Genomic DNA, 57,671 nt, shown 5'->3' with positions numbered 1-57,671 from the left:
CGGTCGCTAAAATATTCTTACTGGCCTCTGCTCCCTGGTCGGTATGAATCGTCTTTAAATTCACCACATAGTTGGAAAAATAGAAAGCAATCCAGTTAAACATAATATAGGAAAGCACCTCATTGATACCCTTTTTCACCTTGAGAAGGCCTACCAAAAAGCCCCAAAAAGCGCCGGCAAGAGCCGCTACCACAAGGCAGAGAAGCACATGGAGGGGCGCAGGCAAAGGAAATAAAATACCCACCACAACAGCTGCCAGACTGCCCATCACAAACTGGCCCTCTGCGCCGATATTAAAAATTCCGGTACGGAAGGAGAAAGCAACGGACAGACCTGTGAAAATCAGGGGTGCTCCGTAAATGATGCTGTAAAACATAAACTTAGGCTTACCAAAAACACCCTGATACAATTTTCCGTAGGCCTTCACCGGAGAAACCCCGATGGCCTGCAATAAAACAGCCCCTACCAAAAAGCCGATGGCGATGGAAAGAAGGGTGTAAAGCAAGGAACTCTTTAATATTTTCTCTTTCATACTTATTCCTTTCCTCCTGCCATATATAGTCCTAAGGTATATTCATCCGCCTCATTTCCGGCGAAGCTCTTCTGAATATTTCCGGAGAAAATAACGCCGATTCTATCGGACAAGCCCATAACCTCCTCCAACTCAAAGGAAATCAAGAGAATTCCCCTGCCCTTATTTCTTTGTTCCACCAGATATTTATGCACAAACTCAATGGCTCCCACATCCAAACCTCTGGTGGGGTTAAAGGCAATGAGGAGCGACTTGTCATTTTCCACCTCTCTGGCAATAATCACCTTCTGCTGATTTCCGCCGGAAAGCTGTCCTGCTGCACGGCTTTCGCAGCCCTTCGGACGAATGTCAAATTTCTCAATCATCCTGGAGGCATGCTCTTCAATAGCCTTCTTCTGTAAAATTCCTCCCTTAGAGTAGGGCGCTTCTCCGTAATTTTGTAAAATCAGGTTCTCCGCTACGGAGAAGTCCAGTACCAAACCGTGCTTCTGCCGATCCTCCGGAATGCTGGAAAGGCCTGCATCAAAGATTTCTCTGGGGCTTTTGCAGGAAATATCCTTTCCTAAAAGCTGAATTTCTCCCTCTGTAGCATGAGCCAGTCCGGTTAAGATTTCCACAAGCTCCGATTGGCCGTTTCCGTCAATACCGGCAAGTCCCAGAATTTCTCCGGCTCTTACCTCCAGATTTAGCCCCTTTAGGATTTCCACCCCTCTATAGTCCTTGGCATGGAGATTTTTCACAGAAAGCACCACTTCCCCCGGCTCCTGAGCCTTCTTTTCCACTACTCGATTCACTTTTCTTCCCACCATCATGGCTGCCAAATCGTCCTCCGAGCAGGAACATACATCCACGGTATCAATGTACTTTCCCTGTCGGATAATCATACATTTATGGGCAATGCATTTGATTTCCTTTAATTTGTGGGTAATAATCAGGATGGACTTTCCGGCCTTGGTCAAATGGGAAATAATTTCCATTAACTCATCAATTTCCTGAGGAGTAAGGGAGGCGGTAGGCTCGTCTAAAATCAAAATGTCCGCACCACGGTACAAAACCTTCAGAATCTCCACTCTTTGCTGCATGCCCACGCTGATGTCTTCCACCTTGGCATCCACATCCACCATCAAATGGTACTGTTCGGAAAGCTCCCGAATCTTTTTCTTCGCTCCGTTTAAATCCACGGTAAGCCCCTGCATGGGCTCCGCTCCCAGAATAATATTTTCCGCAACGGTAAAGGGAGGAATCAACATAAAGTGCTGATGCACCATACCGATTCCCAAGGAAATAGCCTTTTCCGGGCTGTCCATCTCTACCTTTTGTCCACGAACCAGAATTTCTCCGGAGCTTGGGCGAAGCATGCCGTAGAGGATATTCATCAGGGTGGACTTTCCTGCTCCGTTTTCTCCTAAAATCGCAAGAACTTCTCCCTTATGAAGCTTTAATTGCACATGGTCATTGGCCACGAAATCTCCAAAGCGCTTCACAATGTCTCGCATTTCAATAACAGGTTCCTGTGCTTTCCCGTCTTCAGCTGTAGCATTCGGAGTCCCTTCCCATGCCTTTGTCTCTTCATCTCTTCCCATCTTCCAAATGCTCTCCTTCCTCGATTTCCCTTAAATTCCTAATTAAATCAAGAGTATGTCCTGCATCCCTTCCTGTTTGGCCAGCTCCTTCAAAGCCTTTAGTTCTTCCTCACCGGGACTCTCAAACTGCCTATATTGCTCCCGTACCCCAAACTCCCGGTAGGCAATGATTTTATAGCGGATTTTCTGTCCATTCCTTACATAAGGAGACAAGTCCTTGGATACCTTCTCCACCGTATCCTTTCCGGAAAAAAGTCCCGGTACCACTACCGTCCTTACCTCAAAGAGTTTATCATATTCTGCTAAAATTCGCATATTTTTTAGAATTTTCTCATTGGAAAACCCGGTAACCCTTTTATGCTCTTCCCCATTATAGGCTTTAATATCCAACATCACCCCGTCAATGTAAGGCAATAAATCTTTTTCGTCCTTGGAAAAATCATAATAGCCGTTGGAATCCAGTAAAAATCCTATGCCCCTCTTTTTACAGAGCATTCCCAATTCTCGTAAGAATTCCGGATAAAGGGTACACTCTCCCCCGGACACGGTGATTCCCCGGATAAAGGGAAGGTTCTTGGAAGCCTCCTGAAACACCTCCTTCGCACTCATCCGGCGGATTCTGGGGCTGGCATTGTGTGTGCAAGCATGAATACATTGGTCACAGCCGATACATTTTTCCGGAGAAAAGGCTATCCTTCCTTCTTCCCAATAAATGGCCTTGGTGGGACAGCCCGGAATGCAGTCTCCGCAGTGAATACACAGGGCTCTGGTTTCCGGATTATGGCAATACTTACAGTCCAGATTGCAGGCCTGTAAAAATATTGCGGTTCGATTTCCCGGACCGTCCACAGAGCTGAAGGGGATAATCTTGTTTACCGGGACTTTGATTTCTGCCTGTCCCCGGTCAGCTCTGATTTCCGGTTTTTCTATATTTTCTTGCTTTTCTATATTTTCTTGCTGCTCTTTCTTTACTGCTAATTCTTGCATGGTACGAAATTCCTCAATTCTACTATCCTTTGCGGAATGTAAACTCCCTAATTCTACTATCCTCTGCGAGGTACAATCTCCTTCATTCCACTTCCCTCTGGGGGATGTAATGCTCCCTAATCCTACTCTTTCCGGCAAAGCCGAAAATATCTTCTCCCAGTATAACGAAAAAGAGGAAGCTTGAACACGCCTCCTCTTTCGTAAAAACATAATACAATCCTTGAATACTATTATCGAACCTTACGTTCCAGAATCTTTCCGTTTTCAGCAGCACCCAGACCTAAGGCCACGGTGTCCTGCAAAACACTCTTCCCCTGCTTCAGCTTATCCATCTCGGATTTCTTCACCAGATATCCGGTAATACGAATCACGTCGGAATCGTTGGAATAGAAGGAAAGGTAACGAAGGTTCTTTTGGAATGCCCCCTTCATGATATCCAAAACATACTCCGGGTTTTGGTGAATGGTTCTGTCAATGGGGAAAAGGTCTCCCGTTCCGGAGGGGAAGTAATGGTGGAAATGAGACAGAACTTCCATTTGGTCTGCCAGATTCTCCGGCTCCTCTCCGATGGGAATTCTGGTTCCCGGGCTGATTTCCACATCTGTGGAGATACCTACCTGGGCATGGAGGAGGAAATGTCCGTTGCTGACCTCACAATAAGGATTCTTGTGGGCTTCATTAAAGGCAGAGATACAATCCATAATCTCTACTCCCAGCTCCGTTGCCTCCTTGCTGTGGCCAAAGCGACAATCACCCTTTCCTTCCTTTTCCAGAAGAATATTGACCGCCTCGGCAAGTCCCACCAAGCCGAACATAGCGGAAAAACGGTCTCTATGGATAAAGCCTTCTTTCGCCAGGAAGTTATTCTCGAAAAATCCGGACTCTTCCACGATAAAACGAATTCGCTCATCCATATAGCGCACACAGAGATCCATGATATAGGGAAGCTCTTTCTCCAGAAAATCCTTTCTGTCCTTGGCCCTCTTGGCAATATTACTTAAGATCAGGCGAACAAGGGTATAGGCTCCCCCTCCGTATGCCAAGCCGTTGTAGCAAGAAGCAATCACATAATTTCCGGAAAAATCCTTGGAATACATCCGGTGGTTGCAAAAGCTTGGCTTGGCACTGGCCATAGCACAGCGAATGGCTTCAATGGCAAAGTCATCCTCGGTAAGCTCCTCATCATATTTCAAGGTAAGATTCGGGACTGCATCCTTGGTTTCCTCCATAGCCCGAAGCAAAAGTCTTCCGGCCTTGGTAGCCTTGGGGCCAATGTTGGCATGGGCGAAGGAGTCCAGAATCGTTCTGTCCATCTGGATACAGAAAAGCTTAATCATTTTGAAGGCAAGCTCTTCGTCCATATCCTGCACAAAGGGATCAAGCAGGGTGTCCAGCTGTCCTACATAAACCGGATAATTGGTTACGGATGGAACATGCTTATAAAAGATTTGCAAAGCGTTAATGGCTTCGTACAAATCCTTGGGAGGCTCTACCTGCAAGAAAGCGGAGCCCTCCCGAAAGAATTTCTCATAATCCGGGATGATATAGCGGGGACGCATAGGAGCATTTCCTTCGAAAAGGTCGCAAATGCACTGCTTCTCCGGCTCACAACGTAAAACTTCCAAAAGTCCTTCGGGAAGGTCCAGAACAGAGAGAAGGGAGTCCGCATGATTGGCCATTGTGGCTACTTTCTGCTCGTGGGTCAAGCTCTTTGACTTTACTGTTTCCAGCATAGCCTGCCGAGCCGCTTCAACTTTTTCCATGGATATTTCTTTCATTTTCTGTCCTTTCTATTCCCCTGTCTTACTCTTTCAGAAAATTCACATCCCTGTAGTATTTTCTCTGTACTTAGTTGTCTAACTCGTAAACATCTCCGTACTTTGCTTCAAAGTCTGCCTTGTTGTTTGGCACCTTCAGCTCGCCGGAAACAATCTTCTTCTTTATTTCTTCTACTTCTTTAACCACTGCAGGATCAATGTTCTCCGTACCGGGAGCAAGGTCTACACCTTCATCAGCCAAAGTATAGGTCTTTACACCGCCCTTGATGTTGCCTTCCACCAATTCCTTGCTTACATCAAATACCGCATTGTCCACTCTCTTCATAGCAGAGGTCAAAATGGTCTCAGGAGCGATAGAGCTCTGATCACTGTCTACACCGATAGCCCAGATTTTAGCTTCCTTACAAGCATCGATTACGCCCAGTCCGGTTCCGCCGGCTACCTGGAAAATAACATCAGCTCCATTGGTTACCATATTGTTTGCTGCGGTCTTTCCTGCTGCAGTATCTGCAAAGGAGTTGGCATTGGCCTGTAAAACCTTAGCATTGGCATTGGCATCCAAAACACCTGCTGTATAGCCGTATCCGAACTGGTTCATCATGTCGGTTGCCATACCCAAAACGATACCTACAGTATTCTTCTTGGTGGTCTTTCCTGCTACATATCCTGCAAGGTAAGAAACCTGTGCCTGCTCGAACATCAGGGAAGTAACATTGGAAACATCCGCTAAGGAAGCATCATCCACGATGGCAAACTTTACATCCGGGTTGGAAGCGGACTCTGCCTTTAAAGCATCTGCCAAAGCATAACCGATACAAATAATTAAATCATAGTCCTCATCCACAAAGGTCTCGATATTGGGCTTATAGTCCGCATCGGTCTTAGACTCCAGATACTTTGCCTCGATACCAAGCTCCTTCTGTGCTCTCTGTAATCCTTCCCAAGCAGACTGGTTGAAGGAACCGTCATTTACTCCTCCTACGTCGGTAACAATACCAACCTTCAGACCCTTGCCGGAAGAAGCATCCTTCTTTTCCGCCTTGCTCTCCTCCGCCTTCTCGGAACCTGCCTCTGTACCCTTCTCGGAACCCTGCTCGGTAGACTTTGCACTTTCTTTCTTCTCTCCGCCGGAAGCACCGCAAGCCGCTAAGCTGAACGCCATGGTCAAAGCCAGGAATGCCGCAAAGATTCTTTTCTTCATTTCTCGTCCTCCTTAGATGAAGTCTTTTCTATTCGCCGTTTTCCTCCGAATCCCTTGGCAAATAATAAAAGACTTGTCACATGTACTCTCCCATTATAGGGAAGAAAGAATACGGTGACAAGTCAGTTCCTTGCTTTATTTCATCTTCCTGTACGCAAAAGATTCCTGCCGGAATTTACACTTAAAAAGAATGAATTTAATAATGAAAAATCAATCCCTTTCTCCTGCAAAAGAAATATCGGATTTTATTCCGGAAAATGAGAAAGCAAAAACTCTAAAAATCCTTTCAGGTTCAGATTTCCTTCCCATAAACGCCCCAGAATATAATTTAGCAGACTGAAGCCCACAAAACAGAAGCCGAAAAAGAGGAAGAGGCTTAGGGCGAAAATACTGTATAAAAAGCAGATTTTCAGCACCTTTCCGCTTTGACCGTACTCTATTTTCAGGGCTGTATAGTCCAATACAATGCCCAAGGGTATGCCCAAAAGAAACAGAAACAAGGAAAATAGGGGAAAGCCCAAAAGCAGGGAAAAGAAGGATAGACTTGCTAAAAGGTAGAGCGCCAATCTTCCCCTGGTAAAGAGATAAAACAAGGAGGAAAAGCTTCTTCCCTCTGCAAAGAATAAAAGGAGGAAGAAGGGTAAGAGCAAAAAGCTTAAGGCATAGAGCAGGGAAAATTGAAGAGAAGCTGCCGGATTTCCGTTGGAAAGGTATAAGCCGATGAAAAACATCAGAAGCAAGCTGATGGTAAAAAGCAGAGAGGTACTTTTATGTCCTGTCTTTTCCTTCTCCTTCAGCATGGCCTCTTCCGGATCCGCCAGGTACTCCCGGATTTCTCCCCGTAAAAGCTTCGGTGCCTGCAAAAATTCCTTGATTGCTCCGGAGGAAGGAAGGGCCGGAGAAAAGAAGGAAGAACGAGCCTCTACAAAGACCGGTATCCCTTTCCTTTCGGAAGCTTCTTCAATAACAACGGTCTCCGATTCTTCTGAATGAATCGATTTTTCCTCTTCCGAAGCATTCAAATTCTCCTCTTCTAAGGCTTCCTCTTTTGCATTACCCGGGTTCTCCTTTTCTAAAGCTTCCTGCTCTTGTTCCGTATATTCTTCCGAAGCTTCCTGCAGCGTTTCACCCGCTTCTTTTACGCTCTTTTCTTCGAAGTTCGTTTCTCTTGTTCTCTCTTGTTTTTCCTGTAAAGCCATTTCTAAAGCCGCAATCCTTGCCTCCAGAGCCTGCTCTCTTTCCTGCCTTTGCCGCTTTTTCTCCGCCTTCTTTTCCGCTTTTTTTGCTAAGCCTTTTTCTTTCTTAACAAATGCTTCTTCCCCTTCCGGCTTTTCTCCTTTTTTCTTCCCCATTACAGTAAAATCCCTTCTTCCGCTCTTTTCCCAAAACTTTCTGCCCCATATTGTAGCCTAGTTCTTTTGTCTTGGAAAGAGCTTCCTCCGCCTAATCCCGGATTTCTCATTCTTCCCTTGACTCAATTTTTTCATTCAAAGGAATAGGGAATAGAACATCAAGAAGCAAGTTTTCATTCCTTTCGCTTTCGAAACAGCAATTCATCCATTTCGACAAAAATGTGGATAAGTCCTTTGTACATTTTCCCAAAAATGGGATTTTAAGAGGACTTATCCACAAAAATTACACTTTTACACATTGCCAAGCTATTTTTCTGCCTTTTTGCTTTCGATAAATTCAAAAAACAGCGAAAAAAAGTTACGATATTCTTACTTTCCCCATTCTATTTCTTTTAAGAGTAGCTCTTAGGAAAGAAGATTCTGATAATTTCCCAGGAAGCTTTTCATTCTTTCCTGCTCCGAAGAAAAGACCTCTTCCGGACTTCCTTCGCAGATCACTTCTCCATCCGCCATAAAAAGAATCCGGTCTGAAATATCTCTGGCAAAGGTCATTTCATGGGTAACAATCACCATCGCCATCTTCTGTCCCTTTAGAGATCGAATCACGGAAAGCACTTCTCCCGTTAGCTCCGGATCAAGTGCAGAGGTAGGCTCATCAAAAAACAAAATCTTCGGCTCTAAGGCAAGGGCTCTGGCAATGGCCACTCTTTGCTTTTGGCCGCCGGAAAGGGAATAGGGATACTGCTCCGCCTTTTCCAAAAGCCCCATTTGGGAAAGCACCGATTTGGCTTTTTCTTCCGCCTCTTCCCTGCTTTTCCTCTGCACGTGAATCAGGGGATCTATCACATTTTTCAAAACCGTCCAATGGGGAAAAAGATTGAAATTCTGAAACACCAGGCCGAAAAGCTTCTTGGCCTCTTCCTTTTCTTCCTTCGTAGCCTGCTTCTTTTGCCCTTCCGTCAAAGAAAAAATCACTTTTCCGTCATAGAAAAGCTCTCCTCCCTCCGCCTTCTCCAGGAGGGTGGCAATGCGAAGCAATGTGGACTTTCCGGAGCCGGAGGGGCCGATAATGCTGAGCACCTCGCCCTCCTTACAGGACAGAGAAATCCCTTTCAGGATTTCCTCCCCGGAAAATGCCTTTCGTATATTTTTCATTTCTAAAATCGCCATGCCGCTCTCCTATAGATTGCTCTTATTGATAATAGGCCATCTTCTTTTCCATCTGTTCCATAATAAAGGCTACCACAAAATTGAAAATGTAGTATAGCACCCCTGCCATAATCAAGGGGAACATGGAGCTTTGAGAAGAGGACAGCGCCTTTGCCTGGGTAAACATTTCCATAACGGAAATGGAAAAAGCTAAAGAGGTATCCTTTACCAGAGAAATCACCTCGTTGGTAATGGATGGAAGAATCTTCTTCCAAACCTGGGGAAGGATAATGCGGAAGAAGCACTGCATTTTGCTGTAGCCGAGAATTTCCGCCGCCTCATACTGCCCCCGGTCCATGGATTGAATTCCCGAACGGTAGATTTCTGCAAAATATGCCGCATAATTCAGGATAAAGCCGATATATACCGCCGTCATGCGGTAACCCGGATGGAGGCTGACTTTGAAAATGTAATAGGGGCCGTAATACACCATAAAAAGCTGGAGCATTAAGGGGGTTCCCCGCATAAAGGAAATGTAGATTTTGATGATTCCCGAAATCAAGGGGTTCTTATGCATTCTCCCAAAGGCCACCAAAAGACCTAAGGGCAAAGAAAAAAGGAGGGTTATGGCGAAGATTCCCAGGCTCACCAGCAATCCTTCTCCCAGCTTCCACAGCACCACAGTCCACTCCATTTTTTCTCCCCTTTTCGTTTTTATTTCTTCTTTTCTACTCTATTGATTTCGTCTTACTCTCTTGATCCATTCACTCTATTGTGTTTGTGAATGTTCCTTACTACTCTCTGCAAAACGCCTTTATTTACCGTTTCAAAATTTTGTCTTTCCTATTGTAAGATAAAACCTTCTGTTGTACCAAACCATTTTTCATTGATTTTATCAATCACGCCTTCTTCCTTCATTTCCAAAAGAGTTTTCTTCACTTTATCTGCAAGTTCGGTGTTCCCCTTCTTGAAGCCAATACCGTACTGCTCCTCAGTCAGGCTTTCGGAAAGAACCTTAGCCTTCTTTTTAAAAGTCTTAATCTGATATTCCGCCACTACGGAATCCATACAAATGGCGTCACAGGCACCGGATTCCAAATCCATCATGGCATTCTGGTAGTCTCCCACCTCGGTGAGGCTGCCGAAGCTATCCTTTAAGCTCTTATTTTCCTCTCGATTTAATGCGGTAAGTCCGGTGGAATCCTTCTGCACCTCTACCGCCTTCCCCTTTAAATCGGATAGACTGCTGATATCGCTGTCCTCTCTTACCACAAAAACCTGCTTATTGGCTAAGTAAGGTCCCACAAAGGTATAGCTGTCCTCACGGCCTTCCATACCGAAGCCGTTCCAGATGCAATCAATGTTTCCGGAATTTAATTCTAAATCCTTGGCATCCCAGTTAATGGGCTTGGGTACAAAGGTCAAATCTAATCTCTTTGCCACTTCCTCTGCCAGCTCCAGGTCATAGCCGGTATAGTTTCCATCCTCGCCTACAAAGCCCATGGGAGGGAATTCCTGGTCAAAGCCCACGGTGAAGCTTCCGTTGCTTCCCTCCACCTTGGCTTCTGCCTTTTCTCCTGCCTTCTCGGTACCGGCCTGCTCGCTGCCTGCCTGAGTACTGCCCTCTTCCTTGCTTCCGGAGCTACTTCCGGTAGTACTCTTTCCTCCGCAAGCCACCATTTCCAGTGCCAAAACTCCTGCAGTTGCCATCCATAAAAGATTTCTTCCAAACTTTTTCATACTCTTCTCCCTTTCCTTCTCTGTTTTTTGCTTTGATTTGCTATTGTGCTAATACGTTACTATGCTAAAGTATTTTTGTCAAGATTTTTTTAGAAGCTATTACAGAGTTTCCGGCTATACGTCCGAGGCAAACGAGATATCCCACACTGGGAAAGTGGTACTCATTACGCATAAAAAAGGCCTGAAATCGGGAAACTTCCCTTTTTCAGACCTTTTTCCATAAAGCGAAACAAATTTCCGCCGCTGTCTACTACTCTTTTGCCTTGGTTTCGATGGTAGCCATTACAGAGCTTTCCTCTGTAGAAGCGATAGTCTCTTCCTTCTTCTTGGAATCGTCCTTAGCCTTGGAGGATTCTTTGCTTGCAGAAGACTCCTGCTCCTTTGCAGCCTCTGTCTCGGCTTCGCTTGCCTTGCTCTCCTTGCCCTTATCGCTGTCCTGCTCCATGATTACGGAAGGCTCTTCATTCTTTACGGTAACCTGAGACTCAATGTATTCCATTACTTTATTACGGATTGCAGCCTCTTCTACCAGCTCCTTACCGTACTGCTCAATCAGCTTCACACGGTTAGTCTTTTCTCCGGTCAAGGAAGACTCCGCCTCAGCCAGCTCATCCAATAAAGCATCCGTTACCTTAATGCCCTGATCATCTGCCAGCTTTCGCATTAAGAAAAGCTGCTTTGCATAATCCTCCGCTTTGGCATAGGCATCCTCTTTATACTCTTTCACGGTCTTTCCGGACATGTTGATGATATCCGCAACGGACAGGCCGTAGCTCTTCATCTGTTTAAGAGTTGCATCTAAAAGGTAAGCCTTTGCGTATTCCATAAGCTTCTCGGAAGGCTTAACGGTAGCTTTTTCACTGATCGCCTGAAGTGCCTGATCCTGAATGTTGGAGTGGTAGTTAAAATCTTTTCTGGCCTGAAGCTGCTCACGAACCTGATCGCGATAGCTTTCTACGGTTTCCGCAGTGGTGCCGTCATAGTTCTTTACCCATTCATCCGTCAAGGTAGCAGGACGCTTTACTTCATGAATCTTTACCGCAAATTCCGCATTCTTTCCGGCAAGCTCTTCATTGCCATAGCTCTCCGGGAAAGTAACCTTTACGGTAACCTCTTCTCCGGCCTTCTTACCAATCAGCTGATCTTCAAATCCCGGGATGAACTGTCCGGAACCAAGCTTCAGATCCTGCTTCTCCGCTGTGCCGCCGTCAAACTTCTTTCCGTCAATGGAACCGCTGTAGTCGATATTTACAGTATCTCCTTCCTTGGCCGCATCATCTACCACGGTAGGATTCTGATCCAAGGTCTGCTGGATGGCATTGTCCACTTCTTCCTGGGTTACATTCTCCAAAGGTGCTACCGTAACGGTAATGCTCTTTAAATCCGGGAGAGTGATGCTTCCCATCTCGGAAAGCTTAGGCTCAGCAGGAACCTTTAAAGCCTCCAGCTCTTTAATCTCAGGACTGTCCTCGGTTAAGGTGGAGGAACTTACTTCGCTTCCGGAAGCCTTCTCAGACTCCTTGGTCTCTGTCTTCTTGCCGCAGGCTGCTGCCATAATCGCCATAGCCAGAATGGCTGCCGATGCAAATAATTTTCTTTTTCTCATAATACTCCTTAGTTTCTTGGAAAAATTCTTTTCCTGTTTTCGATATTTTTGCTGTCAATGAGTTTACTCTCTATTGAAAGCTAAAAATGCCTTGTAAGTATAATAAACATCCAGCTTTGCTGTCAATTCAAATGGCGCATGCATGGAAAGAACTGCTACTCCTAAGTCTACGGTATCCACATTCATATTGCCCATATACATGGCAATGGTTCCTCCGCCGCCTTCGTCTACCTTACCAAGCTCTCCCACCTGCCAGCAAACCTTGGCATCTTCCATGTATCCGATAACCTTCTGCATAGTCTCTGCGGAAGCATCATTGGAATAGCCCTTTCCTCTGGAGCCGGTGTACTTGGTGAGAACCGGACCATGGTTAAAGAAACAGGAGTTCTGCTTCTCATATACATCCGCCCAGGTCGGGTCATAGGCTGCATTTACATCGGAAGAAAGACAAATGGAGTTTCTCAGGATATCCCGTACTCTCTCTCCCTCACACTCCGCCAAATCCTCTACAAAGTGGAGAAGAGCATCGGACTGCATTCCGGTATTTCCGGTGGAGCCGATTTCTTCCTTATCCACCAATGCGGTAAGAGAAGTAAATTCCGGAGTCTTACACTCCAGCTCCGCCATCAAAGCGGTATAAGCACAAACCTTATCATCCTGTCCGTAAGCGCCTACCATGGAACGATCCAGTCCCACATCGCAAGCCTTCTGTGCAGGAACCAAGGTAAGCTCAGCCCGCATAAAATCCTGCTCTACCATGCCGTACTGCTCATGAAGAATGGAAAGAATCTTCAGCTTAAAGGCTTCCTTTACTTCCTTGTCATCAACAGGGGTAGAGCCCAAAAGGATATTTAACTCCTCTCCCCGGATACCGTCACTTAACTTACGGTCGTCCTGCTTCTTGGAAAGGTGGGGAAGCAGGTCGGTAATCACCAGGATAGGATCTCCTTCCTTCTCTCCAAGGTCAAAATCCACATGCTTGCCATCCCGGAACATTACTCTTCCGTGAAGAGCCAGAGGAATGGTACTCCACTGGTACTTCTTGATTCCCCCATAATAGTGAGTCTTAAAATAAGAAAGCTCTTCCTGCTCATAAAGCGGATTGGGCTTTAAGTCGATTCTGGGAGAATCAATGTGGGCAATATTAAAATGAATTCCCTGATCCAAGGGCTTCTTTCCCATGGTTACCAGGAAAATGTTCTTGCCTCTGTTGATAAAGTATAGCTTATCTCCGGTTTTATACTTCACGCCTCTTGCAAATTCCTTGTAGCCCGCCTTCTTCGCCAGCTCCTCGCTGTACTTTACGCATTCTCTTTCAATCTTGGACCGGTCTAAGAAGGTCTTGTAGCCCTCCGCAAAATCCATGGCCTTCTGCAAATCCTCCGGTCTTTCCTTTGCAATATGCTGAGGCTTAAAACACAACTCCTCTTCTAACTTCTGTCCCTCTGTCTTTCCCATAAAGGCACCTCCTTCAAAGCGTTTTCTGAAATTTTACTGTGTTCCTGTGTTGAAAATGTGAAAAAAAGCGGGATTTCACCGCTTTTTTACTCTCCTGTCTGTTTCGACTTAATGGATGAATCCTGCGCGATTTAAAGGCCAATAGCAAATGTATACCTTAGCCAACATTTTCTCCCGCTTTACAAACTGGTTTTCTCCCCAGAAACGAGCATCCGCAGAATTGTTTCGGTTATCTCCCATCATAAAGTAGCAGCCCTCCGGCACGGTCACATCTACCTCCGGAAATTGGTTGCCATCCACAATCATGGGCTCCGGTAAATAACTTTCCGTAATGGCTTTTCCATTAATGTATACGGTACCCACCGGCACCTTTCCGGAAGAAGACTGTACTGCCAGCTTCTTAATCATGCCGGCATCCACCTCTCCGGTCTTCTTTACTTCCACATGGTCTCCCGGCATACCGATGACTCTCTTTACATAGTAAATGACCTGGTTTCTCTTATCCTCCCGGCCGTCATAGGGGCAGACTCCCTTATCATTTTCCCGGTAAATCTGATGGTCATTTCGACATTGGTAGCCATACAAAAAGATAGCCACATCTCCTCTTTCCACCTGTCCGAAACGGTAATGAAGCCGGGAACCGAAAACGCGGCTTCCCGCCATAATGGTATTTTCCATAGATCCTGTGGGAATAGTGGAATTGGCAATCACATAATTGTTCAGTAAAAATGCAGCAATTCCCGCCACCAAAAGAATCTTCACCCACTCAAAAAGCTCTCCCAAAAAGCTTTGGGGTTTCTTCCGACTGCTCTTTTTCTTATCCTGCTCTTCCTGCATAGCTTCTCCCTTTTTCTTATTTAAAAATCGTTCCCTTAAGAAGACTTTTCCTCGTTCTGCTGCTCTTGTCTTCTTGCGGTCATATACCGGTGCTCTTCCTCCAGCTCCTTATACAGCTGCAAAAGACTCCAATCCCTATTATGCTCCGTTTCCATACATTTTAAATCCACCCGGATACCCAGCTTCTTCAAATCCGTTAAAAAGTCTCCCACCTCCTTGGGGGAAAATCCGATGAATTTCAAAAGCTCCGCATCCTCCGGAAGACTCAGTATTTCCTCTTCCGGTGCAGACAGCAGCCGAATCTTTCGGATGATGGCCACACCCCGGACCTTATTTACTTTATCGACATCTTTTCGATGGATATAGAGTATCTTTTTCTCCATTTCCTCTCCTTCCCGGTATTTTCATTCGCTTTATTTTAATTAGTAAAAATCTTGTCTTCTATCCTAGTTACGTTCTTGTCTTACCTCTTCCATAAACGCCGTCATTTCCTGTAAAAGAATCGGACGTACCTCTTCATTCAAGACTTCATGCCGTAATTTGGGGAAAATATGAAGCTTAAGCTTGGGATTTCCCAGTTGCTTTAGCATAGCATAAAGACTTGCCGGACCCTTGCCGTATTCTCCCACCGGATCCGCACCGCCGGAAAAAATAAAGCAGGGAATATCCTTCAGCTTTTTGATTTCCGCATATTCATTAACCCTTACCAAAGCAGCCAAGAGGTCGGCATAAGCTCCCAGAGTAAAGCCCACTGCCAAAGGATCCCGACTATTTGCCTGACTCACCTCTTCCTTAGTGCAAATCCAAGCTGATAGGCTCTTGGGATTCGGAATATGTCTGTTGAAATACTTCGCTAATAGAATGCTTTCCTTTAGCGCATCATCCTTAGCTCCTCGAAGCTTCTTTTGAACAGCAATGTAGCCCTGCACCGGAAGCAGTAAAGGGCTTCCTCCTGCCGTTCCGGAAAGCAGTAAGCCCTTTAAGTCCGCTCCATAGCTTGCCGCATAATCTCTTGCCAGGAAGGACCCCATGGAATGGCCAAAGAGAAACACAGGCAGATTCGGAAACCATTTCTTGATCTGCAAGAGGCTTCTGTGAATGTCATGAATCATACTTTCCCAGCCGGAGCTGTCCCCAAAGTAGCCGGGGATATTGGCACTTTTTCCATGCCCCTGCATATCCATACCGCAAACCACATAGCCCTGCTTCGCCATATACTCAAAAAGGTAACGATATTTTCCGATATGCCCCTGCATCCCGTGGAGAACAAAAAGAATCCCTTTCTTTTCAAGGCTTTCCTCCTGCCACAGAACATTATAAATTTTCCCAAGCCCGTTGCTGGCTTCCCTTTTCCACTCTCTTCTTTCCATCCTTCTCCTTTTGCTTTCTATCGGCCTTCCCGAAAGCCTTCATGTCGACCTTCACGAAAACCTCCTATCAGGATTTTCAATATCCCCCATAATATCATGCTTTCCGCAGGAGATACAAGAAAAGAGCATCTTATCTCTTTACAATTTTTATAATTTTTTTCAAAGGAAGAAAGGGGCTGTATGATGAATTCTATGGTAGAGGTAAAGGATACCGGTATCCGGTCATAGGTCATATGTTGGGGCTTGATACTGATAAAAGAGGAGATTGCAGGAAGTTGCTTTCTATGGTACAGGGTATTAAGGAATCTTTGCGAGGGCTTAGGCTATGCACGAAAAAGACGGTCGCGAGGCTTCCGTAGGGAGCTGCACTCTAGCAACGAAGGCGGGCGCATGTTTGAGCCCGAAGGGCGAGTTTGCGCAGGAGCCTGAGTGAAAAAGCGAGTGCAGCGAGAAGGAAACGTAGTGTGTCTTTGAGGCAGAGCCTAAACCGAAGCAAGACATTCATAAGTCTGTATGATGGAGTTGCCAACGATTACTTGACAGTACCGCGGCCGAAACCATTTCCTCTTCTCCCTATTCTTTTTTCTTCCTTTATGATATATTTAAAAGGTTGCATTTGTTATATTTTTTAAGACTAATGAAAGGAGGGTTCATGCTGATTTGTCCGATATGTGATTCTACCTTAGTGAATCGCTTTTGCCCGGTTTGCAAAAAGATCGTGAAAAATCCCTGGGTTTTGGATGACCGGGTGTTTATCAATCGTTCCCATTCTCTTCCGGACGATTTCTGTGAATATCATGGAAATGGGCGAAAAATCACCTTGCTGAATAAAGTGGATCACAAAGGTTCCTCGGTGATTTCTGCAAAGCAAAATCCCTTAAAGCAAAAGCACGATCCCAGTCAATCTCAAATGGTGGATACGGTTATGAAGAAAACAAATGATCCGCCGAAACCAACATTTTCCTATAATAAAAAGAAAGGATAAAGAATATGCCATTTATTGTTTTTTTGGTTGTTGTAATTGTGCTGATCAGCACCACCATTCGTATCGTATCGGAGGCCTGTGCCATGGTTGTAGAGCGTCTTGGACGCTTTCATACTGTATGGCGCCCGGGTATTCACTTCCTGATTCCCTTTGCGGATCGTATCGCCAAGAGAATTAACTTAAAGGAGCAGGTAGCGGACTTCCCGCCCCAGCCGGTTATTACCAAGGATAATGTTACCATGCGAATCGACTCCGTTGTCTTCTTCGTCATCACCGATCCTAAGCTTTATGCCTACGGTGTGGAGAATCCCATCGCAGCGATTGAAAACTTAACCGCTACTACTCTTCGTAACATCATCGGTTCCATGGACTTGGATACCACTTTAACTTCCCGTGATGAAATCAACACCCAGATGCGTTCTCTTTTGGATGTGGCTACCGATCCTTGGGGTATCAAGGTGAACCGTGTAGAGTTAAAGAACATTCTTCCTCCTGAGGCTATCCGCGAGGCCATGGAGAAGCAGATGAAGGCGGAGCGTGAGAAGAGAGAGGCTATTACTCTAGCAGAGGGTAAAAAAGAAGCCGCAATTCAAACTGCACAGGGTAACAAGGAGGCTGCAATCCTGAATGCAGAAGCGGACAAGAAGAAGACCATCCTTGCCGCAGAAGCCCAGAAGGAAAAAGAAATTCAAGAGGCTGAAGGTCGTGCCCAGGCGATTTTGAATGTGCAAAGAGCGGAGGCGGAAGGTATTCGCCTTTTGAAGGAAGCCGGTGCAGATGATGCGGTACTTCGCATTCGTAGCTTAGAAGCCTTTGTCAAGGTATCCGAAGGAAAGGCTACCAAGATTATTATTCCTTCCGACATCCAGAATATGGCCGGCTTGTTAAGCAGTTTGAAGGAAACCCTCGTTTCTCCCTCCACTCCGGTGACTGACTCCGATTCGGGGAACAGCTCTACTCCGGCAGCTGAAAGTAGCTCTACCTCTGATGCTCCTAAAGAGGTAAATGGAAATGAGGAAGCATGATAAAAATCATCTTCTTTGATATCGACGGCACTCTTCGTCCCTTTGAAACCGGAATCATTCCGGAGGATAGCAAGGCTGCCGTCAGAAGAGCGCAGGAGGCAGGAGTGCTTTGTGCCATTGCCACCGGAAGGCACTGGGTGGAAATCTATAATGAAGGCTTGGTGGAGGATATGTATTTCGATGCCTTTGTCACTTTAGACGGAGGCTATGACTACATCCTGCATCCGGAAAAGGCAAGACCTGTTTTCCAAAAGCAGGGAGCCAGAAAGCCTAAGGACTACCACTTCCTGATTGATGAGGCAGGGATTCCCCTGCCTTACTTTGACCCCAAAAACGGAGAGGTACTTTTACAAGAAGCCATCCCCGGAGAAATGGTGGAAAATGTCCTTGCTATGGCGGAAGAAAGCACCTTTCCCATTCTGTTTTTGGAAGAGAGACGGCTCTACGCCAACTTTGTAAATGACGCCTTGCTACATTGTCTTTCGGAAATCAAATCCGGAATTCCTCCCATCCTTCCTTTGTCGGAAGCCAGGAAGAATCCTCTTTATATGCTGATACCGGTGCTCAATGAAGCACAAGTGGAAGAGTTGGAAAGAAGAATTCCGGACTGCCATTTGGTTCGCTGGTCCGACGGTCTATCCTTTGACGTGACCAAAAGAAATATTTCCAAGGTTTCCGGCATAGAAGCCATTTGTAAGGCTTTAGGCATTCAAAGAGAAGAATGTGCCGCCATCGGAGACGGCTGGAATGATGTGGAAATGCTCTCCCATGTGGGAATGGGTATCGCCATGGGCAACGCCAAAGAAGAATGTAAAGCTGTAGCAAACTACATCACCGCCCCTATTCTGGAAGGCGGCTTGCCTCAGGCGGTGGACTACATTCTAAAATATAATCAAACGCAGAAGAAGTGATGAGGAGAAAAGCGAGTATCCATTAGCTTTCGAACAATATAGCTTGTAGTAAGAGGAACACTCTTAGCTCTCACCTACACGCTAAGCATAAATTTTAAAAGAAACACAAAAGAAGTGATGGTAGAAAGGCGAGTATCTATCAGCTTTCGAACAGTATAGCTTGTAGTAAGAGGAACACTCTTAGCTCTCACCTACACGCTAAGCATAAATTTTAAAAGAAACACAGAGGAAGTGATGTTAGCAAGGCGAGTATCCATCAGCTTTCGAACAGTATAGCTTGTGATAAGGGGCAATCTGAGCCCGCGGGTTCTTGGCTTTTGTTTTTTAAAAGCTTAGAACCCCTGCGAGGCGAGGTTAGCGGGAGCGTGCCCCTGCTACAAGCTATACTGCTCGAAAGCGACTATACCATTGCATTGTTTCATCACTTCCTCTGCGTTTCTTTTATTTTTTTGCTTTGCTCCTCCACCTCCTTCTTTTTCTTCTCCTCTTTTTCCTTCTTCTTTTCTTCCTTCTGGATAAAGGCGGATTCTTTGTCAATCTGTCCCAGGGATATCATAAAGTCGGAGCGTTTTTCCAGTTCTTTTTTTACATGCTTTAATCCGTATTCTTCTATAAGGGTTGGGGTATTGGAAAATAAATTTCTGCCTAGTCCCAGCTTATCTCCCGGAATTTCTACCCCCATGGCTGCCAAAGTGGTGGGAAAATCATCAAAAGTACTGTATTCCCGATATTTTTTTTCTTCCACCCCGGGAACAGCATTTAGATAGGTGGTGAAAACCTTTCTTTGATAGCTTTTTTCCACATCATTACAAAAATCGTGATCCATTGTGGGGTGATCCCCGGAAATGACTATGGTTGTATTTTCATAAAAAGGCTGCTGCTGTACCCAGTGAACAAAGTTGGATACCTGCCGGGATGTACATTGGTAAACATCCGCATACTGATTTTTCGGGTGTTTTCTTTCACAAAGTCTGCACACATAACCATCCGGAAAATGGGTATCCACTGTAAGCAGAGTTAAATTAAAGGGTTGTTCCGCCTTCCCCAGATTTTCCAATTCTTCCTTCGCGTACAGAAAAAGCTTCTCGTCCTCAAAGCCCCAGTTCACCCAATAGTTTCTGGGAAATTTGCCTTTTCTCTTCCAATAGGAAAAATCCTCCACGGCTACATTTCCGTGATCCTCCATGAAAAGCTCTCTTCCGCCAAAATAGCCTACAGAGCCTAAGAGGAATTTTTGATTATAACCTTCCTCCTCCAAAATATCGCCCAGGGCGGTTACGGAAGGGAAAAAATGCTTCTGGCTATCCATAGAATTTTGCTCAATGGAGATTTTCAAAGGAAGACCGGTGCTCTCTCCAAAAATCGCTCCCATGGTCCAGGTGGCTCCGGGAAGGGCAATTCCCCCATTCCTTTTCTCACCCTCTCCGGCAAAGTCCTCTCCCTCTTCCCCCAAGGCCATCAGCTCGGGCAGAAGATTCTCCGGAAAATCTCCGCCGTGTTCCTTGTCCATAAAGGTAAGCTCTGTGGACTCCATATAAATATAGATAAGATTTCTTTTCTTCTCCGGAAATTTCAAGTCCACATTCTTCGGATCCACATAATGCTCTTCAATAAACTTGGAGGATTGAAACTGAGAGCTTAAAAAGGAACCAAGAGAAATACCGTCCCAGGCATCTGCAATGGTCACTGCCACAAGGAAAATGCTGAAAAAACCGCATAGAGGCAGGAAGGCCTTCTTGATTTTGGGAAGGAAATTTCGCTTCTTTTGCTTTTGATAGAAATAATAATAAAATACAGAGAGGGATAGCCATAAAAGAATGGCAGGGGCCAAGGCTGTGGTAATAAAAAGCTGTACCAGATGTCCGTTGGCTCCACCCATAGGAGCGAAAATATGAAAGAGAATCTCATCTACCGTAAGCTCTTCCCAGTTGCTGACCAAAAAAAGATAGGACAAGCGAAACAGGCAGCATAATCCCAGCAGAAAAAATAAAAGATAGGGAAGGAGCATTTTCCCTATTGATTTTTTGTTGTCCTTATTTTGTTCCATGAAATATTCACCTTCTCACGCAGGAAGCAAATAATCTTCTTGCTGTATAGTATTCTTTTGACGATCGAATTGTTATCCGACAATATAATATTTCTCTATGCGTATAAAAGCTTTTGTCCAGAAATAAAAATACAACTTTTCCCTCTTTAGCACAAGGGTATAGCATAAAGCCGCGAATCAAAAAGAGAGTCATCAGGAAAAATTTGAATATGGGCTATAAAAAAGTCGAAAATATGGATCCATTAGAGAAAATAAAAAAATAGAACGACCTCGAAAACCGAAAGTCGCTCCATTTTTATAGTAGGAGAAAAATCTCCGAAAAATTTTATTCTTCATCCTCTCTGTTCCGGACATAAACCGGTGCCTTCTTGGGAGAAAGATGCAGCATCTCTCTGAATCTGGCAAAGGCATCCACCGCATTCTGCCAAGACTCCTGCAGGGCTACGGTCTTGTCGGATAAAGTCAATAAATAGGCTATCCTGCTGTTGGGAATACGGGTAGAAAGAGGGAACATATGGGTTAAAATCGCTCTCTTCTCTGTCTCCGTTAAAGCAAAATTCTGTGCTTCGGAGTTCTCCACCGCATCCTCCGGATGATAAAAGCAGTACCAACGTCCGTTATGGGTAGTACCGTCATCCTTATGATAGTCAATCATGCAAAAATCATGAAGGAAACCGATTCTGGCCGCGCTGTCCGCATCCATGCCCCAGCTTTTTGCCAAATGATATGCCATATAGGCCACACGAACACTATGGTCGAAGGTATTGGTACTTCCATGCCGAGGCACCGCCTTCAACTTACAATATTCCTTATTTTCCGTAATTTCTTTAAACTGCTGAATAAATTCAAGATGTTCTTTCTTTAAATCCATCTGTTCCCTTTCTATCTATTTAAAATTAAGAAACGTTATTACTATACTCTTTCCCCTATGCTCCTGCAATACTCTTTCGAGAATTTTAAAAAAAGAGTAGGAAATCTACACCCCATATTTCGGCGCGGTACCTAAAATGCATAAGACTTCTTTTTTGCTCCCTTTTCTGCAAAATATCATAAAGGGCTTCCCTTTCTCACTCCATTTTCCACAAAGAGAATATATTTCGTCTCGCCGTTTTCTACAAATATCCGTCAGGACTTTCTACAAAGAAAACTGTAGAAATGCAAAGTTCTCTTAGAGCTTTTCCCATTCTTATGATAGAATAGCTTTAGTCTATTTAGAAAAACTCTCCTATTTTTATAGGAAGAGACTGGAAAAAATCACTGATTCAGGAGAAAGAGAGGACACATTATGAAGTGGAGAGAGCTCATTAAAGAACGGAGTTCCATCCGTAGCTATAAGGATAAGAAGGTAGATGAAAAGTTGCTGGAGCAGGTACGGCAGTATATGAAGGAGCTGTCTCCCCTTATTCCGGAGCAGAAGACTGAGATTCTTTTACTGGGAAAGGAAGCCGGTCCTCGTTTGGAAGGCATCGTAGGCTATATGGGAAATGCTTTTTTTGCCCCTAACTATATTCTGCTTTTGGGAGAGGACAGCGAAGAAGGCTACATCCATGCGGGTTATCTGGCTGCACAGTTAGAGTTAAAGCTTACAGAACTGAAATTAAATACCTGCTTTTTATCGATTAACGAAGCAAAGGCGGTAAAAACCGCTTTAAATATTAGTTCTCCCCTTACGGTTACCACCTGCATTAGCTTTGGACATGGTAATCCGGAGAAGGACAGCAATCGTATTGATATTAAGTCCAGATCCGATGTACGCATGGAAAAAATCAAAGGACATATTGCCCCTAAGATTGCCATGGATGAACTGGTTTCCCAGTCTGTTTTCGGACAGAACTGTGATTTTGCCGAGGATGCCATGGATCCGAACTGGGAGAAGGCCTTTTATGCCTCAAGTCTTGCCCCGGCCGCATTGAATCGCCAGACCTATCGTTTCTTAATAGAAGACAATATGCTCTATCTTCTGGATCGGGAGGTTAAGCATATCACCAAGGAAGACCGGTACTTAAATGACGGTATTGTAATGTTCTACTTCCATACCGTTCTGACCGCACATTTCCATAAGCCGGATAGCTGGACCGTAGGCACCGTGGAGAAGAAGCCTGAGTGGAAGGTTCCGGAGGAATATTTCGTGGTGGGAACATACCGCTTGTTCTAAATCGTGCAGACTTGAAAGCGCTGCACTTTGATTGCAATAGGGTTACGAGTCGCAGTTTAACTTTGCTTGCACTGAAGTTATAAGTCACAACTTAACTTTGGTTACAATAGGGTTACAAGTCGCAGTTTAACTTCGCTTTTTCTATAGTCCTTTCTCTAAAAAGCTTCTATAATAGAGTTATCTGTATATATAACTTTAGTAGAAAGGAAACTCCTATGGAAATAGAAATTCAAATTGTTCGGGAAAATATTCGTAAGGCCTGTGAAAGGTCCGGAAGAAAGCCGGAGGAGGTTCTTCTTATCGGCGTTTCCAAAACCAAGCCCTACGAAGCCATTCAGGAAGCCTATAGCTTTGGCATTCGGGATTTCGGAGAGAACAAGGTGCAGGAAATCCGGGACAAATTTGCCCTCCTGCAGGAGGATAGCCTTTTACTAAAGGATGCCCCCTCTTTTCATATGATTGGTTCTCTTCAGAAGAATAAGGTAAAATATCTTCCCGGCAGAGTAAAGATGATTCATTCCATTGACTCCCTTCCCCTGGCTTTAGAGGTGGAAAAGGAATACGCCAAGAAAGAGGAACTTGCCTCCGTTTTATTAGAAGTCAATGTAGCTAAGGAAGAAAGTAAATCCGGCTTCTTCTTGGAAGAGGTGGAGCAGGCTTTGGAGGAATGTAAAGATCTCCCCCATGTCAAACTCTGCGGTTTTATGACCGTTGCTCCTTTTACAGAGAATCCGGAGGAGAACCGGGTTCATTTTCGGGCATTAAAAAATCTCTTAACAAATATGCAAAAAAAATTCCCCGCCCTTCCCCTTAAGGAACTTTCCATGGGGATGAGCGGAGATTATGAAGTAGCCGTCGAAGAAGGGGCTACCATGGTTCGTGTCGGCTCCTTTATTTTTGGGGCACGGGACTATGGAAACGCCCATAAGTCCTAAGCAAGTCCGAAATCACAGCCTTCTTTTCTTCGTTAAAAGCATTTTCCGGAAGACGCCACTGCCAGTTTCCTTCCGCAGTTCCCGGCGCATTGATTCTTCCCTCTGCTCCGCATTCCAGATAATCTCCTGCAGGAATTATGCATAAATAGGAAATGCTGGAAAGGGCAGTCTTAATCAAAAGCTCTGTCATTGCATTCCAGTCATTTTGGGAGCGGGAAAGGTAATGGTATACATTGCTCCTCTCCCAATCTGACAGGGTTTCAAACCAGTTTCTCAAGGTATCGTTATCATGAGTTCCGGTATAATACACGGAATTACTATCCTTTAACATATGGGGCAGGTAGACATTTTCAAAGTCGGAAAATGCAAACTGCAAAATCTTCATGCCGGGAAAACCGGTTTTTGCAATCAGCTCTTCCACTTCCTTGGTGATTACTCCCAGGTCTTCTGCAATAATCGGCAGTTCTTCCTTCTGAAAATGCTTCTGAATCGCCTGAAAAAGACCAAAGCCCGGTCCTTCTCTCCACTCTCCCACCATGGCGGTTTCCGCACCATACTCTACCGCATAATAGGACTCGAAGCCACGGAAATGATCTACTCGCAGCAGGTCAAATTGATTCAAGCAATATTCCATCCGCTTACACCACCAAGCGTAATCTTCCGCCTTGTGCTTCTCCCAGTCATACAAGGGATTTCCCCAAAGCTGTCCGGTCTCGGAAAAGGCATCAGGCGGTACTCCTGCAACAGAAGAGGGGTATCCTGTTTCATCAAACTGGAACAATCCCCGATTTCCCCAAGCATCCGCACTGTCCATGGCACAATAAATGGGAATATCGCCAAATATCAGGATATCCTTCTCATGGGCATAGGCTAAAAGAGCCTGCCACTGCTTATCGTACTGCATTTGCAAAAAGGCATAATAGCCCACTTCCTGCTTGTGCTCCTCCAAAAACTTCTCTATAGTCGCTTGATCCTTATCCCGATAGGGCTTTTCAAAGGAAAGCCAGGGAATGCCGTTAAAAAAGTCCTTTAAAGCCATAAAGAGGCAATAGTCAAAATTTTCCTTGCTTCTTCCCTCCAAAAGCACAGAAAGATTCCCCCCCTTGGAAAGCCAGTTTTCATAGGCCTTTCGGAGGATTTTGTGCTTGAGTTCATACAAAAGTCCATAGGAAATCTTCTCTTTGGATTCCTTAAAGCGTTCCTTTTCCAAATCCGCCTCTTCCAAAAGACCTTCCTCTTTCAGGCTTTCCAAATCAATAAAGTACGGATTTCCCGCAAAGGCGGAAAAGGACTGGTAGGGAGAATCTCCGTAACCTGTTGGCCCCATGGGAAGAATCTGCCAAACCCGGTTTCCCGTCTCCGCCAAAAAGTCTATAAATGCTCTGGCTTCCTTTCCCATAGTTCCGATTCCCTCTTCTCCCGGTAAGGAAAATAAAGGAAGTAATACCCCTGCTTCTCTTTTTTTCATTTTATTTTTCTCCTTTCAAGGGAATTAATGCTTTGCAGTAATAAATGCTCTATTTTATTTCGGCAGCTATGGACAATATATATCTAAGGAACTGAATTCCTTTCCTCCTTTAGTTTGCACTGCAACAAAATAAAATTGCATTTAAATTTTTTTCACTTTACATGGAACTAAGGAATCTGTCAAATAAAATGAGCTTGCCAGGCTTTTCTTTTTGCTATTGATAGGCTTTTCTTTTTTGCCGATATACCTTTACAAGACAGCTTAGGGGATTTTCAAAAACTGTAGCATAGAAAAAGCTTCTCAAAGAATTTTTGAGAACATAAATTTTAAGAAAAATCCTCCTGAGATAAAGGAGTATTAGAGACAGCATGGACTTAAAGAAATTAGAACATATCCTAAGAATTGCAGAGGAAAAAAATATCAGCAGGGCGGCAGAACGACTTTTTATCTCCCAGCCTGCTTTGAATTTACAGCTTTTAAATCTGGAGCGGGAGCTGGGCACAAAGCTCTTTGCCCGCAAAGGAAATGAATGTAGCGTAACGGAGGCCGGCAGAATCTATGTGGAAGCAGCCCGGAAAATGATGAATATGAAGAAGGACTGCTATGCCAAGATTGCAGAGCTTAGCCAGCTTCATAACGAAGAAATTGCCATCGGAGCCACAGGACTTCAGGGAGACTATATGATGTGCTACATTTTCCAAAAATTCCACGAAAGCCATCCCAATGTAAAATTGCAATTTACCTCTATGAAGGGCTTAAAGGCACAGGAATTGGTGAAAAACGGCACCATTGATTTAGGTATTGTCTTAATGGGGGATAAGCAAAGCTATCGTATGGAATATAAGCTGCTGGGAAAGGTAGAATTGCTTTTGGCTATTGCCAAAAATCATCCTTTATTAGAGGTTTTAGAAGAAGAGGAAGATTTGGAAGAAATTGATTTGGCTAAGCTCGCCGAACTTCCCTTTGTGCTGGCGCCAAAGGATTCTACTGAACGATCCGTTGCGGAAATGGCCTTTGAAGATGCAGGCATTGACCCCTATGTGCCTATGGATGTGGAGGGAATTCATTATCAAATGGCTCTTGTGGAATCTTCAGATTACTGCTCCTTTATCGGTAGCAATAACCGTGCCCATGTACCGGACAGCATCCGCCTGATTCCCTGTAAGACACATCCGAAAATGAATGCGGTGGCGGTGTATCGGAAAGATAAGCCTCTAACGAAGGCCCTGGTAGAATTGATTTCCTTAGCGGAGGAGTATTGGTCCTCCTTCTCCGAGGAAGAGTCATTCTAACTATCGCTCTACCCTTCCTGCTATGGAAAGGATATGCACTTCCTCCGCTCCGGCTTCTAGGAGCTTTCTGCTGCAAGCCTCCATAGTGGCTCCGGTGGTAAAGATGTCATCCACCAAAAGCACACGCTTTACATCCGAGGGTAATGCTTCACAGTGAATTGCTTCCAAGAGATTTAATAGTCTTTCCTCCGGGCTACAGTCCTTTAGGGCCTTTGTTTTCTTGACTCTCTGTAGATACTCTGAAACCAGAGGGATGCCGCAGACCTTTGCTAGGCTTTCTCCTATGACCTCTGCCTGATTATAGCCCCTTTCCCTTCTTCTGTTTGGGTGCACCGGCACAGGAATAATGGCCTGAATCCCCAGTTCTTCTATCTTTTTCCGAAAAACTTCTCCGGCTTTCTTTCCGAAAAAGACACCTTTATCTTTTCTGCCTTTATACTTCAGAAGCACTAAAGCATCCTCTACTTCCTCTGTTAATTCATACAGCATCATACCGGTAGAAAAGGAAAAACGGTGTCTTTTACAGTTTCCGCAGTACTCCTCCGTATCCAAAAGAATCCCTCGTCCGCATTTTTTACAGACCGGCTCCTCCATGATTATTTCGTAAGCTTTGCAGGCAGGACAGATTTCTTCTTTTCCGCTTTCCGTAAGCTCATCACAAAGGATACAGCGAGGAGGAAAGAGGGCATTGATGATGGCTTCTTTCCAGTCTTCCTTTTTTCCCATAGCTCCTCCTATTCCTCTATCTTTCGATTTCATGATATTCTTTTATCGAAGTATTCCAATACTTCCGAGCTAATAACAATCCTCCCGGACTAATACCCTTATTTCCGGGTCAATCCAATGCTTTCCGCTTCGATGCATATAAATCCCTTATTTTTTGCAAAACTCATAAGAGAAAATATAGATATACTCATCCTCAGAGAAGGCATCGGTTTTTTCTAAGAGCAAATCCTGAAGATTCGGGATCTTTAGCTCATCCTTATCATATACCCATGCCAGCAATACGTCTTCAGTGTCATAAAGGATTTCTGGTTCTCCCTCTATTCGAATCTGTGATCTGATATAGTATTCTCTTCCCTCTACCCCTTCCATAAGAGGCAAGTTTATAGAAGCCTTAGCTTCCGCATCTGTCCAAACCACAAGCTTTATTATTGCATGATCATAATCCGGAACGATGATAATGCCTCCATTTTTCGGGGAATCCATATCCTCAAAGCCAATCTCTATCGGTTCTTTGTTTAGCAGTTTTCCCTGATGATATTCTGAATAATAAATCTTGAGTCGAGCAAACTTATCAGTGGTCGTAAATTGATAAGCATTTGCTCCATCCGGCCCGGCAATCAGATTCACCGTCTGCATTTCTACACTATTCTCGTCCATCGGTGTAATAAAGTTCATCGGCCTGTAGGCACGATATAGGGAAGTAGCAATTACCGCAGTTGTAAGTATGGAAAGAATCAGCAATGCACAGATGATATATTTTAATCTTTTTTGTCTGTGTTCACTGTCTGTTACAACACTGATGATATTTTCTTCCGACTTCTTTTCAATATTCTCATTGACAATATCTTCGCCGGCTAAAAACTCGTTAATACTAATGCCTAAAATGGAACAAAGGTCAAAATAAAGCGATACATCCGGAAGGCAAATACCTCTCTCCCACTTGGAGACAGACTTATCACTCATACCTATTTTCTCGGCAAGCTGCTTTTGGGTCAGCCCCAAATTCTTTCTTTTTCCCGCAATATACTTTCCGATTTTAACAAGATCCATACAGTCCCCCATTCCTATGCTGTGATAGTAGCTTATGGGATAATAACTTATAGGAAAGAGAAATCACAGCCCTCGGAAGTAGAATGATATCCTATTCTAAAAATGGATTTCCGCTATCCATTGAAAAAGAGGCGGAAAAGCTTTCTCCGATATCCTGTAATTGCTTCGCCAAGCCGGAGTAGCGCTTTAACTCCTGCTCGTTGTGAAGCATTTCCAGAAAGACCTTGGGATGCCCCAAAAGGCAGACACAGGACTTGGCCCGGGTAATGGCGGTGTAAAGAATATTTCTGCTCATCAGCATTTTCGGACCGGGATACATGGGAAGCAACACCGCCGGATACTCCGATCCCTGTGACTTATGGATGGTAATGGCATAGGCCAGCTCCAGATTTTCCAAATCCTGAAAGCTATAAACCACCTTTTTTTCCTCGAAGAACACCGTTACCGTCTTTTGGTAGGCATTGATTTCCGTTATCTTTCCGATGTCTCCGTTAAAAACTCCTTCTCCGCTTTCTATGGGCAGGTTAAAGTTTCCGGGAATTTCCCAGGCCAGCTGGTAGTCATTTTTAATTTGCATAACCTTATCTCCCAGCCGGAAAATGTTGCCGCTTCCCTCATATTCCGGCTTGTTCTTTCCGGGAGGGTTCAAGCGTTCCTGCAAAAAGCGGTTCAGATTTTCCACCCCCAAAAGTCCCTTCTTCTGCGGGGACATTACCTGAATGGAAAGAGGTTCGGTGGAAAGATATTTGGGGAGCTTTTCCTTCATCAAAATGGCGATATTTTCCAGAATCTGCTTCGGCTCCTGCCCCCGAATAAAGAAAAAGTCCTTGGATTTCTTCCCAAGATCCGGCTCTATCCCTTGGTTTATTTTGTGGGCGTTTACCACAATATCCGACTCCATGGCCTGCCTAAAAATCTTCTTTAGGGAAATGGTTTTCATGCATTGAGAGGCAATAATGTCCTTTAACACATTTCCCGCTCCCACAGAGGGAAGCTGTTCACTGTCCCCCACCAAAATCAAACGGCAGCCCACGGGAACGGCACGAAGTAAGGCATCCATTAAATACAGATCCACCATACTCATTTCATCCACAATCAGCACATCATATTCCAGAGGGTTTTCTTCATTTCTTTGGAACAGGGAAAAATCCCGATCCTCCTGCTCCTGATCCTCTCGGCCCATGTATTCCAAGAGCCGGTGGAGAGTTTTCGCCGGGTAATCCGTAGCTTCCCCCATTCGTTTCGCCGCTCTTCCGGTGGGTGCCGCCAAAGCAATGCTTTTTCCCTGTCCGGTAAAGAGCTGTAAGATGGTTTTTATGGTAGTTGTCTTTCCTGTTCCCGGCCCTCCGGTAATGACCAAAACCCCGGAGGATGCGGCCAGGCTTACCGCCTTTCTTTGGAGAGGGTCCAAGGTGATTTTTTCCCTGTCCAAAAGCTTATCAATGGCCTTTTCCCAGGAATCCACATGAGCCTCTTCCTCTTCCACATTTAACTGTAAAAGACGGGAGGCCACCCGCATTTCCCGATAATAGGTACTGGCCCAGTAGACATTTTCCCCCTTGACCTTCACCTTCCCCTGCAACTGCAGCTCCAGAAGCTGCTCTTCCAAGTCCTCCAGAGGCATCTCCAAAATCCGCTCCGCCTCTCTTTTTAAAATCGAAAAAGGAAGGTAGCAATGTCCATGCCACTCTCCCTGTAAGAGGGTATAGTTGATGCCGGCTCGCATACGGAAGGGGGATTCTTTCTCCACTCCCACCTTTTTTGCCAGCTCATCACATTTCTTAAAGCCGACTCCCTCCAGCTCCTCCGCAATACGGTAGGGATTTTCCTGTAAAACCCGTAGCGTCTCTCCCTGAAAATGCTGATAGATCTTATAGGATAGATTCAGGCTGATGCCATAGCCCTGTAGGAGGAGTAAAATGTCCTGCTGCTCCCGCTGCCCTGAAAGGTTCGTAGCAATATCCATGGCCTTTTGCATGGAAATGCCGTGAATTTCCGCAAGACGCTCCGGCTCCTCCTCCATAATCCGTAGGCTGTCTTCTTTGAATTTTTTCACGATTCGGGCGGCAATGGCCTTCCCGATTCCCTTAATGGCTCCCGAAGCCAAATATTGTTCAATGCCAAAAAGACTGTCCGGAACTTCCAGCTGATACTCCTCCACGCTAAACTGCTTTCCGTAGACCGGATGTTCCTTCCAGCGTCCCTTTGCCTTAATCTTTTCGGACACAGAAATATGGGAGAAGCTTCCCACCAAAGTGAACTCTTCTCCCTTGTCCGTAATACTACACACAGTGTATCCCGTTTCCTCGCTGCGAAAAACGATATGGGATACATTTCCTTCTATTTCTTCCAGACTAGAAGTCATCATCATCGTTGCTTAAATCAATGGACTTTCCTGTTCCGATAGCCACCGCTGTAAGAGGATCCTCCGCCAGCATGGTGGTGATTCCGGTCTTTTCCTGCATCAGCTTGTCTAAACCGTAAAGAAGGGCTCCCCCTCCGGTCATCACGATTCCACGCTCATAGATGTCCGCCGCAAGCTCCGGCGGTGTTCTTTCCAGTACATGATGTACCGCATTCACAATCATGCTTGCCGGCTCTAAGAGAGCATCCAAAAGCTCATCTGAACTTACCACTACGGTCTTTGGCAGGGCGGTAACCAAGTTTCGTCCCCGAACCTCCATGGTAACATTCTCCGGTCTCTTGCTGGCACAACCAATATTGATCTTCATTTCCTCAGCAGTTCTTTCCCCAATCAGAAGATTATGCTTCTTTCTCATATAGCGAAGAATGGCTTCATCAAAGTCATCTCCCGCCACCTTAATGGACTCGGAAACCACCGGGCCTCCTAAAGCAATTACTGCAATGTCGGAGGTTCCTCCACCGATATCGATAATCATATTTCCCTGGGGCTTGTAAATGTCGATGCCTGCACCGATTGCTGCTGCCACAGGCTCCTCAATAATGCTTACTTCTCTGGCTCCTGCATGGCTGGCTGCATCCTGCACCGCCTTCTTCTCCACCTCCGTTGCTCCGCTGGGAATGCAAACGCAGATTCTGGGCTTTCTTAAAGTTCTTCTGCCCACCGCCTTATTGATAAAGTACTTCAGCATCTGCTCTGTTCTGGTGTAATTGGAAATCACACCTTGGCGAAGAGGGCGAACAGCGGAAATATTGTCCGGGGTTCTTCCCAGCATAAGACGGGCATCCTCACCAAAGGCTACCACTTCATCATTTTCTTTATTTACCGCAATGACAGAGGGCTCTTTCAGTACGACCCCTCTACCCTTTATATAAATCAGAATACTGGATGTTCCCAAGTCGATTCCGATATCATTTGAAATCAAGGAAAACATAAATTCCTCCATAAATAGCCACAATATTTCTTTTATAGTATAACGGATTGAAAAAGAAAGGGAAAGTAGTCTAAGGGAGATATTTTTTTTAATATTTTTGAATATTTTCTATTTAGCAAATGTTTTACAATTTTAAAAGTTTAATTCATTAAAAGTATCTTCTTTACCTCTTCCAAAACCGGAACTTCCCTTTGCGCAATCAGCCTTCCCAACTTTGTATTACTGCATTTTTCATATTCCCTTATGGCCTCTTCATAGCTTAGCTTCAAGCTTTCCATGCGAAAATCTCGGATTTCGTAGGGCATCAAGTTCTTTTCCCCAAAGGAACGGACTTTGCACAAAAAATAATGGTTAATGTTATGCCGATGTACATGGTTGTAATAATCACTGACGATTCCTATCTCTCGAAGGATTTCCACCTCGGCGCCCAGTTCTTCCTTTAACTCTCTTTTGATAGCGTCCTCTAAATTCTCTCCCTTTTCTACACCGCCCCCGGAAGTTTCAATCAGAGTCGCCTTTCCGAAAGAATCATCCCTATGAATTCTCACAAAATAGAAATTCTTCTCCTCATCAAAGATGATTCCCCGGGCAATCTCTCTGTCATGGTCAATATATTCAAAGGGAAATTCCCTATCCTGTAGCCTTAGGCTCAATTTATTTTCCTTAGATATCATTTTGATAAATATCCCTCCTATGCCCTATTCCCAATACCAGAACAATTACTTTATCCTCCTGGATTTCCGCAATGATTCTATAATCCCCTACTCTATATCTCCATTGTCCACTTCTATTAGCTGTTAAGCCCTTTCCATGTTTCCTGGGATCTTCACAGCCTTCTAAGTTCTTTCTCAGCCAGGCAACAATAAGAGAAGCTGTGTACTTGTCCAGCTTTTTCATCTGCTTTAGTGCTTTATCAGAAAATACAACCCTAAAACTCATCCTAAGCCCAGCTCTTTCTCCACCTCATCAAGGGAGTAGGTGATGGGATTTTCATGATATTCCGCTATGGCTTCCTCATAAGCCTGCAAATCATACTCCTCTTCAATATGTTCAATCACTGAGCGTCTAAGCAATTCCGATACGCTAATCCCATGCAATTCCGCATATTTTTTAAAAAGCATAGAGTCCGCTTCATTTAACCTTAAAGAGATCGTCATTCTACCCCTCCTTTCATTTGTAATACATTGTATTATATATACTATTCTTCGTCAATTTCTCTCCGGAAAAAAGGAATAGTCTCTCTTCTTGCTTTCCAAGAGAAAATATGGCAAGATTTTACACAGAAAAATTAGGGGGTATAAAGATGGCTAAGCTTGTGGATTCCAAAGAGACCATTGCCGTATTGCAAAGGACAAACTTCCAGTTTAAGAAGCAATTCGGTCAAAATTTTTTAATTGATTCATCTGTCTTGGATCATATCATTTCTCACGCCAAGATTCAGAAAGAGGATCTGGTGATTGAGATTGGTCCCGGAATCGGAACCTTAACAGAAGCCCTTTGCGAGCATGCAGGGCAGGTGATTGCCATTGAAATTGATGATAAGCTGATTCCTATTTTAGAGGAGAACCTTGCCGGTAAAGAGAATTTTCGCCTCCTGCATCAGGATGTTTTGAAGGTGGACTTTACGGAGCTTTTAAAGGAATACCCTGACTTTTATTCCGTAAAGGTAGTGGCAAATCTTCCCTACTACATCACCACCCCCATTTTACTCTCCTTACTGGAAAAGAAGCTTCCTCTTAGCTCCATCACCGTAATGGTACAAAAGGAGGTTGCGGAGAGAATGCAGGCCGGCCCCGGTACCAAGGACTACGGCGCTTTATCTCTTGCAGTGCAATACTACAGTAAGCCGGAGATTGTACAGGAGGTTCCTCCCCACTGCTTTATTCCCCGTCCCAAGGTAAGTTCCATGGTGATTCACCTCTCTGTTTATAAGGAATCCCCTGTGGAATGTGAGAATCCGGAATATCTCTTTAAGACCATTAAAGCTTCCTTTATGCAGAGAAGGAAGACATTGGTGAATGCCCTGTCTGCCGGCCTTTCTTTAGATAAGGAAGTGATTAAAAGCGTACTTTCCGCCCTTTCCTATCCGGAAAATGTGAGAGGAGAGACCCTTAGCTTAGATGAGTTTGCGGAAATCAGTGATAACTTGGATCCGGAGTGGAGGGAAAAACAAAAGTCCGTGTTCTGCAGGTTTTGTGAGTAAGTAAAAAAGGAGTTGTAAAATAATCAAGCTTTTGTATATGCATTAATAGGTCTAAACCCGGGGCACGCTCTCGCTAACTTCGCCTGCGCAGCGGTACTAAGCGAAAAACCGCATTACATTTGTTTTTCGCAAGTACCGGCGGGCTCAGATTGCCCCCTGGTTTAGACCTATTATGCATATACGCTTTTTTTTATTTCACAAAGCCTTTTATATTTCATAGCGTAAAACCGTCTCGAATGGGTAGGATAAAAAAGGAGACGTAAATAATCAAAACAAGATGTTTCAGGCTTCACCTGCGCCACTTGTTAAGAGTAAAGACATTTTCGGCAATATAGGTCTGAATATGGGATAGTCTGAGCCTAATACTTGTGAAAGGCCGGCGATGTGGAGGACTGTAAAATCAATAATTGAAGCGAATGATGCAGTGTGGGGCTATAATAAGGGCAATCTGAGCCCGCCGGTTCTTACTGAAAGCGAGCTAAAGCGAAGCTTGAAGTTAGAACCGCTGCGAAGGCGAGGTTAGCGAGAGCGTGCCCTAATTATAGCCCACACTGTATCAGAGCGTCTTCTTATGGCGAGTGCAGTCCTTCTCTACGCAGAGCAAGGCTAGCGAGAGCATACCCCCATTCAGACCTATATTGCTTAGAAAATCTTTTTGCTTTTTACACCCCTTTTATATCTACTTCTTCAAATACCCATAAAAGGCATTATGCACCTTCTCATATCTGGCGATGGCTTCTTCTCTACTGATATTTCTGGGTATGCTGCTTCCCCCAAGGGTGTATACGGTGATAAAGCTGTTGTTGTAGCCACTGATTAACTCCCACTGATCCTCCATACGAATCATCAGAGGATAGCCCTTACCCACATAGTAGAGGGCCGCATGCAGATCCATACCATAGAGGTTCAGAAGCACGCCATTATCATAGTCCATAGCCCTTCGAAGTTCCGGTATCTGGGAAACGAAATTGCTGATATCTTCTTCCTGAATTTTCAGGTTAGCAGTATTGGGACGGTCTGTTCTGTTCCAAACAATCCGCTCCTTCTGATCCACCACATAACCGAACTGGTCATAAATCTTCTTATAGGCCGCCTCCATAGTGGAAAACTCTCCCTGATAATGCCCAAGGCTATAGGCGGAGAAAAGTATATTCTCTTCCTTGGTATCTCCCGGAAGCTCGATAGAGCCTGCCTTTTCAATAGAGAACTTTTCCGGGTAATGCAGGCTAAACTGGCTAACCGCCTTTCCTACCATGGGAAGGTACTGCAGTTTTCCAATATTTCCAAGAACCTTGGATTCCAGGGTAATCTTTCTTTCATCTTTGATTTCTTTGTTGGAAAGCAGGCTGTCCTTCCCCACATACTGATATTCCCCGTCCTGCAGCTGGTATTCATCAAATCGAAGCTGATTTCCTTCCAGACTGAAATTTGCAAAATACAGGCCATCCTTTTTATAGGAAAGCTTGGTTTTCATGTCTTCCCCAACTATGCGAATCTCCGATACCGGAACTTCTCCCTGGGGATTCCAAATCTGATCCTTGTCACTATCCTGTAAGCCGTAGAGGAAATCCTCCCCCAGAAAGCCGATTACCTTCAGTCGTTTTCCATCTTCGGAAATGCTCAAATTCTTATCTCCGTGGAGATTTCTAAAGGCAATTTCCCTGTGCAATTCTCCGTCATTGTTCTTTTCTCCGTAAGCAATAAATTGCTTACTGCTGCTGGAAGCAAAATCATTTTCCGAAAGACCGGTAGACAGCGTAATAACCTCGAAACTGTTGGTATCCACCCCATAGATACTGCCGGCAAAGAAAATGTAGAACATCCGGTTGTCCGCATAGTAGGAAAGATTTTGAATGTTTTCCTCCAGTTTTTCCTTGCTGGCCTTTAAGGGCAGGAAGAAATTCTCCACCACCGTATTTTCCGAATTGTCATAGGTATAAAAGACAATGCCGGTATAACCCTCGTGTCGGCCCCTTCGAATATAGCCATATACCAGAAAATCCACATCCCCGTTGGTGTCCACACTCAAAATATGAATACCGTGGGTAAAACTCTCCTTCTCCGCCGACTTCTCCCCCTCTGAATAGGAAAAAATTCGATTCATATTGCCCTTTCCTTCTCCATCGGCACGGTAAAGGGTATTCTTATCGGTAAAGGCATAGAAATTTTTGGTAGCGGATTGCAGGGCCTCAATATCGCTCTTTTCCCCCACACCCAGTAAAATCTTCTTATCCTTGTAACGATAATTCTGTCCGTCAAAAAGTTCCTTGGTTCTTCGGTCAAAGTCCATCAGGAAAATTCTTTGAGGATCATATCGCATCACATAGTTATCTTCATTGAAGAAACGGTGCACATTTCCGTCCTGATCCGTAGCTCTTGAGGCGTACTGGATTTGCACTAATGCCATGGTACCGTCCAGCTCCTTCAAACGAATCTCCAGCTCCCCATCCATTTCCATACCGCTGTCTCCCCAGGTAATCTGCTGAAAGGAGGAATGCAGATTCACATGGGCAAGAGAACTGTTATCCATGGTATCGTCACTTTCCAGATAAGTGCTAAGGCTCTTTGCCTCCGACTTGGAAAAGCTCTTTCTGGTAAAATCCTCCGCAAGGCTCAGAACTTCCTGTCCCATGTCCTCCTTCCCCAGTAAAACACGGGTATAGTAATAGACGCTGCTTTCTCCCAGATCCAGTCGAAGACGAAGAAGATACTCCTTTCCCTCCTTCATCAGGTTTTGGATAGGAAGAATAATGTGAACCCTTCCCCCTTCCTCCTGTAAGCTTCCCTCTTGGTCCTTTTCCAAAAGTTCTGCCCCATCCAGGGAGCGAATATCATAATGCACAGATTTTGGGGCGGACTTTCCCTCTTCCAAAATCAATTCACACCGGCGATTTTCCGGAAGCAAGGTTAAACTGTCCCGCACAAAGGCATCATCCATTTCTTGCAAATAGCCGTAGAGGGGATTGATTTCTTTTCCGGAGGAAAATACATGAAGCACCGGCAATTTGCTTTTTCCCATATTGGCATAAATTCTATTGTTTTGGTCCATGGAACGATAAGAATGGAAAAAATAAAAAAGCAGAGCGACAAAAAAAATGCCGCCCAATACCAAAGCCCTACTTCTTCTTTTATTCCAAAACTTCTGCTTACTTTCGCCTAGTCTATTTAACAAAGTTTAACCCTTCTTCCTGATTTAGCTCTTTTCCTAAGTCTGGGGCTTCTTCCTATAGCCTAAGGCCTCTTCCAAGGCCAGCTTTTCCTCGGCTCCAAGCTCAACGGAAGTGCTGCCTTCCTCCACCTCTTTAATATAGAGGAAGCCTCCTTCTTTGGCATGAACAGAGTTAAAGATAAAGCCGCTGTTATCATAATTCAAAATTGCCAAGGCAAAGGAGAGGTTTCCTCCCATGCCGCCATAAGCATTATAGCGAATGATACCCCATTTTTGGAAGGAACGTCTGATATTCTTATGTAAAATCTTAAGCATTTCCCGCTGTTCTTCTTCCAAGTCTTCCAGCTTTTCCACATGCCTCTGCAGCTCAATAAAATAATCCTCCAGAGTTTCCGCATCCTTCCCCCGCATGAAGTAATCATACTGGCGATAAAGCTTTTTATACTTAGCCTCCGCCTTCAGGGCGATAAAGAGAGAAACGAGCGAAATCAATGTGGAAACCAGTACGAAGACCAATTTACCATGCTGTAACAATACTTCCATTTATTCTTCTCCCCTTCCCTCTAAAATCCGGGTGATTCTATCCAAATCTTCCTTTGAGTAATATTCGATTTCTACCTTGCCCTTATCCTCGTTCTTGGCGGTAATTTTTACCTTGGTCCCCAGATGTTCCTTCATTTTCTCTTCCAAGCCGTGAACAATGGTTTTCCACTGAGAGCTTAAATTCTTGGGCTTTTCCTGCTTTTCCGTCGGAGCTTTTTCCTCCTTTGCCCGTCTTTCCATTTCCCGGACACTCCATTTTTTCTCTACACATTCCTTGGCAAGAGAAAGTCTTTTCTCTGTATTTTCCACGGAAAGCAGTGCTCTGGCATGTCCCTCGGACAAAAGGTTCTGACGGAGATATTCTAAAATCTCTTCCTCAAGCTTTAAAAGTCGAAGACTGTTGGCAATGGTGGAACGCTTCTTTGCCACCCTTTCCGCCAGCTCCTCCTGACTCAAATGATATTCCGTCAGCAGGCTTTGGTAAGCCATGGCTTCCTCCACCGCATTTAAGTCTTCTCTTTGGATATTTTCAATGATGGCTACTTCCTTGCTGAGCTTTTCATCATAGTCCCGAATCAAAACGGGGATTTCCGTAAGACCGGCCATCTTTGCCGCCCGAAATCTTCTTTCTCCGGCAATGATTTCATAGAGAGGGCCTTCCTTTTTTACCAGTAAGGGTTGTAAAACACCGAATTGCTTAATGCTCTGAGAAAGTTCCTCCAACTCTTCCTGGGAAAATTGTTTTCTGGGCTGCTTTGGATTGGCTTGAATCAGAGAAAGCTTCACCATTGCCTGCTCCTCTTTCTTCTCCCGTCCATCCTTCTTTCCGGCAAAAAGGGTATCCACCCCTCTTCCCAAACCATGCTTTGCCATGTTCTTCCCTTCCTTTCTCTAAGCTTTTAATACGCTACATCCTTTTCCAAAATCCCCGCTGCAAGCTTTTAATACGCTATATCCTTTTCCAGAATCTCCGCTGCAAGCTTTCTGTAGGCCTCCGCCCCTGTAGAGCTGTTGTCGTAAAGAGAGATGGGAAGACCGTGGCTGGGAGCCTCTGCCAAACGAACATTTCTGGGAATAATCGTCTTAAAAATAGGATCCGAAGAATGCTCCTGCACCGCTTTTACCACCTCCTGCGACAGGAGATTTCTGCTGTCATACATGGTGAATAAAATTCCCTCGATTGTTAAGTCCGGATTCAAGGCGTCCTTTACCATGGAAATGGTATCCGTCATTTGGCTAAGTCCTTCCAATGCATAGTATTCACACTGAATGGGAATCAACACGGAATGAGAAGCCGTTAAAGCATTTACCGTAAGAGTACCAAGGCTGGGAGGGCAATCAATAAAGATATAGTCATAGTCCTTTTGAATATTCACCAGAGCTTCCTTTAGTAAGAAGTTTTTATTTTCCTCCTCTGCAAGCTCTGCATCCATGGCGGAAAGATTCCTGTCTGCGGCAATAAAATCCAGATTTTCCAAAGCCTCCCGAACAATGCCCTTTTCTATGGGAAACTCTCCGCTAAGAATTCGGTAAATGCTGATTTCTTCCTCCCGAATGCCGATACCGCTTCCCGTATTTCCCTGGGGATCAAAGTCCAAAAGCAAAACTTTCTGTTTCGCCTCCGCTAAGGAAGCCGCCAAATTGACAGCGGTGGTGGTTTTTCCCACACCCCCCTTTTGGTTTGCAATTGTAATAATCTTCGCCATAAGTCCCCTTAGCCTTTCTTTTTGTGCTGTAACTATTTCCGCTTTTGTTTCACGTGAAACATTTTAGCCCAGCTCTATATTACTGTCAATTTATCTTCCTGCTACTTTTTACTGTCTATTTCCTTGCTAAGCTATCTCTTTTAGCAGCTATTCTATTGCTATCCTTCTTCCAAAAACAAAAAATTCTAGCTTCTTTTCTTCCGCTTTTCCGGCAGCTGGGCATAGACCACCGCAATGGTCATAATAATACAGCCGAATATTTCCCGAATTCCCAAAGACTCTCCTAAAAACAACCATCCCCAAATCGCCGCATAAATGGCGGTAGTGGACATGAGAAGGGAAGCAAGAGTATCCTCCAATCTTTTTTGAGCATAGCTTTGCATGGTAAAAGCCACTGCCCCGGACATAATACCGGCATAAGCAATGGGAAGGAAGGCTGCTTTCAAACTCATTAAAGAGAACTTTTCAAAGAAAATAAAGCCCAGTAATCCCACCAAAGAGCCTGCTAAAAACTGTATGGACATATACCAGCTGATATTGACCTTCTTTACATAGTGTCCTACCTGCATAATCTGAACGGCATAAAGCACCGAGCAAAGAATAATATAAGTATCTCCTATGCCGATAGTAAATTTTGTTCCCGCCTTAATCGCAATAAAATAAACCCCGACCAAAGCCAGAATTGCACAAAACCAGACTTTCTTTTCCGGTTTTTTTCCGATAACTAAGCCAAAAATCGGAATCAGGATAATATAAAGTACCGTTAAAAAGGCTGCCTTTCCCACGGTGGTTTCTTTGACGCCAATTTGCTGAATCACGCTGGCAAAACCCAGTACGATACCGGTAATGGCTCCCCCTTTGATTCCTGCTATTTTTTCCTCCTTAGAGCATGGCTTTAAAAAGGCAAAGGGCAATAAGCAAAGTCCGGATAAAAAGTGCCGATAAAACACAAAGGCGCAGGGACCAATCTGATCCATTGCGGTACTTTGGGCAATAAAGGCCAAACTCCAAATCACAGTCGTAATCAAAAGAATAATGATTCCCTTATTTCTCTCCCTATAGGGATGCTCTTTTTCTGTCAAAAGCCTTTCCTGTTCTTTTGGGAAAATGCTTTCTTCCTCTATTTCATTTAACTTTTTCACTTGATAATATTTCTCTAACTAAGAGGTGACTTAGCCGGAGTTCCCGCCTTTCTAGGATATTTTTTTCCGCAGGGCTCTATCTTCTGAATCAAAAGCATAGCTCTTCCCATATCGGTTTCCGGCAGGGTATAGATTTTCTTCTCCACACATTTTCCTCCTAAAAGGAAAATAGCCTTCTTACCCTGCTCTAATTCTTCTTCCACTTCTCTTCCCTTTAAAGCCAGAAAATAGCCTCCTGGCTTCACAAAGGGAAGGTCATACTCACTTAAAGTGGCAAGATTTGCCACTGCTCTGGAAACTACCAGGTCGTACTGTTCCCGCAAGCTCTTATCATGTCCCAGGTCCTCAGCCCGACCGTGATAAAATCTCACCCCTTCCAAACCAAGGCTTTCCACCAGCTCTTCCAAAAAACGAATCCGCTTTTGCAAAGAGTCACTCAAAGAAAGATGAATACTTGGAAAGGCAATTTTTAGAACAAGTCCGGGAAATCCTGCTCCTGTTCCCACATCCATTACCGACTTTCCCTCTATCCATTCTGAAAATGTTTCACGTGAAACATTCATTTGACAAATCGCCAGACAATCCACAAAGTGCTTAACAATGACCTCTTCTTCTTCCGTAATGGCGGTAAGATTCATCACCTTATTTTTTTCCACCAGAATCTGATAATATTGATAGAACTGTAAAAGCTGTTGTTCTGTTAAAGAAAGTCCTAAGCTCTCTGCTAAATGGGAAAGCTTCTCTCGAAAAAACTCGGTCATTTCTCTTCCTTTCTTCTTTCCTTTTTCTTCTCCAGATAAATCAAAAGCACCGATAAATCCGCAGGGCTGACACCGCTGATGCGGGAGGCCATACCCATATTTTCCGGACGAATCAAGTCCAGCTTCTGTCTGGCTTCCAGACGGAGATTATGAATATCATGGTAGCAGATATCTTTTGGCAGCTTTTTCCGCTCCATTTTCTTAAAGGCTTCCACCTGTTGAATCTGTCTTTTGATATAGCCCTCATATTTAATTTCGATTTCCACTTCTTCCTGTATGAAGGGAGAAAGGGAAGGTCTTTCCGGATCCAAGGGAGCAATGTTTTGATAATTACACTCCGGTCTCTTACAAAGTTCTCTCAGAGAAATGCCGGACTGGATAGGAGAAGAGGGAATGCTTTCCAAAATTCTGTTGTTCTCCTCATTTGCCCCGATATAGGTATTTTCCATACGGCGAAGCTCTTTTTGGATGGCCTCCTGCTTTTCTCTGGTAGCCTTGATTTCCTCCTCGGAAACCATCCCCAGGGCATAGCCCTTTTCCCGAAGGCGAAGGTCCGCATTGTCCTGTCGAAGCAGAAGACGATATTCCGCCCTGCTGGTCATCATTCTGTAGGGCTCTTTATTCTCCTTTGTCACCAGGTCATCAATTAAAACGCCAATATAGGCCTCGGAACGATCCAAAACAAAGGGCTCTTTCCCCTCAATCTTTTGTACCGCATTGATTCCTGCCATAAATCCCTGTACCGCCGCCTCCTCATAGCCGGAGGAACCGTTCATTTGTCCTGCAAAATACAGGCCGGAAATCTTCTTTGTTTCCAAGGTATTTTCCAGTTCCAAAGAATTTAGGCAGTCGTATTCGATGGCATAGCCGGTTCTCACCATTTCCGCCTTTTCAAAGCCCGCCATGGTACGAAGAATTCTCATTTGCACGTCTTCCGGAAGAGAAGAGGAAAGACCGGAAAGATACATTTCGTTGGTGTATCTTCCCTCCGGCTCCACAAAAATCTGATGCCGATTTTTTTCCGGGAACTTCATGACCTTATCTTCGATGGAAGGACAGTATCTGGGGCCGGTTCCCTGAATCACCCCGTTATACATGGGGGAGCGGTCAATATTTTCCCGAATCATCTCATGACCTTCTTCACAGGTATAGGTCAGGTAGCAATCCTCTTGGGAAATCTGCACCGTAGCCGGATCCGTGGAAAAGGAGAAGGGCACCACAGGCACATCTCCCTTCTGTACCTCCATCTTGCTAAAATCCAGGGATCTTCTATCCACTCTGGCAGGGGTTCCTGTTTTAAAACGCTGAAGCCTGAAGCCTAAATCCAAAAGAGCCTGACTCAGCTTTGTAACTCTGCGAAGGCCGTTTGGCCCGGTTTCCTCGGACACCTCTCCGTAAATGCAGCGGGCGTTCAAGTACACACCGGTGCAAATCAGCACTGCCTTGGCATAGTATCTGGCTCCGGTACTGCTGACAACCCCGCGAATTTCCGTCTTTTCCTCATTGCACAGTAAAGAGACAATTTCTCCCTGCCGAATATGAAGATTCTCCTGATTTTCCACAAGATGCCGCATATTTTGGGAATAGACCTGCTTATCCGCCTGGGCTCTTAAGGAATGTACCGCCGGACCCTTGGACTTATTTAACATCCTGGACTGGAGAAAGGATTGGTCGCAGATCTTTCCCATCATTCCCCCCAGGGCATCCAACTCTCTTACCAGATGTCCCTTAGAGCTTCCCCCGATATTGGGGTTACAGGCCATCATGGAAATACTGTCCGGACTCAGGGTAAAAAGAAGGGTTTTATGCCCCCGCTTAGCAGAAACAAGGGCTGCCTCCACTCCGGCATGCCCTGCTCCCACCACTACAATATCTACCTGTTCTTCTAAAAATGCCATATTCCCTCTTTACTATTTTCCCATGCAAAACTTTGCAAAAATCTCATTGATCAAATCCTCGGAAACATCCTCTCCCAGAATTCTTCCTAAGGCACTGTATGCCCCCATTAAATCTATACTTAAGAAATCCTCGGACAATTTAAGACGGATTCCCTCCAAAACCAATTCCAAAGCGGACTTTGCTTCTTCCAATGCAGCAATCTGCCTTTCACTATGGATATACGTTTCTGTGGAAAAGGAAAGACTTCCGGTATAGAAAAGCTCTTCCAACTTTTGGCCAAGCTCCTCAATGCCCTTTCCCTCTTTGGCGGAAATGGGAAGCACAGAAAAACCGGTAGCCTTTTCCAAGTCCTCTTTTTGTAAAATGCTTTCCTTATCCATTTTATTGAGAAGCACCAGGACCTTTTTTCCCTCTAAAAGGGCTAAAATCTTTCGGTCCTCCTCCTCTAAGGGAAGGCTTCCATCCAAAACCAAAAGAACGCAGTCCGCCTTTTCAATCCCTTCCTTTGCCCGATTCACACCGATTTCTTCCACAATATCTTCCGTTTCCCGGATTCCTGCGGTATCCATCAAATGAAGGGACAGGGAGCCGATGCGAATATCCTCCTCCACCGTATCCCTGGTGGTTCCCGGAATATTGCTTACAATGGCCTTATCCGCCTTAACCAGGCAATTTAAAAGAGAAGACTTTCCCGCATTGGGCTTTCCCACAATAACAGTTTGAATTCCCTCCTTTAAAAGTTTTCCTTCCCTTTGGTGTTTCAAAAGCTCTGAAATTTCAGAGAGAATCCCTTCCACATGGGCTTTACACTGCTCAGAGAAGCCCTCCAAAGAAATATGCTCCGGATCATCCAAAGCCGCCTCAATAAAAGCGGTATCCTCCAGAATTCTGCTCCGCATTCCCTTGATTTTCTCCTTCAGTGAACCCTGTAGGAGGGAAAGAGAGGAGCGAATGCTGTCCTCGCTTTTGGCAGAAATCAAATCCGCCACTGCCTCCGCCTGAGAAAGGTCAATACGCCCATTTAAAAAGGCTCGTTTACTGAACTCTCCCGGCTCCGCCGGTCTTGCTCCCGCCTTAAGAGTGGCCTGAAAAACCTTTTGCATCAAAAGGATTCCGCCGTGACAGTTGATTTCCACGGTATCTTCTCCGGTAAAGGATTTGGGTGCTAAAAAAGTGGAAACCAAAACCTCATCAATTTCCTTTTCCCCGTCAAAAACAAAGCCATAGCGAATCCGGTGGCTTTCTCTAATATCTAAGGGTTTCCCCCCCTTAGTTCTTAAAATTTTTCCGGCAATTTCCACAGCCTGATTTCCGCTAATCCGGATAATGCCGATTCCGCTTTCAACTAATGCGGTGGCAATTCCGCTAATGGTATTTTCCAAATCCTCACCTCCTCAGCAATTCTGTATTTTACTAAGATTTGCCCTACAATGCAATGAAAAGCCTAGGATGGAAATTATAAATAAGCCTAAATAGCTTGTATACAAATAAGCAATAGAGGCCTGAAATCAGGGTAGAACTAACTCTCCCTATTTCAGACCTCTACTGCTTAAATATCACACAATTCTTTAACTTACGTTTTATGACTTCTTTTGATGACTTCTTTTTACTGAATATGTTCCTCTTACCGAATGAATTTTCTTACTAATTATTCTTCTTATTTCTTCCATGGGGTGCAAGAAAGTCTTATTCTTCGCTCTTCTCTTCTCTCTTTTCTTCTTTCCTGTCCTCTCTTCTCATCCTGTTTCCCTTGTGGCGGAAATCCTTTTGGAACTTTCCTCCATTTTTACAGAAAATCACCACGTGGCGGAAGGGATCCTCTCCCTCGGATTTTGTGGAAACCTGACTGTCACTTTGCAGTGCGGCATGGATGATTCTTCTCTCATAAGGATTCATTGGCTCCAAATGAACGGATTTCCGATTCTTCTTTACCTTGTAAGCAATGTTTTTAGCCAGACTTCTTAAGGTCTGCTCTCTTCTCTTACGGTAATCCTCCGTATCCAGCTTTACCCGAAGATACTCATCCCCGTGGTTTTTATTCACCACCAAGGAGCAAAGATACTGTAAGGAATCCAGGGTTTGTCCTCTTTTTCCGATAAGGATACCCATATCCGGTCCTACCAGGTTGATGTAAAGCTCATTGCTGCTGTTTCTAAACTCTGTCTGAAGCTCCACTTCCATAGCCATACCCTGAAATACAGAGCTTAAGAACTCTAAAGCAGCCTTTGTTACCACTGCGATTTCCTCTTCGGAAAGAGGCGTAAGTTCTCTCTTCTCAGGACTTCTTCCTTCAAAGGACTTTTCCTCTCTCTTTACAGGAGCGGAAGAGATTGGTGCAGGGATAGGATCATAGCCTCCTCTGCTAAATCCCTTAAAGCCTTCCTTCTTTTCAAACTTCTTCTCTCTCTTTTCGTCCTTCTTTTCCAAAGAAGCATTATAGGAAAATGATTTATCCTCCCCGGAAGCCTTTCCTTCTTCCCTTTTCTCAAAAGTCTGAGACTTTTCCTCTACAAAAGAGCTTTCCTTCTTTCCTTCCGCTTCCTTCTTTTCAAATGCCGCTTTCTCTACTGCCGCGGGCTTTTCCGCTGCAGCCTTTTCTTTTGCGATTTCCGCTTCATCCTTTTCCCAGGCTTCGATAATCCAGGGCTTTGCTCCGATACCGAATAAACCGTTGCTTCCCTGTACGATTACATTGTAGGAAATTCTGTCTGATGTACAACCTAAAGAGATGGTTGCCTTCGTAATCGCTTCTTCTACCGTCTTTGCAGAAACTCTAAACTTGTCCATAGCTTTTCTCCCTAAGCTTTTTACTTTTTCTCTTTTTTCTCATGCTTTTCATTGTAAAGCTGTACCATGTTTGCCTTGCTGGCTAATGATCCCTCTTTCGCATTTTGATTGTAATAGTCTGTAGATTCTTTTGTCTTCAGATTTTGCTTTGCAATCTTTTCCATACGATTCTTTTCTTCAGAATCTTCCTTAGCCTGCATAAGCTTTAATCTGTTTTCCACGGTCTTTTCATCAATGGGAGGTAAGCCTTTTTTTGCTCTTTTTTCATTGGCCTTAGCCATAGCATCCTGTAAAAGCTCTTCATTGGTCTTCTTTCCGAAGTACCAGTTTAAAATCAACTGCTGTAAGAGCATAAATACGGAAGAAGCAATCCAGTATAAACCGATTCCTGAAGCAAAGCTGAAGCAGAACCACACAGACATCAAAGGCATCATCACGTTCATGCTCTTCATCATCTGCTGGGACTGATCTCCCTCCTCTGTTGCGGTAGGCATGGTCTGCTTCTGCATCAGCAGGGTGGAAGCCCACTGGCTTAAGCCTGCCAAAATAGGAATTAACCAGTAAATATTTGGGGTAAAGCCATAAGCAGAGGGGGCAGTGGAAAGATTTAAGCCTAAGAAGCTGTTAATCTCTGTAGACTTTGCCGCAGCTTGCTGAATTACCTGGGTAGCAGAGGGGAAAATTTCCGGAAGCTTTGCCCACTGCGCAGGATTTAACTTATACAAAAAGTCAATTACGAAGTTATGAACTGCATCTGCATTATACTTACTGGGGTCATCCAGACCTAAGTTGTGTAAGGTCTTTAAAATAGATTCCATGCCATTAGCTTTTCCGAAGTCCAGAAGACTTTGTGCCGCAGAAGAGCCTCCGATAGCAGTGGAAACGCTTTCATAAACTGCCTTTACGGAAGGAACATAAGCAGGAATGTTCATAATAATACGATACAGGGCAAAAATAATCGGCATTTGTAAAAACAAAGGCAAGCACCCTGCAGTCATAGAAGTGCCGTACTTTTCATAAATGGCTTTCATCTCAGTTTGCTGCGCCATCATGGAAGCGTTATCCGTCTTATTCTTATACTTTTCCTGTACAGCACGAATTTCCGGTTGCATAATCTGCATCATTCTGGAGGATTTTTGCTGTTTTAAAGAAGTCGGGAACAGCAAAATACGAGTTACCAAAGTAAAAAGAATGATGGCTAATCCAATGTTTGGAATACCGATTCCGTCTAAAAAAAGGTAAATCCAGTTCATAATCCAACCTAAAGCACTTACGATTAAGTTCCAGATAGGCCCGAACAAGGGTAGATTGGATGTGTTTTTGGTTAAAATAATCAGATTTTGAATCAAGTTTTTCTCCCTTCATCTCTAGGGAACAGGATCATATCCGCCTTTAGCAAAGGGATTACAACGCAGTAATCTCCAGATTGCCAACAATAGTCCTTTCACACACCCGTGCTTTTGTATGGCCTCATAGGCGTATTGAGAACATGTGGGTGTGTATTTACAATGAGAATGTCCCTTCATAGGAGATAAAAATTTTTGATAAAAACGAATCATCTTTAACATCAGTTTTTTCATCAAAGCTCTCCTTCGGAATAAGCTGCTTCGCAATTTCTATCAACTTATTTCCTGATAAAACGTATTTTCTATCCGAGTTTCTTCCTATTATAATAGGGATTTCTTTTCCCTTTGAAAAAATCAGAATTTCAGAACTTCTCTCCATTACTAAGTATATGATGCCTGCTACATAAATCGAGATAAGCAATCTCCAATTCCGAATAGCTTGCAAAAGCTACCTTCTGTCTTACGACTAAAACGATGTCTAACCCCTCTTTGATTTCTTTGTTTAATCGAAATATCTCTCGAAGCTTTCTACTGATTCCATGACGAACTACAGAATTCCCCACCTTCTTGGAACAGGATATTCCCAGCCGGGAATAGTCTAAACCGTTTTCCACGATCAACATCACAAAATAAGCATTGGCATAGGATTTTCCTTTTTTATAACAATGCTGAAACTCTTCATTTGACTTCATGGAAGGAAAACGCTTCATAAAATATCTCCAAGGTTGAAGAAAGACCGCTTTCCAGCGGCCTCATTTCTGTATTCTACAGGGTACTATTTATACCCGTAAAGCTTTTCAAGAAAGCTTCCTTTATGTTTCTGCATTATGCAGATAATCTTGCTCTACCTTTAGCTCTTCTAGCAGACAAAACCTTTCTACCGTTGGCTGTGGACATTCTCTTTCTAAATCCATGCACTTTTGCTCTCTGTCTTGTCTTTGGCTGATAAGTCATTTTTCCCTTATGCATACGGACACCTCCCTTTTTTTAGTGTATGGCCTAAAGCCACCGATCGTTTCTCCGGGAATTATTCGTCCTTGTACGAAAGGTCCCGAATAAACTCCTAATTTTGGGTAAACATCGCAGATTATTATATAGAAAGGGCTAGAAATCGTCAATACCCTTTGGAAAAAACTTATTTTTCGGAAGGAATGTGTATATCTTATCCTCTTTATCCTCTAAATAAAGCCGGGAAATCCTATAAAAACAGGGTTTATCCACAAAATTATGCACTTATCCACAAATTCTATCCACAAAAACATCTGTTCACCTTATCCACAAACTGTTTATAAACTGTGGATAAGTGTATAATTTTTCTTTTTTCCTATGTTAAAAGGCTTCTTTTAGCTTTCTTCTGTGGACAGCTTTTATTTTTATACTCCATTTATACTCTTTTTCGCTATTTTTTTAATCTTTACTCCAATAATTCTTCTGTCTTTTTTCTATATTTTTTGAAAAGAATTATTCTTCTTTCCTTAGGGATGTGAACTTGCGAAAGAGGCTCTCTTGCTGTAGAATAAAAGGAACTGTCTTTTCAGAAAAAAGGGTACTTTTTTTTTGGAAAAATAGCGAGAACCCCCTTGTCGTTGATTTTAAGGAGTCTGGGAATGGCAAAAGACTTTAACCTCATAAAAGAAAAATGGGAAGAAATCCTCCTACATACCAGAGAAATAAATGAAATGCCGGATGTAACCTATGATCTCTGGATTGCTCCCTTAGAGTTATACGATTCTATCGGGGATCAGCTGATTATACTGGTAAAGATGAAACAATTTCTCAGTATGATTCGGAAGCGCTATACCGATACTCTAAAGATTTCTATCTTAGAAATTACCGGCATCTACACCGAGATTCTCTTCACCGACGAGGACGGTTTAAAAGAACTCTATCCAAAGAAAAACCAGGAAGAACAGCCGGGACTGGAGGAGGCCTTAAAAAATGCCAACCTTAACTCCCGCTATACCTTCGACAGCTTTGTAGTAGGTTCCTCCAACGCCTTAGCCCATGCAGCCTGTGTGGCGGCAGCGGAGATGCCGGGAGAACAGTATAACCCTCTCTATATTTACGGAGGAGCAGGCCTGGGGAAAACCCACCTGATGCAGTCTGTGGCCCATTACATTTTACAGCAAAACAAAAATGCCAAGATTCGCTATGTTACCTCCGAAACCTTTATTAACGAATTTGTCGACAGTATCCGTAATAAAAATAACATTTCCCCGGCGGAATTCAGAAGAAAGTATAGAGAACTGGATGTTCTGCTCATAGACGATATTCAGTTCTTAATCGGAAAGGAAGGAACCCAGGAAGAATTCTTCCACACCTTCAATGCCCTCTATGATAATAGAAAACAGATTATCATTGCCTCCGATAAGCCGCCAAAGAAGATTGACAATATTGAAGAACGACTCCTCTCCCGCTTTGAGGTGGGACTCACCGTGGATATCCAGCTTCCGGATGTGGAAACCAGGATGGCGATTCTTCGGAAAAAGGAAGAGCTGGAAGGCTATAACATTGACAACGAAGTTATCAAATATATTGCAGACAACATTAAGTCAAATGTCCGGGAGTTGGAAGGAGCCTTAACCAAGGTGGTGGCAAAATCCCGCCTGATTAAACAGCCCGTTACCTTAAGTCTTGCAGAGGAGCTTTTAAAAGACAATATTACTCCGGCAGAGAAAAAGGAGCTTACTCCGAAATGGATTATTGAGGTAGTGGCGGAGCATCACGGTCTGAGTCTTTCCGACCTTGTTTCCAAAAGAAAGAATAAGGAAATCGTGATTCCCAGACAGATTGCCATGTACCTTTGTCGAGAAATGACCAGTATTCCCTTAAATACTGTGGGAGAACTTTTGGGAGGAAGAGACCATTCCACCATCATTCACGGTTGCGACAAGATATCCAAGGAATTGTCCACAAATGAACAGTTGCAATCCACAATAGAGGTTTTACGGAAAAAAATCTCTCCCTAATCCCCATTTTTTCCTTTCCCTTTCCACAGAAAAAAAGAAGGGATGAAGCATTGAAAAATCAAGGTATTTTAGGGATTATACATTTCCACATCCCCTAATAACACTACTAAAGAAAAAAAAAGAACAAAAACAAAATATCACGAGGCTCACGAGCGATACTTGTTAAGAATAAAATTTAGCGGCTTTTCATAAAGCTCCTATAGAATAAAAAGAAAGGACTCCTATGAAATTATCTTTTCAAAAAAATGATTTGCTTTCCACCCTGCAAGTGGTAGGGAAGGCTGTTGCTTCCAAAACCACCCTAAGCATTATGGAGTGCATCCTGGTGGACGCCACTGAGGGGCAGATTCGTTTAACAGGAAACAAAAATGATTTTGGAATAGAAAGCATTTGTCCGGGAGACATATTGGAGCCGGGAAAGATTGCCTTGGAGGCAAGACTTTTCCAAGAGATTATCAAACGTTTGCCCCAGACAGAGGGAAAAAATATTCTTCTCAGTACAGAGGAAAACGGAAATTGTACCATTCAGTGTGAAAAGTCCGTCTTTAAAATCATGGGCAGAAATCCTGAGGAATTTACCTCCCTTCCTTCCGTAGAGAAACAGGAAATTGTAGAGATTTCTCAACTGAGTTTAAGAAACATGATTAATCAGACTATTTTTTCCACCGCTTCGGGGGAGAATAATAAGAAGATGACAGGAGAATATTTCGAAATTATCGACAATCAATTCTCCATTACCGCTCTGGACGGACATAGAATTGCCATTCGAAAGACCGAGCTTTCCGAGTCCTATGACAACTGCTCCGCCATTGTTCCCAAGGAAGTTCTGTCCGAGCTTTCCAAGATTATCAGCGGAGGCTTGGAGGATAAGGTGGAGATTTGCTTTTCCAAGCAGTATCTACAATTTTCCTTTGAAGACACCATCGTGGTAACTCAGCTGGTGGAGGGAGAATATTTTCATGTTCGCCAGATGTTGTCCACCGATTACGAAACCAAGATTCGCTTAAACCGTAAGCAGTTTTTGGAAAATATCGACAGAGCCAGAATCCTGGCCAGAGACAATGATAAGCAGCCTTTGATTTTAAAAATCGAAGACCAGAGTCTATCTTTGAAAATTGTTTCCGATATCGGAAGGATGGATGCGGAGATGCCGGTACAGCAGGAAGGAAAGGATCTTCTCATCGGCTTTAACCCCACTTACCTGATGGATGCTCTTCAGAATATTGAAGAGGAAGAGGTGGATTTGTACTTTACCATTTCCCGCTCTCCCGTCTTTATTCGGGATCAGGAGGAAAGCTACAACTACATGATTTTACCGGTTAACTTTAATGCGGAAGCCGTAGGATGATTATCGAATCCATAGAATTACAAAATTATAGAAATATAGAAAAATTGAAGCTTCCTCTGGGAGAGAAGAACAATATCCTTTACGGAGACAATGCCCAGGGGAAGACCAATCTATTGGAGGCCATTTTCTTTGGCAGCACCGGAAAGTCCTTTCGCTTTTGTAAGGACAAGGAATTGATTCATTTCGGGGCGGAGGAAGCCCATTTGAAGATGATCCTGAAGAAAAAGGGAATTTCCCACCGGATAGACATTCACCTAAAGAAAAATAAAAGTAAGGGAGTGGCTATAGATGGATTTCCGGTGAAGAAAAGCTCCGAGCTTTTCGGTCTGGGAAATATCATTATTTTTTCTCCGGAGGACCTGTCCTTGATTAAGAACGGGCCAAAGGAAAGAAGAAGATTTATTGATTTGGAGCTTTGTCAGCTGGATAAGATTTATCTCTACCACTTATCCATGTATAATAAAGTTTTGCAGCAAAGAAATAAGCTTTTAAAGGAACTGTATTTTCGGCCAAAGCTGGAGGAAACCCTCTTTGCCTGGGATGAGGAACTGGTAAAGCATGGGAAGATGGTGATTTCTATCCGCAGAGATTTTGTGGAAAACTTACGGAAAAAGGTGGAAAACATCCACGGAGAAATCAGCGGAAAGCGGGAAGAGCTTCTTCTAAGTTATGAGGAAAATGTTTCCGAGGAAAATTTCTCCTTGCAGCTGGAAAAAAACAGGGAGGCGGAGAAAAAGCAACAGACCACCCTCTCCGGTCCCCACCGGGATGACCTGTCCTTTCAGATTAACGGTCAGGATATCCGGCATTTCGGTTCCCAGGGACAGCAAAGAACCGCAGCCTTATCCCTGAAATTAGCGGAAATTGATTTGGTGAGAGAAAGAATTCAGGATAATCCCATCTTATTGTTGGATGATGTGTTTTCGGAGCTGGATCAAAAAAGACAGAATTTTTTACTAGAGCAGTTAGGAAATTTACAAAGTCTGATTACTTGTACAGGCTTGGAAGAATTGGTGAAGCATCGATTCCCCATAGACCATGTGTTTTATGTGGAAAATGGACAGGTGCAGTGTCAGTAAAGAGGAGGAACTATGTCGATAGAGATGGAAGAATTTGAAGGAAATGAAGCAGAATTTCTTCATGGTTCTAAGGAATACGGTGCAGATCAGATTCAGATTTTAGAGGGATTGGAAGCGGTTCGGAAAAGACCGGGAATGTATATCGGAAGTACTTCCGTTCGCGGTTTGCATCATTTGGTTTATGAAATCGTGGATAACTCCGTAGACGAGGCTCTGGCCGGATTTTGTAATACCATTACCGTTAAAATTCATCAGGATAACTCCATTACCGTAAGAGATAATGGACGAGGAATTCCTGTAGATATACAGAAAAAGGCCGGAAAGTCTGCCTTGGAAGTTGTTTTCACCGTTCTTCACGCAGGAGGAAAGTTCGGAGGAGCCGGATACAAGGTCTCCGGCGGTCTTCACGGTGTAGGAGCCAGCGTGGTAAATGCCCTTTCTGAATGGTTAGATGTTAAGGTTTATAAAGAGGGCAAGATTTATACCATGTCCTTTGCCAAGGGAAAGGTGACAAAGCCTATCGAGTGTATCGGAACTTGCAGCGAAGAGGAGCAGGGAACCGAGGTACACTTCCTTCCGGATGCAAGCATTTTCGAAGAAAGCGTTTATGAGTTTGAAACCTTGAAGATTCGTCTTCGGGAAACCGCCTTCTTAACCAAGAATCTGAAGATTCGCCTTGTGGATGAGCGGGAAGGTATGGAGCAGGAAAAGGAATTCCACTATGAGGGAGGAATTCAGGAGTTTGTCAGCTTCTTAAACAAGGGCAAGGAAGCCCTTTATCCGGATGTGATTTACTGTGAGGGAGAGAAAGAAAAAATTCTGGTGGAAGTGGCTATGCAGCATAACGACTCCTATACGGAAAATATCTATACCTTCGTAAACAACATTAATACCCCGGAGGGGGGAACCCACCTGACCGGTTTTAAAAATGCTTTAACCAAAACCTTCAATGACTATGCAAGACAGAATAAGCTTTTAAAGGACAGTGAAGCCAATCTTTCCGGAGAGGATATCCGTGAGGGCTTAACCTGCATTATTTCCGTAAAGATTGAGGATCCCCAGTTTGAGGGACAGACCAAGCAGAAGCTGGGAACCTCCGAGGCTCAGGTTGCGGTGCAGGGAATTGTTTCCGAGCAGTTGACTTATTTCTTAGAGCAAAATCCTGCGGTTGCCAAGGTGATTTGCGAAAAGTCTATTTTGGCGCAAAGAGCAAGAGCTGCAGCCAGAAAGGCCAGAGATTTAACCAGAAGAAAGTCCGCTTTGGACGGCGTGGGACTTCCCGGTAAGCTTGCGGATTGCAGCAGCAAGGATCCGGAAAGATGTGAAATCTTTATCGTAGAGGGAGATTCCGCATTGGGACCTGCCAAGGAAGGAAGAAATCCGGAAACCCAGGCTGTACTGCCTCTTAGGGGAAAGGTTTTAAATGTACAGAAGGCAAGATTGGACAGAATCTATGCCAATGAAGAAATCAAGGGAATGATTACCGCCTTCGGTACCGGTATTCACGAAGATTTTGATTTAAGCAAATTACGTTATCACAAAATCATTATTATGACGGATGCGGATGTGGATGGCGCCCACATTTCCACCCTGATGCTGACCTTTATCTATAACTTTATGCCGGAGCTTATCCGAAAGGGACATGTATATCTGGCCCAGCCGCCACTTTTTACCATTCAGAAAAATAAAAAGCATTATTATGCCTACTCCGATGAGGAATATCAGAGAATTTTAAAGGAAATCGGATCTGATGGAGCAGACGTATCCCGATTCAAGGGTCTTGGAGAGATGAATACGGAGGAGCTGCAGGAAACTACCCTGGATCCGGAAACCAGAACTCTGCTTCGGGTAAATATGAGTGACGAGGATAAGGCGGAACTGGATATTACCTTTACCACCTTAATGGGAGATCAGGTAGAGCCCAGAAGAGAATTTATCGAGCAAAATGCCCGCTATGTTACAAATTTGGATATTTAAAGACTTTTCCAAAAAGAATTGCAAGTTAAAGGAGGCCAATTTTGGAGCCAAATATTTTTGATAAAGTGCAGGATGTGGACTTAAAAAAGACCATGGAAAATGCGTATATCGACTACGCCATGAGTGTTATTGTGTCCAGAGCGATTCCCGATGTCCGGGATGGTCTTAAGCCTGTACAAAGAAGAGTGCTTTATGCTTTGCAAAGTCTGGGCGTTACTCCGGATAAGAAAACAAAAAAATGTGCCACGATCGTTGGAGAAACCATGGGTAAATATCACCCCCACGGCGACTCCTCCATTTACGGTTCTTTGGTTTATATGGGACAGCCCTGGTCTATGCGTCATGTCCTGATTGACAAGCAGGGAAACTTCGGTTCCGAGGACGGAGACAGTCCTGCGGCAATGCGTTATACCGAGGCTAAGATGTCCAGATTAGCCGGAGAAATGCTGGCGGGAATCAATAAGAACACCGTAGATTTCATGCCGAACTTCTCCAATGAATATGAGGAGCCTGTGGTTCTTCCTTCCCGTTTTCCCAATCTTTTGGTAAACGGTGCCACAGGTATTGCAGTAGGTATGTCCACCAACATCCCTCCCCATAACTTAAGAGAAGTGATTAAGGGTGTGGATTGTATTATCGACAATAAAATTGAGGGAAGAAAGACGGAAATAGAGGAATTGCTTCCCATTATTCAGGGACCGGACTTTCCTACAGGTGCCACCATTTTAGGAAAAAGAGGAATCGAAGAAGCCTACAGAACCGGTAGAGGAAAAATTAAGATGCGGGCGATTTGCGAGATAGAGCCCATGCACAACGGCAAAAATCGCATTTTGGTGAAGGAGCTTCCCTATCTTGTATACCGTTCCCGCGTCATTGAAAAGATTGCAGAGCTTGTAAAGGATAAAAGAATTGACGGTATCACCTATATCCACGATGCGGCAGGAAAAAATTCCAAGGCAAAGATTGCCATTGAGTGCAGAAAAGACGTAAATCCTCATGTGATTTTGAATCAGCTGTACAAGCACACCCAGTTACAGGAAACCTTCGGTGTGATTATGCTTTGTATCGTTCGAGGGGAACCGAAGATTTTAAATCTTCTGGAAATTCTGGAAGAATTCTTGGCACATCAGATTCAGGTAGTTACCAGAAGAACTCAGTACGACCTGCAAAAATGTGAGGACAGAGCCCATATCTTAGAGGGATTGTTAAAGGCTCTTGACCATATTGATGAGATTGTTGCCATTATCCGAGCAGCGAAAAATGTAGAAGAAGCCAAGCAGAACTTGATTGCCCGCTTTGTCTTTACCGATGTGCAGGCCCAGGCTATCGTGGATATGCGTTTGCGTGCTCTCACCGGTTTGGAAAGAGAACGTCTGGAAAACGAGTACCAGGATTTGCTGGCAAAGATTGCCTACTATAAGGAAATTCTTGGAGATGAAAGAAAGCTTCTTGCGGTAATCAAGGAAGAGCTGGATGTTATTGCAGACAAGTACGGAGAGGATAGAAAAACGAGCTTCAGCTATGATGATATCTTAGATGCGGAGGATTTGATTGCCGACGATGATGTGGTGATTACTTCCACCAGCCTCGGATACATCAAGAGAATGTCTCCGGAAAATTTCCGCCAGCAAAACCGCGGTGGAAAGGGCATTAAGGGAATGCAGACCATAGAGAAGGACTATATTGAAGACCTCTTTATGACCACAAACCACCATTACATTATGTTCTTTACCAATATGGGAAGAGTATTCCGTATTAAGGGCTATGAGATTCCGGAAGCAAGCAGAACCGCAAGAGGTACTGCATTGGTAAATCTTCTTTCCTTACAGGAGGGAGAAAAGGTAAATGCCAGCCTTTGCCTGAGAGATCCTAAGGAAGAGCAGGACTTAATCCTTACCACAAAGTCCGGTATGGTAAAGAAAACTGCCCTTTCCGAATATGCAAATGTACGAAAGAACGGCTTAATTGCCATTAGCCTGAAGGAAGATGACCAGTTAATAGAAGCCAAGCTCCTTTCCAAGGATGAAAATATTATACTGGTAACCAAGAAGGGAATGGCAATCCAGTTCAACGAGAAGGATGTGCGTAGAACCGGACGTTCCTCTATGGGTGTAATCGGTATCCGATTGAACGATGGAGATGAAGTTATCGGCATGCAGAAATCATCTCAGGGAGAAAACATGCTGGTAGTTTCCGAAAAGGGCTACGGCAAGCTCACGGAGAAATCCGCCTTTAAGGCACAAAATCGTGGCGGAAAGGGAATGCGCTGCTATAAGATTACGGAAAAAACCGGAGATCTGGTAGGCTTTAAGCTTTGTGACCAGGATAGAGAAATTCTCTTGATTACTACAGAGGGAATTATGATTCGGATGAGTCTGGAAAATATTAGCATCATCGGAAGAAATGCCTCCGGCGTTAAGCTTATGAACCTTGATAAAGATGGAGACACCACCATAGCTTCCGTTGCCAAGGTAAGAGAAAGCGAAGGCGATGGAGAAGAAGAATCGGAAACGGAGCCGGGAGAGGCTGCGGATGAAGAAAAGCAGGAATAAAAAAGTCGATTCCTAAAAAATATTCATTAGCTACAAAAATCCATTCCGGAGAGAAATCACCGGAGTGGATTTTTTTTATAATGTAAAAAAGAAAATATAAAAGAAAAAAACAAAAGGGAAAGAATAAAAAAAGTAAAGGGCTGAAAAAGAAAAACGAAATCAAAAACTAATAAGAAAATCAGAAAATAAGAAAATAAGAAATAAAACTATAAGTCATGTAGGGCTAAAAAAATTATAAATTTTTCTTGACAGTAAATGGGGAATTTGCTACTCTAATTAGGCACCTAAGAACCAAATGTTCGGTACGAAAGAAGAAATTCAAAAGTATAGGTGAATCCCTTTTGGCAGGGATAAGCGAGGAGTAATACTCAAGAGGCCGAAGAGGCGCCCCTGCTAAGGGTGTAGGTCGGGCAACCGGCGCGAGGGTTCAAATCCCTCTTACTCCGTTTTCCGAATATTTTTTCGGAAAGTGCTTGACAAAGTTAATCACTTTGTTATAATAGCATGGCTGTCTCGAAAGAGAACAGTAAAGTCTGAAGAGAAAATAAAAAAATTAAGAGGAAACGATTAAAGTTTTTATTGACTCGACAGAAAAACTGAACCTTGAAAATCAAAGATCGAATAATACACAGACCCTGAAGATTCTT

49 protein-coding genes and 1 tRNA gene (1 of these 50 running past the window's edge) are annotated in these 57,671 nt (G+C 44.0%); 13 read left to right on the top strand and 37 right to left on the bottom strand.

The genetic code is table 11. From position 1 onward, the window contains the following. The 14 genes from RYO92_RS03955 to RYO92_RS03890 form a co-directional block, all read right to left on the bottom strand. Positions 1-532, bottom strand: partial view of an ABC transporter permease gene (locus tag RYO92_RS03955; RefSeq protein WP_183683478.1) — the 5' portion only. Its footprint begins 542 nt before the window's first position; only the first 532 of its 1,074 coding nucleotides appear in the window; its start codon is at positions 530-532; its stop codon lies off the left edge, out of view. Between the two features lie 2 nt (positions 533-534). Beyond that, positions 535-2,028 carry an ABC transporter ATP-binding protein gene (locus RYO92_RS03950; protein ID WP_315365848.1) on the bottom strand — a complete coding sequence of 498 codons (1,494 nt, stop codon included), beginning with the start codon at positions 2,026-2,028 and terminating at the stop codon, positions 535-537. A 129-nt stretch (positions 2,029-2,157) separates the two neighbouring features. Beyond that, a complete protein-coding gene (locus RYO92_RS03945) occupies positions 2,158-3,102 on the bottom strand; it encodes a YjjW family glycine radical enzyme activase (RefSeq protein WP_315369551.1) in 945 nt (314 codons plus the stop codon). 230 nt (positions 3,103-3,332) lie between these two features. Next, on the bottom strand, positions 3,333-4,880 hold the full coding sequence (locus RYO92_RS03940; RefSeq protein WP_315369550.1) for a YjjI family glycine radical enzyme: 1,548 nt from the start codon (positions 4,878-4,880) through the stop codon (positions 3,333-3,335). A gap of 70 nt (positions 4,881-4,950) precedes the next feature. Then, complete coding sequence (locus RYO92_RS03935) at positions 4,951-6,081, bottom strand: BMP family ABC transporter substrate-binding protein (protein ID WP_315369549.1); 1,131 nt, start codon at positions 6,079-6,081, stop codon at positions 4,951-4,953. Between the two features lie 245 nt (positions 6,082-6,326). Beyond that, the gene (locus RYO92_RS03930; RefSeq protein ID WP_315369548.1) at positions 6,327-7,433 is read right to left on the bottom strand and encodes a hypothetical protein; all 1,107 of its coding nucleotides are present in this window, start codon (positions 7,431-7,433) and stop codon (positions 6,327-6,329) included. A gap of 405 nt (positions 7,434-7,838) precedes the next feature. Then, a complete protein-coding gene (locus tag RYO92_RS03925; protein ID WP_304070606.1) occupies positions 7,839-8,603 on the bottom strand; it encodes an amino acid ABC transporter ATP-binding protein in 765 nt (254 codons plus the stop codon). A 22-nt stretch (positions 8,604-8,625) separates the two neighbouring features. After that, complete coding sequence (locus RYO92_RS03920; RefSeq protein ID WP_007158279.1) at positions 8,626-9,276, bottom strand: amino acid ABC transporter permease; 651 nt, start codon at positions 9,274-9,276, stop codon at positions 8,626-8,628. Between the two features lie 149 nt (positions 9,277-9,425). Next, positions 9,426-10,322, bottom strand: coding sequence for an amino acid ABC transporter substrate-binding protein (locus tag RYO92_RS03915; RefSeq protein ID WP_315369547.1), 897 nt, complete (start codon positions 10,320-10,322; stop codon positions 9,426-9,428). A gap of 250 nt (positions 10,323-10,572) precedes the next feature. After that, positions 10,573-11,928 (bottom strand): trigger factor, encoded by a 1,356-nt coding sequence (gene tig / locus RYO92_RS03910; protein WP_304070604.1) that lies wholly within the window; start codon positions 11,926-11,928, stop codon positions 10,573-10,575. Between the two features lie 63 nt (positions 11,929-11,991). Beyond that, positions 11,992-13,386, bottom strand: coding sequence for an aminopeptidase (locus RYO92_RS03905; RefSeq protein WP_315369546.1), 1,395 nt, complete (start codon positions 13,384-13,386; stop codon positions 11,992-11,994). A gap of 108 nt (positions 13,387-13,494) precedes the next feature. Then, positions 13,495-14,223, bottom strand: a complete 729-nt coding sequence (gene lepB / locus RYO92_RS03900; RefSeq protein ID WP_183683458.1) for a signal peptidase I — start codon at positions 14,221-14,223, stop codon at positions 13,495-13,497. Between the two features lie 35 nt (positions 14,224-14,258). Next, positions 14,259-14,606 (bottom strand): DUF3783 domain-containing protein, encoded by a 348-nt coding sequence (locus RYO92_RS03895; RefSeq protein ID WP_304070602.1) that lies wholly within the window; start codon positions 14,604-14,606, stop codon positions 14,259-14,261. Positions 14,607-14,669: 63 nt separating this feature from the next. Beyond that, positions 14,670-15,593, bottom strand: a complete 924-nt coding sequence (locus tag RYO92_RS03890) for an alpha/beta fold hydrolase (protein WP_315369545.1) — start codon at positions 15,591-15,593, stop codon at positions 14,670-14,672. A 652-nt stretch (positions 15,594-16,245) separates the two neighbouring features. Between RYO92_RS03890 and RYO92_RS03885 the strand changes: the two genes are divergently transcribed. The 3 genes from RYO92_RS03885 to RYO92_RS03875 are packed head-to-tail and all read left to right on the top strand — an operon-like array spanning position 16,246 to position 18,514. After that, the gene (locus tag RYO92_RS03885; RefSeq protein WP_314346291.1) at positions 16,246-16,578 is read left to right on the top strand and encodes a hypothetical protein; all 333 of its coding nucleotides are present in this window, start codon (positions 16,246-16,248) and stop codon (positions 16,576-16,578) included. A 5-nt stretch (positions 16,579-16,583) separates the two neighbouring features. Beyond that, the gene (locus RYO92_RS03880; protein ID WP_007158288.1) at positions 16,584-17,603 is read left to right on the top strand and encodes an SPFH domain-containing protein; all 1,020 of its coding nucleotides are present in this window, start codon (positions 16,584-16,586) and stop codon (positions 17,601-17,603) included. Beyond that, complete coding sequence (locus RYO92_RS03875; RefSeq protein ID WP_315364846.1) at positions 17,600-18,514, top strand: HAD hydrolase family protein; 915 nt, start codon at positions 17,600-17,602, stop codon at positions 18,512-18,514. The genes RYO92_RS03880 and RYO92_RS03875 overlap by 4 nt, the downstream gene beginning before the upstream one ends. A 421-nt stretch (positions 18,515-18,935) precedes the next feature. On the opposite strand, the gene RYO92_RS03870 is transcribed toward RYO92_RS03875, so the two are convergent. Both RYO92_RS03870 and RYO92_RS03865 read right to left on the bottom strand, forming a co-directional pair. Then, entirely contained in the window at positions 18,936-20,561 is a 1,626-nt protein-coding gene (locus RYO92_RS03870) for a sulfatase-like hydrolase/transferase (protein ID WP_315369544.1), read from the bottom strand. A gap of 325 nt (positions 20,562-20,886) precedes the next feature. Then, a complete protein-coding gene (locus RYO92_RS03865; RefSeq protein ID WP_314668888.1) occupies positions 20,887-21,432 on the bottom strand; it encodes an HD domain-containing protein in 546 nt (181 codons plus the stop codon). Between the two features lie 414 nt (positions 21,433-21,846). On the opposite strand from RYO92_RS03865, the gene RYO92_RS03860 reads away from it, so the two are divergent. Beyond that, positions 21,847-22,716 carry a nitroreductase family protein gene (locus RYO92_RS03860; RefSeq protein ID WP_007158293.1) on the top strand — a complete coding sequence of 290 codons (870 nt, stop codon included), beginning with the start codon at positions 21,847-21,849 and terminating at the stop codon, positions 22,714-22,716. 215 nt (positions 22,717-22,931) lie between these two features. Next, positions 22,932-23,651 carry a YggS family pyridoxal phosphate-dependent enzyme gene (locus tag RYO92_RS03855; protein WP_007158294.1) on the top strand — a complete coding sequence of 240 codons (720 nt, stop codon included), beginning with the start codon at positions 22,932-22,934 and terminating at the stop codon, positions 23,649-23,651. On the opposite strand, the gene malQ is transcribed toward RYO92_RS03855, so the two are convergent. Continuing rightward, the gene (malQ, locus tag RYO92_RS03850; RefSeq protein WP_315369543.1) at positions 23,608-25,119 is read right to left on the bottom strand and encodes a 4-alpha-glucanotransferase; all 1,512 of its coding nucleotides are present in this window, start codon (positions 25,117-25,119) and stop codon (positions 23,608-23,610) included. The two genes, RYO92_RS03855 and malQ, sit on opposite strands and share 44 nt — an antisense overlap. 368 nt (positions 25,120-25,487) lie before the next feature. Here malQ and RYO92_RS03845 point away from each other — a divergent pair, with 368 nt between their 5' ends. After that, positions 25,488-26,411, top strand: coding sequence for a LysR family transcriptional regulator (locus RYO92_RS03845; protein ID WP_315369542.1), 924 nt, complete (start codon positions 25,488-25,490; stop codon positions 26,409-26,411). Here RYO92_RS03845 and RYO92_RS03840 read toward each other — a convergent pair whose 3' ends face one another. From RYO92_RS03840 to relB, 7 genes are all read right to left on the bottom strand, one after another. Further along, on the bottom strand, positions 26,412-27,137 hold the full coding sequence (locus RYO92_RS03840; RefSeq protein ID WP_315369541.1) for a ComF family protein: 726 nt from the start codon (positions 27,135-27,137) through the stop codon (positions 26,412-26,414). A 147-nt stretch (positions 27,138-27,284) separates the two neighbouring features. Next, positions 27,285-28,187 carry a helix-turn-helix domain-containing protein gene (locus tag RYO92_RS03835; protein ID WP_315369540.1) on the bottom strand — a complete coding sequence of 301 codons (903 nt, stop codon included), beginning with the start codon at positions 28,185-28,187 and terminating at the stop codon, positions 27,285-27,287. A gap of 91 nt (positions 28,188-28,278) precedes the next feature. Beyond that, the gene (recD2, locus tag RYO92_RS03830; RefSeq protein WP_442945617.1) at positions 28,279-30,558 is read right to left on the bottom strand and encodes an SF1B family DNA helicase RecD2; all 2,280 of its coding nucleotides are present in this window, start codon (positions 30,556-30,558) and stop codon (positions 28,279-28,281) included. After that, positions 30,542-31,543: a rod shape-determining protein gene (locus RYO92_RS03825; protein WP_183683430.1), complete on the bottom strand. Its 1,002-nt coding sequence runs from the start codon at positions 31,541-31,543 to the stop codon at positions 30,542-30,544. Before RYO92_RS03825 ends, recD2 begins: the two co-directional genes overlap by 17 nt. A 140-nt stretch (positions 31,544-31,683) precedes the next feature. Then, positions 31,684-32,217, bottom strand: a complete 534-nt coding sequence (locus RYO92_RS03820) for an NUDIX hydrolase (RefSeq protein WP_315369538.1) — start codon at positions 32,215-32,217, stop codon at positions 31,684-31,686. Beyond that, positions 32,207-32,482 (bottom strand): type II toxin-antitoxin system RelE family toxin, encoded by a 276-nt coding sequence (locus RYO92_RS03815; protein ID WP_314964640.1) that lies wholly within the window; start codon positions 32,480-32,482, stop codon positions 32,207-32,209. The genes RYO92_RS03820 and RYO92_RS03815 overlap by 11 nt, the downstream gene beginning before the upstream one ends. Then, positions 32,479-32,700 carry a type II toxin-antitoxin system RelB family antitoxin gene (gene relB / locus RYO92_RS03810; RefSeq protein WP_314346209.1) on the bottom strand — a complete coding sequence of 74 codons (222 nt, stop codon included), beginning with the start codon at positions 32,698-32,700 and terminating at the stop codon, positions 32,479-32,481. Before relB ends, RYO92_RS03815 begins: the two co-directional genes overlap by 4 nt. Positions 32,701-32,846: 146 nt before the next feature. Between relB and rsmA the strand changes: the two genes are divergently transcribed. Next, positions 32,847-33,746 (top strand): 16S rRNA (adenine(1518)-N(6)/adenine(1519)-N(6))-dimethyltransferase RsmA, encoded by a 900-nt coding sequence (gene rsmA / locus RYO92_RS03805; RefSeq protein WP_315369537.1) that lies wholly within the window; start codon positions 32,847-32,849, stop codon positions 33,744-33,746. 679 nt (positions 33,747-34,425) lie between these two features. Here rsmA and RYO92_RS03800 read toward each other — a convergent pair. From RYO92_RS03800 to rpmH, 13 genes are all read right to left on the bottom strand, one after another. Beyond that, the gene (locus RYO92_RS03800; protein ID WP_315369536.1) at positions 34,426-36,918 is read right to left on the bottom strand and encodes a hypothetical protein; all 2,493 of its coding nucleotides are present in this window, start codon (positions 36,916-36,918) and stop codon (positions 34,426-34,428) included. 33 nt (positions 36,919-36,951) lie between these two features. After that, complete coding sequence (locus tag RYO92_RS03795) at positions 36,952-37,458, bottom strand: DUF4446 family protein (protein ID WP_183683415.1); 507 nt, start codon at positions 37,456-37,458, stop codon at positions 36,952-36,954. Further along, positions 37,459-38,331, bottom strand: a complete 873-nt coding sequence (locus RYO92_RS03790) for a ParB/RepB/Spo0J family partition protein (protein WP_315369535.1) — start codon at positions 38,329-38,331, stop codon at positions 37,459-37,461. It lies immediately after the preceding gene. Between the two features lie 68 nt (positions 38,332-38,399). Continuing rightward, positions 38,400-39,164 carry a ParA family protein gene (locus RYO92_RS03785; RefSeq protein ID WP_315369534.1) on the bottom strand — a complete coding sequence of 255 codons (765 nt, stop codon included), beginning with the start codon at positions 39,162-39,164 and terminating at the stop codon, positions 38,400-38,402. Positions 39,165-39,349: 185 nt separating this feature from the next. Beyond that, on the bottom strand, positions 39,350-40,306 hold the full coding sequence (locus tag RYO92_RS03780; protein ID WP_315271610.1) for a DMT family transporter: 957 nt from the start codon (positions 40,304-40,306) through the stop codon (positions 39,350-39,352). Positions 40,307-40,320: 14 nt separating this feature from the next. Beyond that, the gene (rsmG, locus tag RYO92_RS03775) at positions 40,321-41,067 is read right to left on the bottom strand and encodes a 16S rRNA (guanine(527)-N(7))-methyltransferase RsmG (protein ID WP_315369533.1); all 747 of its coding nucleotides are present in this window, start codon (positions 41,065-41,067) and stop codon (positions 40,321-40,323) included. Beyond that, positions 41,064-42,965, bottom strand: coding sequence for a tRNA uridine-5-carboxymethylaminomethyl(34) synthesis enzyme MnmG (mnmG, locus tag RYO92_RS03770; protein WP_315369532.1), 1,902 nt, complete (start codon positions 42,963-42,965; stop codon positions 41,064-41,066). Before mnmG ends, rsmG begins: the two co-directional genes overlap by 4 nt. Positions 42,966-42,977: 12 nt before the next feature. Then, positions 42,978-44,348, bottom strand: coding sequence for a tRNA uridine-5-carboxymethylaminomethyl(34) synthesis GTPase MnmE (gene mnmE, locus RYO92_RS03765; RefSeq protein ID WP_315369531.1), 1,371 nt, complete (start codon positions 44,346-44,348; stop codon positions 42,978-42,980). Positions 44,349-44,652: 304 nt separating this feature from the next. After that, a complete protein-coding gene (jag, locus tag RYO92_RS03760) occupies positions 44,653-45,753 on the bottom strand; it encodes an RNA-binding cell elongation regulator Jag/EloR (protein WP_315369530.1) in 1,101 nt (366 codons plus the stop codon). Positions 45,754-45,773: 20 nt separating this feature from the next. Further along, positions 45,774-47,099, bottom strand: a complete 1,326-nt coding sequence (locus RYO92_RS03755; protein ID WP_040649722.1) for a YidC/Oxa1 family membrane protein insertase — start codon at positions 47,097-47,099, stop codon at positions 45,774-45,776. A 21-nt stretch (positions 47,100-47,120) separates the two neighbouring features. Further along, positions 47,121-47,333, bottom strand: coding sequence for a membrane protein insertion efficiency factor YidD (gene yidD / locus RYO92_RS03750; protein WP_040649643.1), 213 nt, complete (start codon positions 47,331-47,333; stop codon positions 47,121-47,123). Positions 47,334-47,461: 128 nt separating this feature from the next. Beyond that, positions 47,462-47,809 carry a ribonuclease P protein component gene (gene rnpA / locus RYO92_RS03745; protein ID WP_315369529.1) on the bottom strand — a complete coding sequence of 116 codons (348 nt, stop codon included), beginning with the start codon at positions 47,807-47,809 and terminating at the stop codon, positions 47,462-47,464. Positions 47,810-47,924: 115 nt separating this feature from the next. Beyond that, complete coding sequence (gene rpmH / locus RYO92_RS03740; RefSeq protein ID WP_007158318.1) at positions 47,925-48,068, bottom strand: 50S ribosomal protein L34; 144 nt, start codon at positions 48,066-48,068, stop codon at positions 47,925-47,927. Between the two features lie 638 nt (positions 48,069-48,706). On the opposite strand from rpmH, the gene dnaA reads away from it, so the two are divergent. The 6 genes from dnaA (at position 48,707) to RYO92_RS03710 (ending at position 57,470) form a co-directional block, all read left to right on the top strand. After that, positions 48,707-50,068, top strand: a complete 1,362-nt coding sequence (dnaA, locus tag RYO92_RS03735; RefSeq protein ID WP_308579014.1) for a chromosomal replication initiator protein DnaA — start codon at positions 48,707-48,709, stop codon at positions 50,066-50,068. 223 nt (positions 50,069-50,291) lie between these two features. Then, positions 50,292-51,416: a DNA polymerase III subunit beta gene (dnaN, locus tag RYO92_RS03730; RefSeq protein ID WP_315364829.1), complete on the top strand. Its 1,125-nt coding sequence runs from the start codon at positions 50,292-50,294 to the stop codon at positions 51,414-51,416. Next, positions 51,413-52,495: a DNA replication/repair protein RecF gene (recF, locus tag RYO92_RS03725; RefSeq protein ID WP_314999561.1), complete on the top strand. Its 1,083-nt coding sequence runs from the start codon at positions 51,413-51,415 to the stop codon at positions 52,493-52,495. The genes dnaN and recF overlap by 4 nt, the downstream gene beginning before the upstream one ends. A gap of 12 nt (positions 52,496-52,507) precedes the next feature. Beyond that, entirely contained in the window at positions 52,508-54,472 is a 1,965-nt protein-coding gene (gyrB, locus tag RYO92_RS03720) for a DNA topoisomerase (ATP-hydrolyzing) subunit B (protein ID WP_304069530.1), read from the top strand. Positions 54,473-54,513: 41 nt separating this feature from the next. Further along, the gene (gene gyrA, locus RYO92_RS03715; protein WP_315369528.1) at positions 54,514-57,024 is read left to right on the top strand and encodes a DNA gyrase subunit A; all 2,511 of its coding nucleotides are present in this window, start codon (positions 54,514-54,516) and stop codon (positions 57,022-57,024) included. Between the two features lie 358 nt (positions 57,025-57,382). After that, a tRNA-Ser gene (locus RYO92_RS03710) sits at positions 57,383-57,470 on the top strand. The last annotated feature ends 201 nt before the right edge of the window (positions 57,471-57,671 follow it).

It is taken from the genome of Oribacterium sinus (genome assembly GCF_963553175.1).
In the GTDB taxonomy this organism is placed as follows: domain Bacteria; phylum Bacillota; class Clostridia; order Lachnospirales; family Lachnospiraceae; genus Oribacterium; species Oribacterium sinus_B.
This window is presented reverse-complemented; position numbering and strand designations above follow the sequence as displayed.

Bases quoted from the DNA above. Each gene is read 5' to 3' on its own strand.
- RYO92_RS03950 (WP_315365848.1), bottom strand. From the start codon at position 2,028: ATGCGAGACATTGTGAAGCGCTTTGGAGATTTCGTGGCCAATGACCAT.
- RYO92_RS03945 (WP_315369551.1), bottom strand. From the start codon at position 3,102: ATGCAAGAATTAGCAGTAAAGAAAGAGCAGCAAGAAAATATAGAAAAG.
- RYO92_RS03940 (WP_315369550.1), bottom strand. From the start codon at position 4,880: ATGAAAGAAATATCCATGGAAAAAGTTGAAGCGGCTCGGCAGGCTATG.
- RYO92_RS03935 (WP_315369549.1), bottom strand. From the start codon at position 6,081: ATGAAGAAAAGAATCTTTGCGGCATTCCTGGCTTTGACCATGGCGTTC.
- RYO92_RS03930 (WP_315369548.1), bottom strand. From the start codon at position 7,433: ATGGGGAAGAAAAAAGGAGAAAAGCCGGAAGGGGAAGAAGCATTTGTT.
- RYO92_RS03925 (WP_304070606.1), bottom strand. From the start codon at position 8,603: ATGGCGATTTTAGAAATGAAAAATATACGAAAGGCATTTTCCGGGGAG.
- RYO92_RS03920 (WP_007158279.1), bottom strand. From the start codon at position 9,276: ATGGAGTGGACTGTGGTGCTGTGGAAGCTGGGAGAAGGATTGCTGGTG.
- RYO92_RS03915 (WP_315369547.1), bottom strand. From the start codon at position 10,322: ATGAAAAAGTTTGGAAGAAATCTTTTATGGATGGCAACTGCAGGAGTT.
- tig (WP_304070604.1), bottom strand. From the start codon at position 11,928: ATGAGAAAAAGAAAATTATTTGCATCGGCAGCCATTCTGGCTATGGCG.
- RYO92_RS03905 (WP_315369546.1), bottom strand. From the start codon at position 13,386: ATGGGAAAGACAGAGGGACAGAAGTTAGAAGAGGAGTTGTGTTTTAAG.
- lepB (WP_183683458.1), bottom strand. From the start codon at position 14,223: ATGCAGGAAGAGCAGGATAAGAAAAAGAGCAGTCGGAAGAAACCCCAA.
- RYO92_RS03895 (WP_304070602.1), bottom strand. From the start codon at position 14,606: ATGGAGAAAAAGATACTCTATATCCATCGAAAAGATGTCGATAAAGTA.
- RYO92_RS03890 (WP_315369545.1), bottom strand. From the start codon at position 15,593: ATGGAAAGAAGAGAGTGGAAAAGGGAAGCCAGCAACGGGCTTGGGAAA.
- RYO92_RS03885 (WP_314346291.1), top strand. From the start codon at position 16,246: ATGCTGATTTGTCCGATATGTGATTCTACCTTAGTGAATCGCTTTTGC.
- RYO92_RS03880 (WP_007158288.1), top strand. From the start codon at position 16,584: ATGCCATTTATTGTTTTTTTGGTTGTTGTAATTGTGCTGATCAGCACC.
- RYO92_RS03875 (WP_315364846.1), top strand. From the start codon at position 17,600: ATGATAAAAATCATCTTCTTTGATATCGACGGCACTCTTCGTCCCTTT.
- RYO92_RS03870 (WP_315369544.1), bottom strand. From the start codon at position 20,561: ATGGAACAAAATAAGGACAACAAAAAATCAATAGGGAAAATGCTCCTT.
- RYO92_RS03865 (WP_314668888.1), bottom strand. From the start codon at position 21,432: ATGGATTTAAAGAAAGAACATCTTGAATTTATTCAGCAGTTTAAAGAA.
- RYO92_RS03860 (WP_007158293.1), top strand. From the start codon at position 21,847: ATGAAGTGGAGAGAGCTCATTAAAGAACGGAGTTCCATCCGTAGCTAT.
- RYO92_RS03855 (WP_007158294.1), top strand. From the start codon at position 22,932: ATGGAAATAGAAATTCAAATTGTTCGGGAAAATATTCGTAAGGCCTGT.
- malQ (WP_315369543.1), bottom strand. From the start codon at position 25,119: ATGAAAAAAAGAGAAGCAGGGGTATTACTTCCTTTATTTTCCTTACCG.
- RYO92_RS03845 (WP_315369542.1), top strand. From the start codon at position 25,488: ATGGACTTAAAGAAATTAGAACATATCCTAAGAATTGCAGAGGAAAAA.
- RYO92_RS03840 (WP_315369541.1), bottom strand. From the start codon at position 27,137: ATGGGAAAAAAGGAAGACTGGAAAGAAGCCATCATCAATGCCCTCTTT.
- RYO92_RS03835 (WP_315369540.1), bottom strand. From the start codon at position 28,187: ATGGATCTTGTTAAAATCGGAAAGTATATTGCGGGAAAAAGAAAGAAT.
- recD2 (WP_442945617.1), bottom strand. From the start codon at position 30,558: ATGATGATGACTTCTAGTCTGGAAGAAATAGAAGGAAATGTATCCCAT.
- RYO92_RS03825 (WP_183683430.1), bottom strand. From the start codon at position 31,543: ATGTTTTCCTTGATTTCAAATGATATCGGAATCGACTTGGGAACATCC.
- RYO92_RS03820 (WP_315369538.1), bottom strand. From the start codon at position 32,217: ATGATATCTAAGGAAAATAAATTGAGCCTAAGGCTACAGGATAGGGAA.
- RYO92_RS03815 (WP_314964640.1), bottom strand. From the start codon at position 32,482: ATGAGTTTTAGGGTTGTATTTTCTGATAAAGCACTAAAGCAGATGAAA.
- relB (WP_314346209.1), bottom strand. From the start codon at position 32,700: ATGACGATCTCTTTAAGGTTAAATGAAGCGGACTCTATGCTTTTTAAA.
- rsmA (WP_315369537.1), top strand. From the start codon at position 32,847: ATGGCTAAGCTTGTGGATTCCAAAGAGACCATTGCCGTATTGCAAAGG.
- RYO92_RS03795 (WP_183683415.1), bottom strand. From the start codon at position 37,458: ATGGAAGTATTGTTACAGCATGGTAAATTGGTCTTCGTACTGGTTTCC.
- RYO92_RS03790 (WP_315369535.1), bottom strand. From the start codon at position 38,331: ATGGCAAAGCATGGTTTGGGAAGAGGGGTGGATACCCTTTTTGCCGGA.
- RYO92_RS03785 (WP_315369534.1), bottom strand. From the start codon at position 39,164: ATGGCGAAGATTATTACAATTGCAAACCAAAAGGGGGGTGTGGGAAAA.
- rsmG (WP_315369533.1), bottom strand. From the start codon at position 41,067: ATGACCGAGTTTTTTCGAGAGAAGCTTTCCCATTTAGCAGAGAGCTTA.
- mnmG (WP_315369532.1), bottom strand. From the start codon at position 42,965: ATGGCATTTTTAGAAGAACAGGTAGATATTGTAGTGGTGGGAGCAGGG.
- jag (WP_315369530.1), bottom strand. From the start codon at position 45,753: ATGGACAAGTTTAGAGTTTCTGCAAAGACGGTAGAAGAAGCGATTACG.
- yidD (WP_040649643.1), bottom strand. From the start codon at position 47,333: ATGAAAAAACTGATGTTAAAGATGATTCGTTTTTATCAAAAATTTTTA.
- rnpA (WP_315369529.1), bottom strand. From the start codon at position 47,809: ATGAAGCGTTTTCCTTCCATGAAGTCAAATGAAGAGTTTCAGCATTGT.
- rpmH (WP_007158318.1), bottom strand. From the start codon at position 48,068: ATGCATAAGGGAAAAATGACTTATCAGCCAAAGACAAGACAGAGAGCA.
- dnaA (WP_308579014.1), top strand. From the start codon at position 48,707: ATGGCAAAAGACTTTAACCTCATAAAAGAAAAATGGGAAGAAATCCTC.
- dnaN (WP_315364829.1), top strand. From the start codon at position 50,292: ATGAAATTATCTTTTCAAAAAAATGATTTGCTTTCCACCCTGCAAGTG.
- recF (WP_314999561.1), top strand. From the start codon at position 51,413: ATGATTATCGAATCCATAGAATTACAAAATTATAGAAATATAGAAAAA.
- gyrB (WP_304069530.1), top strand. From the start codon at position 52,508: ATGTCGATAGAGATGGAAGAATTTGAAGGAAATGAAGCAGAATTTCTT.